This is a genomic window from Lachnospiraceae bacterium oral taxon 096 (assembly GCA_018141845.1).
GTDB lineage: Bacteria > Bacillota > Clostridia > Lachnospirales > Lachnospiraceae > F0428.
The window spans coordinates 1567744-1625414 of the sequence record CP073340.1; the positions used below are offsets into that span (position 1 = coordinate 1567744).

Below are 57671 nucleotides of genomic sequence, written 5' to 3' on the forward strand. Positions count from 1 at the left end.
ACAAAGAGCCTGTGCTTGGAGAATTACAAATTGGGCTTGACCAAGATGGGAATTATTATTTTACCACGCCTTCAGAGCCAGCACGCCTTCGATTTTTGCGAGACTTTTACGGGAAAAAGAGTGTGGATGATTTAAATGATTCTTCGGGAAAGACACCGACAGATGTGACGGCTGCGGACTTAATTGATAAAAAGAGTAAGGAATATAAGCTCGATGAGCTTGGCAATCCTGAGGGAGAAAAGATTGAGTTGACGGCAAAGGAACGGCTTGACATGATCAATATCAAGTATACCATGAACTTTACCTCGTTTAAAAAGTATGAGGCAACGAAGGTGGCTTCTGGGATTTCGGATGAGACAAGGGCCGATATCTTAGAGAATGCCTCTCAGCTTTTGGGTGTAAATATTGAGGAGGAGACGCTGCGTCACTACAATGACGCAAAGTATATTGCCTCTGTGATCGGTTACACAGGAAAGATTCAGCCAGAGCAGTTAGATGAACTAAAGGCAACCATTCCCGACATTGATGAAAATGATATGGTTGGACGAAGTGGCATTGAGGCGTATATGGAATCAAAGCTACATGGAAAGAAGGGAGAAAAGACCATCTATGTCGATAAGGTTGGTCATATTATGAAGGAAACAAATTCCACACCTTCTCAGCCAGGTAATGATGTGTATTTGACTATTGACAGAGATTTACAAGTGGGCATTTATCATCAATTGGAACAGCAACTGGCTGGTATTTTGACGAAAAAGCTTTCCGCCCTTGACAGTCCAAATGGAGAGGGCGTAGATTCTACAGACCGAATGATTCCGATAAAAGATGCCTACTTCCAATTGATTAATAATAATGTCTTGTCTGTGGATAAATTCCATGCACAAGATGCCACCGAAAATGAAAAGGGAATCTATGCAAAGTATGTTGGCTACAAAGACAGTGCCATTGCTCAAATTCGTGCAGAGCTTGAGACCAGTCAGGCCAGACCACTAAAGGAGCTGTCGGAGGATCAAAAGGCCTATATGTACTATTTGTACAATAAGCTTTCCAGTGACCAAAATGGCATTATTAAAAAGAGTCTCATCGACACCAATGCCGACTACTATGTGCGATGGAAAAATGATGACATCAGTATGCGAGAGTTTTTGTATGATGGCATTGCGAGCAGCTGGATTGACACCACAAAATTAAATATTGATAGTAAGTATTCGGATGCCGATGACATCTATACTGCATTGGTCAATTTTGCACTTGATGGTCTTTCAGATGACAATGGATTTGAAAAGACCACCTATAAGTATTTGATTAAGAATAATATTGTCAGCGGAAGGGAGCTCTGTCTGGCCCTCTATGATCAGGGAATTTTAGCCAGAGATGACAATATGATCAATCAGCTCAATGCAGGATATGATCCCTATGCTTTTATGATTGATAAGATTTCGAGATTGGAGATTACACCAGCACAACTGGCACTTGATCCATGTACAGCTGGTGCGGTGGTGACAAATGTCAACACAGGAGAGGTTTTAGCCATTGTCTCTTACCCAGGATATGATAGCAATCGCCTCTCCAATGTGATGGATGTCGACTACTATAATCAACTTTTAAATGACCAATCTCTTCCACTCTATAACAATGCCACTCAGGCAAGAAAGGCACCAGGTTCGACCTTTAAGCCAATTTCTGCTGTGGCCAGTTTGGAAGAAGGGGTGATCAACAGCACCGATATTATTCGCTGTACAGGAATTTATGATGCCATCAAGCCAAGCATCAAGTGTTGGATTTATCCAAGTGCCCATGGTGCAGAAAATATTGAGACAGGAATCCAAAACTCCTGTAACTATTTCTTTGCTGAACTTGGACATCGCCTTTCTACTAATGCCAATGGAGAGTATTCGACATTGACCGGTATGGAAAAGATTCGAAAGTATGCGACTATGTTTGGACTTGACCATAAGTCAGGCGTGGAAATTACAGAGAATGATCCGATGATTTCTGACCAAAGTCCGGAGCAATCGGCAATGGGACAGGGTACCCATTCTTTTGCCAATGTCCAGCTTGCACGCTATGTGACGGCAATGGCAAATCGAGGCACTGTCTTTGAACTGAGTGTCATTGACAAGGTGACAGATAGTCAGGGAAATCTAGTGGAAGATTATACACCAAAGATTAGCTCTCACATCAATATTCAAGAGAGCACATGGAATACGGTGCAAAATGGTATGCGCCGAGTAATTCAATATGGTTCGGCCAATAAGCTATTTAGGGAATTAAAAGTGAATGTCGCAGGAAAGACAGGTACAGCTCAGGAGTCTAAGACGAGAGGTAACCATGCATTCTTTATTTCCTTTGCACCATTTGAGGCACCACAGGTTGCAGTGACGGTCAATATTCCTTTTGGTTATTCATCTTCCAATGCAGCCAGTGTCGCAAAGGAAATCTATAAACTCTACTTTGGACAGGTGACTTTAGATGATGTATTGAAGTCGACTGCACAAAAGTCGACCGATGTTCGCATTGGAGACTAAAGTATTTGACGAAAGTTGTGAGATAATATAGAATTGAGGTAGAGAGATGTTTGACAATTACAAACTAAGGAATTATGATTTTCGCCTATTATTTTATGTCTTGGCACTCAATACCATTGGTATCCTGATTATTTCAAGTGCAACCAATGGAAATATGAGCTATGTGAGCAAACAATTGCTTGGTATGATGCTGGGCATTGGGGCGATGGTGATTTTATCTGTGATTCCCTATCGAAGGGTGATGGAAAAGGCCATCCCCATCTATGGATTTTGTCTGATTTTGTTGGCGGCGGTATTGGTCGTCGGACACAGTGCAAAGGGAGCGTCGAGATGGTTAAAGTTACCGGGGATGAATTTACAGCCATCGGAGCTAGCAAAGATTGGAATGATCATCTTTCTTGCTTGGCTACTCGATAAGTATCAAGATAATATTGATGATTTTCTATTTTTAGTTATGTTTGCTGTATTGGCAGGTTCAGGTCTTTTATTGGTCGTGCTTGAGCCTGACCTTTCCACAACCATTGTGTTTGTGGTGATGGTATTGAGTATGCTCTTTGTGGCGGGCATTAGTTATAAGTGGGTGATTGGAGCTATTGCGGTTGTTGTTCCCCTTGGAGCAGCGTTTATCTTCCTGATCTCTAAAAATGTAGTGCCATTTCTTCGGGGGTATCAGGCCAATCGAATTTTGGCTTGGATTAACCCAGGAAAGTATGCCGATGCGAGTCAACAGCAAAAAAACTCCATTATGGCGATTGGATCGGGGCTACTTGCAGGAAAGGGATTGAATAACAATACATTGACCTCTGTAAAAAATGGAAATTTTATTGCAGAGGATCAAACAGACTTTATCTTTGCCGTCATCGGAGAGGAGCTTGGATTTATTGGCTGCGTCGTGGTGATTGGTCTGTTTGCACTCATTGTATTTGAGTGTTTTCACTTGGCAGGGAAGGCAAGGGATTTACAGGGAAAGTTAGTCTGTGTAGGCTATGGCATGATGTTGGGATTTCAAAGTTTTGCCAATATTTCCGTGGCAACGGGAATTTTTCCAAACACAGGATTGACTTTGCCGTTTATCAGCTATGGTCTGAGTTCTTTGATCTGTATGTATCTGGGGCTTGGCATAGTACTAAATATCGGCTTGAGCCGAAGGCAATAAGCAATAAGAGGAAAGGAGATTCAGATGAATATTGGGCTGGTTGCACATAATGCAAAAAAGAAATTGATGCAAAATTTTTGCATTGCATACAGGGGCACGCTGTCAAAGCACAACCTGTTTGCAACAGGAACGACAGGAAGATTGGTAGAAGAGGTGACAAATTTGACCATACATAAGTACCTCGCTGGTCATTTGGGCGGCCAGCAGCAGTTGGGTGCACAAATTGAAAACAATGATATGGATTTAGTCATTTTTTTGAGAGACCCACTGTCGAGCAATCCGCATGAGCCAGATGTCAATACGGTCATCAGACTTTGTGACAAATGCAATATTCCATTGGCCACCAATTTGGCAACTGCAGAGCTAATGATTAAAGCAATGGACAACGGAGACTTTGAGTTTAGAGAAATCTACAGAAGATAAGGCGATGAAGAAGAAACAGAAAAATAGAAGAGGAATACAAAGACCACTACTGGGCCTTTTTGGTCTAGTAGTGGTCGCTTTACTGATTTTTTTTGGAAGAAATTTTGTACATCAAAATACAGTTTCAGAATACGATTTTGCACAGAAATTTAAGGATTTTTATGTCAACGATTCGGCCTATGTACAGCCATTTGCCAGTGACCTTGCGGTCATTAAGGAGACACAAGAAGATGGGCAATTTGCTCCAAAATCAGCCGTACTTTCCCCACAAGATGGGGGCGATGTCATTTTTGCAAAGGATGCCAGAGCACATATGAATCCTGCGAGCACGACAAAAATTATGACTGCGATTTTGGCATTAAAGTATGGAAACCTATCAGATAGTGTCACGGTGGGCAATGAGGTGGTAATTACAGAGCCTGGGGCGAGTCTAGCAAAGATTAAGCCAGGTGATACATTGACGATGGAGCAATTAGTCTATGGCTTGATGCTCCCTTCGGGAAATGATGCCGCCAATGCCATTGCAATTCATATGGCCGGTAGCATCGATGCCTTTGTGGAGATGATGAATAAGGAAGCAAAAGAAATCGGGGCTGTGGACACGCACTTTGTCAATGCCAATGGACTGACCAATCCTGACCACTACACCAGTGCCTATGATTTGTATTTGATGTTTCACGAGGGACTAAAAATTCCAAAGTTTAAAAAGATTACAGGAACAAAGACCTATGTTGCCAACTACAAACAGGCCAATGGAAGTAGTAAATCGGTGACCTGGGCCAATGGAAATCAATTTATTAGCAACGAATCTCCACAGCCCAATGGCATCACTGTCTTTGCAGGAAAGACAGGCACAACTTTGGCTGCTGGCAACTGCCTTGTAGCGGCAGCAAAGAGTGACAATGGAAAAGAATATGTTGCAGTTGTGCTCAATGCAAAGACAAAACCGATATTGTATGACAATATGGCAAGATTATTTGAAAAAGCTATACAGTAGTGTTGCGATTTTTTTCTCCCTATCGTATAATAGGACTAGGAATTTTAGTAGAAGGGAGATCAAATATGGTTGAGATTATTGCAGGAAAAAGAGGCAAGGGAAAGACCAAGCAGCTCTTAGAAAGAGCCAATCAAGCGATTAAGACAGCGAGAGGAAATGTGGTGTATTTGGATAAATCGTCCAAGCACATGTACGAACTTGGCAACAAGATTCGCTTGATTAATGTTGCAGAGTTTCCAATCGACTCTGCGGACGGATTTGTTGGATTTTTGTCAGGAATTATCTCACAAGATCATGACTTGGAGACCGTATTTCTTGACAGTTTCTTAAAGCTTGCTGGTCTAGAAGGTCAAGATATCACCGCAGTGATTGATCAATTAGAAAAGTTTGGTGAGAAATACAACATTACATTTGTACTCAGTGTTTCTATGGATGTTGAGGATCTTCCAGAGAATGCAAAGAATGATGTCGTCGTTGCATTATAGCCAAGAAATGGTACAATAGATGCCGGGCAGTGGATGAGCTGTCCGGTATTCTTGTTTATTAGGGGAAGAAAATTGAAAAGAAGAAGAAAAAAAAGAAAGCTGACCATTAAAAATTTTGCTCTCGTTGCGATTTTTTTATACTTTTTAGTGACGACCATCATCTATATTCGCAGGGACAAGCCAAAAATTTATGAAGTCAAATCTGGAAATTTAGTGAAGGATCAGAGTTTTTCTGGCATTATCTTGAGGGACGAAAGTGTGGTCAATGCTGAAAATGGGGGTTTTGTCAATTATTATGTGCAGGATGGAAAGCGGGTGCGAGTGGGAACAAAGGTCTGCTCTGTAGATACCAATGGCGAGATGGCAAAGTACATTGCAGACAATAAAAAGCCACAGGAAGGACTGAGCGAAGATGTCTATCGCACAATCAAACGACAATTGGAGTCCTTTACCCTTCGCTATGCCGACAATAACTTTAGTGAAGTCTACAACACCAAGTACCTGTTGAATTTGCGTCTTTCCGAGGCATTGGACTACAATCAGATTCCAGACCTTGAAAATATTATTAAAGTCCACAATATTCAGTACAAGGACATTCCATCCGATACGCCAGGAGTAGTCTCCTTGACCATGGACAGTATGATTGGAAAAAAGGTCGATGATATTGTGGCAGACGACTTTGTCCAGGCAAATAATCGAAGCATACAACGCATCAGTGGCAATGAGGTCAAGAGTGGAGAGCCACTCTATAAATTGGTGAAATCTGACCCATGGAGTATTGTATTTCCGTTGACAGAGGCCCAGACAAAGGCCTATCAAAATGTGCAATCCGTCGATGTCTATATTAAGTCACAGGGAATTGAAGAAGTTGTGCCTCTTCGCTTGATGACGGGAAGCGATGGAAAGTCCTATGGCGTGTTAAGTTTTAGCGACTACATGGTGGAGATGATTGATGAACGCTATGTCGATTTTGAAATTAAAGGAAGTGATCAGGCGGGATTAAAAGTGCCAAAGAGTGCGATTGTTGAACAGGAGTACTATGTGATTGGCAGTGATTATCTGACAAGACCAGAAAATGAAACCAATCGAGGAGTACAAAAACAAATCGCCACACAGGGAGATGCCCAGTGGCAATTTATTCCCCTCGACCGAACAATGTTAGTAAAGGACGAGGAAGGAAATAGCTTTTATTATTTTCATTTGCCAAGTGATGGCAGTCTCTCCGAGGGAGATACCATCAAGCAGGACAATGGGCAGACCATGCAAATTTCAGAGAAAAAGACATTAAAGGGCGTGTACCGAATCAATAAAGGATATGTCGAGTTTATCCGAGTCAACATTCAATCGGAAGATGATGCCTACGAAATTGTGACTCCGAAAGAAGGTGGACTTGAAGAGTATGATCACATCTTGTTGGATGCGTCAAAGTATAAGGAGGGAGAGATTATTCATGATTAAGGAAAACTTAAGAGAAGTGGAAAGAGAAATTGAATTGGCTTGCAAAAAGGCAGGAAGAGACCAAAGCGAGGTGACCTTGGTGGCGGTGAGTAAGACAAAGCCAGTGGAGATGCTAAAAGAGGCCTATGAGGCGGGCATCAGAGACTTTGGAGAAAATCGAGTGCAGGAATTAGTCAGCAAGTACGAGGCTTTGCCAAAGGACATTCGCTGGCATATGATTGGTCATCTTCAAACCAATAAAGTAAAGGCTGTAATTGGAAAGGCGTATCTGATTCACTCGATTGACAGCATAAAGCTTTTAGAGGCCATTGAGCATGAGGCAAAGAAATTAGACATCGTGGTGAGAGGACTGTTGGAGGTCAATGTGGCGAGAGAAGAGTCAAAATTTGGCTTTTTGCCAGAGGAATTACTCTCTGATGCTGAGAACTTTACAAAGTATCCTCATGTCAAGATTTGTGGATTGATGACGGTGGCACCCAATGTCGAAGATGGACAAGAGAATCGAGCAGTTTTTTCAAAGTTAAAAGAATTGTCAGTTGACATAGAAAATAAAACCAACCATAATATAACCATGGAATATCTGTCAATGGGAATGTCAGGAGATTATCCTGTGGCCATCGAAGAGGGGGCAACCTTTGTTCGAGTGGGCACAAAGATTTTTGGAGGAAGATAGAGAAATGGAGGAATTATCGTGAGTTTTTTAAAAGGCGTTACAGATATATTTAGGGGCGATGACGACGACGATGATGTAGATGAGTCTGGGCTTGAGGAGCAAGAAGAGGAAGAGACAAGTAAGCCAAAGCGCTTGGGAGCCAAAGAAAGGTCGACGACGGAAGCGGGAAGGGGAAGTTATTCCATGTCAAAAAAGGATGATAATCTGGAAGTTCAGATGATTGAACCGAGTATATTTGATGATGGTGCCCTGGTGAGCGATGCTCTTGCAGCGGGCAAAGTGGTTGTGCTAAATCTTCAGGGCACACACGCACAGGAGTCTGCAAGAATTGTTGACTATGTTTCAGGTGTGACCTACAGCATGCATGGAAGTATGCAAAAAGTTTCCAATACCATCTATATTATTACACCAGTCAATGTCAAGTTTTCCGGTGGTCTTGATCCGATCAATAGACTATGATGGACAAGGAAGAGTTATTTTTAAAGAAGCGGTTGGCGGAGTTGGCAAGAAATTGTGAGTTTCGCCACAGACCGACGCATAGTGTATTTTTGAATTTATATGAGCAGACAGTCTTTCGCTCGATGACCGATACATTTTCAGGCGTTCAATGGAAACTGGACGGTGGATATGATGAGGCGGAGCGAAGGGTTGTTTGCTTTCTTCCGTTCTCTTGTGAGGAAGAAGATGTCCTTGACTATCTTCGCATTGAGCCGAGCAATGAAAAGTTTGCCCAAAACCTAAGCCACAGGGATTATCTTGGGGCATTGATGAATTTGGGACTTGAGCGACATATGATGGGGGACATTGTTGTAGATGGCTTTGTTGCCCACATCATTGTCTTAGCAAGTGTCAGCGAAGTTATCTTACAAAACCTTGAATTTGTGGCAAAGACCAAGGTCAAAGTCAGCAAAGAGGAAAGAGAAGAGATTGCTCGCTCACAAAAAAGAGAAGTCAAAAGCATCAATGTCGCCTCACAGCGATTAGATGTGTTGATTGCAGGGGCATTTCATCTGTCAAGAAATGCCGTCAGTGAGTATCTGATGGCACAGAAAGTATTTGTCAATGCCAAGATGACCACCAATCATTCCTATATAGTTCAGGAGAAGGATTTGATTTCTGTGCGAGGAATGGGACGGTTTCGCTATCTTGGCGATGCCCATATCACAAGAAAGGGAAGAATAAGTGTACAAATTGAGTGCTTTTAGAGGAAAGAGATGAAATGGAACTTTTAGTAAAAAATCAAGGGACTGCCTATTCCATTGTGATTGAGGGAGACTTCCAAGGATTAGAAGAAAGACTGAGAGACATTCAAGTCGAGGGAAGAAAGATTTGCATTGTGACCGATACCAATGTCTCTCCACTCTACCTTTGTGAAGTGAAACAAAGAGTGGAAAAAGTGGCAAAGCAAGTTATTGCCGTGACCATTCCTGCGGGGGAGGAGCACAAGACTCTGGATACCGTGCGAGAGATCTACAAAGAATTAATAGAGCATAAGTTTGATCGAAAGGATCTTCTCCTTGCCCTTGGCGGCGGCGTGGTGGGAGATATTTGTGGTTTTGCAGCAGCAACCTATCTTCGTGGAGTTCGCTTTATCCAGATGCCAACGACCTTGCTATCACAGGTGGATTCTAGCATTGGCGGAAAGACAGGCGTTGACTTTGACGCCTACAAAAATATGGTGGGGGCCTTTCATATGCCCGCCCTCGTCTACATCAATGTGGCGACACTAAAGAGTTTGCCAAAGAAAGAGCTGGCTTCGGGAATGGGCGAAGTATTAAAACATGGACTCATTCGAAATCGGGAGTATTATGATTGGTTAATTGAAAATGCCAAGGCAATCGAGGATGTTGATGTTGATGTGTGCAGTCAAGTCGTCTTAGAAAGTGATAAGATTAAGCGAGCAGTGGTCGAGGAAGATCCGACGGAGCAAGGCGTGAGGGGACATCTCAATTACGGGCACACCCTAGGTCATGCCATTGAAAAGCAGATGAACTTTTCACTAAGTCACGGAGCATGCGTGGCCCTTGGAATGCTTGCCGCCATGCAAATTCAAGTGGCCAGAGGAACCCTTGATCAACGGGAGTATGACAAATTAAAATCTGCCCTCAAGAAATTTTCTCTTCCAACGCATCTGGGTGAAATTGATATTCAGGCAGTACTTGAAAATACAAAGAATGATAAAAAGATGGAAGCTGGTCAGGTAAAATTTATCCTACTAGAAGAAATCGGAAAGGCTGTAATTGATCGGACAGTGAGCTTAGATGAGATGGAAGCTGCCCTCAAAAAAATTCAATATGAAGAATAAGAAGATAAGAGCAATAATATTTTTGATTTTGGCGGCCGTTGGAATTTTCTTTGACCAGTGGACGAAGAGACTTGCCGTACTTCATCTGATGAATCAGCCATCAAGGAAGATAATTCCTGGCGTATTTGAACTAAGCTACCTAGAAAATCCAGGCGCTGCCTTTGGAATGATGCGGGGAAAGCAGTTTCTCTTTTTTGTCATTATGGCAGTGGTTATTCTCACGATTTTGTGGTTGCTCGTTCGCCTTCCACTGACGAAAAGGTTTTTCCCACTGCTCCTCTGTATGGTGTTGATTTTTTCAGGGGCCATTGGCAATAGCATTGACAGAATGAGTCAAGGATATGTGGTTGACTTTTTGTACTTTTCATTGATTGATTTTCCTGTCTTTAATGTGGCCGACATCTATGTCACCGTGGGAACGATTATCCTTATAATTTTTTCTGTATTTTTCTACAAGGACGACGACTTTCGATTTGACAAGGAATAAGTGATGCAAGTATATGAATTTTTGGCGGGGGAAGAGAGCAAAGATTTGCGACTAGATGTGTTTTTAAAGCAAAATATCGAAGAAATCTCCCGCACCTATATTCAAAAGTTAATTAAAGATGGCTATGCCAATGTCAATGGCACTGTGCCAAAGACAAATTACAAAGTTAATTCTGGTGACAAGGTGTGTCTTAATGTCCCAGAGACGGAGGAGCCCGACATTGTAGCACAAGAGATGCCACTGGATATTGTCTACGAAGATGACGATGTGATTCTTATTAATAAACCAAAGGGAATGGTCGTTCATCCTGCGGCAGGACACTACACAGGAACCTTAGTGAATGGCTTGATGCACCACTGCAAGGACAATCTTTCCGGTATCAACGGTGTTCTTCGCCCAGGCATTGTTCACCGCATTGATATGGATACAACGGGGATTTTAATTGCCTGCAAAAATGATGTCGCCCATCAAAAGATTTCGGAACAATTAAAGGAGCACAGCATTACTCGGCGCTATCGAGCCTTGGTCTATGGTGTCATCAAGGAGGACGAGGGGGTGGTCAATGCTCCCATCGGTCGCCATCCCATCGACAGGAAAAAAATGGCAATCAATCCCAAAAATGGAAAGAATGCCATCACCCACTACCGAGTGCTTGAGCGATTTCGGGAGTACACCTATATTGAGTGTGAGCTAGAGACAGGAAGGACACATCAAATTCGAGTACATATGGCCAGCCTTCACCATCCACTTGTGGGGGATCAAGTCTATGGACCAGAAAAAAATCCTTTTCATCTCCAGGGGCAGTGTTTGCATGCCATGGTGCTTGGTTTTGTCCACCCAAGGACGCACGAATATATGGAGTTTTGTGCAGATTTACCGCAATATTTTTCAGAACTCTTAAAAAAATTGCCAAAATAGGCAGAATGAAGTATAATAAAAGAATAAATTGGCGAGGAGGAAGAAAAGATGGGGAATAATCTAGTCATTACTATTGGCCGCCAATGCGGGAGCGGCGGAAAATTAATTGGAGAAAAACTAGCAAAGGAATTGGGCGTTAAGTGCTATGACAAAGAGCTACTGACCAGAGCAGCCAAAGAAAGCGGAATGAGTGAGGCACTCTTTGAGTCTCATGATGAAAAACCAACCAACAGCTTTTTGTACTCTCTAGTGATGGATAGCTACTCTATGGGCTATGCCACATCATCCTATATGGATATGCCAATCAATCACAAAATTTTCCTTGCACAGTTTGAAACCATCAAAAAGATTGCACAGGAAGAAAGTTGTGTCATTGTCGGTCGCTGTGCCGACTATGCACTGGCGGACAATCCAAATCTAATTTCTGTCTTTATTGTGGCAGAGGATGAGGATAAGATTGCACGCATTATGGAGACGAATGACCTAAAGGCAGATAAGGCAAAGGACATTATGATTAAGACAGACAAGAGAAGGTCAGGATACTATAATTACTATTCAAGTAAGCGTTGGGGCGATGTCCGAAGCTATGACCTTTGCATCAATAGCTCAAGGCTTGGCGGAGTCGATGGATGCGTCGAAGCGATTAAAAGTTATATTGAGGTTCGCAAAAAGTTTCACCAAGCACCAGCGAAACAATAAAGAATTTGGAGAGAAAAGATGACAAGAGAAGAATTGATACAGGCAATCCCAAGCATCGATCAGTTGTATGTTCTCTATTCCGTACATACCAGATCGCCCTATGTGGTCTGTGAGGAAAAGACACAAGACGATGCGGCCGTTGTATATTTGGATGAAGTAGAGGCTGAGCAGGCGGCAAGAGCACTCACAGAGGAGAAAAAGGATGTGAACGCATTGAAGATGGACGATCCATCGAGAATCCTTTCGACATTTACGAGCTTTTTCCTCTTTGGCATCAATGCAGTGGAATTTCACACGGGAGACGGTGTGATTATCCTACAGCTCAATGAATTTATCCGAAGACATGACCTAAGCGACATTCCAGAAGATCGTCGCCCAGTGGAAAATCCAAGCCTTCAACTGACAATGCTTTACTTTATGCAGGAGTTTCGAAGAGGACTTGAAAATCCTGACAATGAAAAACTTCGAGAGATGGAAGAGGAGATGGTCGTCAATGTCCTTCGAGGAAAGTTTTTATTGCCATTTCGCCCAGGGGAGGGAGAGATGAAGGATCAGGTGCAATTATTGATGGTCAAGATGCAGGAGGACAAGTATATGATTCCTGTGTTTACAGACAACTTTGAATTTACAAAGTTTAGAGGACCAGACACCAGCATCAGCATCTCTGTGGCCACAATGGACAATCTTCTCGCACTTCCAATACCAGACAACAGTTTGGGTATTGTTGTGAATCCGGCAGGAGTGTCTCTTGCTCTTACCAAAGACTGGATGCAAAGGGTTCGTGATACCAAGGCCACAGAGAATGTGTAAATCATAGACTTCTTTGGGAAAGGGAAGTGTACTCTTTTTGTGATGTTGTCTCTGTTTGTTTTTTATTTTGACAGAGACAACTCACAAAAGGGGGAAGTTTTTGCAGATAAGCAACAAAACTTACAAAAAGTTTACAAATACAAAAAACTATTTTAAAATTTAAAAATTTATAGTATAATCCAAAAGAGAATAAAGAAGGTCTACTTTGTGTTTGTTAGAGGACAGAAAGGAAGACAAGGAAATGATGTATACCAAAATACAGTTTTGTAAGTGATAGTATACAATAAAATCGACGCCACAATAGGATATACGAAAGCAGGGCGCATTAAAAAATTTGGAAACTCGATAGTCAATCGCAAGACGGGACGGTGGAGGGACCTCGGTTTTTATGCGCCTTTTCCCATCCTTGGCCGCCGTAATATGGGACGGTGCCTGACTACACAGGGAAAAGGTAGTGACGGCAGAGAAAGAACTGCTTAGAGGGAATAAATTTGGTTTGGAAAGTACCAGACGACTGAACTGAGTTTATAAAAAACAAAGAAAGGGAGGTTTTGGAGATCGGGAAAAGCTTTGCGCAATGCGCATCCACCCACTTGGGTGTGCCACTCGATCAAAACAACAATAGATTTCGAGTGAGAAAAGGATGAAAGAGAGGTAAAGGATGAAAAAGAATTTCGTGGGTGTAGCCTTTGCTGCTGCACTTATGGCAGGTGCATTCGCCATGCCAACCCACGCCGCAACTGTTTCTAATGGACAGTGGCAGCAGGTAGATGGTTCTTGGACCTACAAGAATGCAGACGGAAGCCAAGCAACCAATGCTTGGGCCGCATCAAATGGTCAATGGTTTTATCTCGGAGATAATGGTAAGTTGGTTGTCAACACAGTGGTTAGTGATGACAACAACAATAAGTACTATGTTGACTCCGATGGAGCTATGGTGACCAATGGCTGGAGACAGCTCTCTACAGATGATGGAGATGCTGCTTGGTATTATTTCGGTGCAGATGGAAAGGCACTGACAGGAAGAAGCGATCGCCTTTCAAAGAAGGTGATTGACGGAAAGACATACGCATTCGATGAGAATGGTGCGATGCTCACAGGTTTTGTTAAGCAAAACGGCGAGACAGTCAATCCTGATTCAGAGGATACATTTGCCGAGGCAATGTACTACTTTGGTGCAGACGGCGCGATGTATCAAAATCAATGGTTAAGGTATGAGGATGTTGGCCTTAATGCTGGCTACAGCGATCTTGCACAGAGAAATTACTCTGAGTACGATGAGATGTGGTTATACTTTGATCAGAGAGGAAAGAAGGTAGCCGCAAGGGATATTACCGCTTCCAAGGTTCGTGAGATCAATGGCAAAAACTATGCCTTTGATGAGAATGGAATTATGATTCCAAGGCTTGCAAAGATTGATGCAACCTTAGTAGCCACGCGTTCTAATGCAGATATCCGCTATGGATCTGAGGACAAGGACGGAGAGGTAAAGGGCGATCATTGGGCATTTATGGTACCAAATGAGGATATGGATGCCGATGACTACAACTTGCAAGAGTATTCTTGGTTCCGTACAAACAACAAGGGTAAGGTTTACAAGGATCGCATTAAGGAAGTTAATGGCAGAAAGTATGCCTTTGATGAGATCGGAAGAATGCAGACACAGTTTGTTGTAATGTTTAGAAATGGTACATTTGCTAAGCAGTTCGACACCAGCGTGTTTGATTCAGAGGATTTCCTTGTGGACAATGCAGATTCGGATATCCCTGGAATCGACAGAGGTAACTTATATCTCTTCGGTGCAGATGAGTTAAACGACGGATCAATGAAGACAGGAACCGATATTCCTGTAGAGCTTGCAGATAAGTTGGTTTACTTTGGATTTAAGAACAGTGGCGTTGCCATTGGAAATAGAGGACGGTTGGAGAAGTATAAGAGTAAGTACTACTTCAATGGTTTGAGATTGGATGCGAAAGAGGACATTGGTTATGGACTCGTTAAGGATTCAAGATCAGGTGACTATATCGTTGTCGACAGAAACGGTAAGCAAGTCACAGGTGATAAGAGAGTGTTACAGGATGCAGAAGGTTGTTGGATCGTAATTAAGAAGGGCAAATTCTTTGCTAGAGTAGATAGCGGTGACAAGCCAAGATTTAAGAATGGCGTTGCTTACCTCTATGATGGCTCCTTAGATAGTGCTCATCGCTATGTACGCCCACTTGCACAAAACGAGGGCGCAAACGATTCAGGATTCCTCTTGTTCGAATAGGAGGTTTTGAACATTGAAAATTAAAAAGAGAAAACGCGTAAAGCAGGCAACCGCCTTAGCCCTGTCAGCGGTAATGGCGATGAGCGGCCTGCCGTATGTACCGTATTTGGGCGCCAATGTTGCATATGCAGCAACAACATTGGAGAATAACATTGCGAGTAATACTGGGGAAAGTAGTAATACAAAGTATGTATATGGTCATGCAGATGATACCACAAATGGTTCATCTTCATCAGCTGGTGGTGTCCAAGGCCTTTATTCACCAAATCAAAATTCGTTTTACTTGGAACTTAATAGAACACCAGGAACATCAGCAACACCAGGATCAGTAAATGCATATGGCCAGGTACTGTATCAACAGGGGGGGAATACCAATTATTTCCAAACAAGGTATGCCTTTGGAAAGCCAAGTGATGTAGATGGAAATAATCTTATCTCACCTAAGTTGAATTATTCAGGCACTGGTGAGATTACAGGCTTTACGGTAGATAACAGTATTGCTAGTCGTATTCATGAAATTTCAGGAGCACAAAATGGTGTACCATCTATATTGAATATTCCAAATGATCCTAGTGGACATCTTGAAGTTCGGCAGACGGTTTCACCTTCTAAAGATAATGAATATATAATGCTAGAGTATACAGTGTATAATGACAGCAGTCAGGTTACAGATTTTACCATTGGAAATGAAGCTGATACAGCTTTGATTAAACATGATAATAACCCTATTGTTGTCAGTGGAAAACAAAGCTCAGGCTATGAAGGTGTACATTTTCATGCAACGGGTGGAGAACCAGGAGGTACAAATTTAGGCGGTGGCCATGTATTTTCAACTTTAGATGTCTATACAAAGCTTCCAACAGATCCAACAGTTACTATGCAGACGAGGGATAATTCAGATCCTAGCCGTACAGCTGTTTGGGCAGGTCAATGGTCAACAAATGGATATAGTCCTTCAACTGCGATTCAAACCGCACTGTTTATGTTCACAGGAATGGAAAAACCAGTGTTAATGCAAGATGGTGATTCAGCAGTAGCTTTTTCAGCATATTTTAATTTGCTGCCACATGAAACAAAAACGGCAAAATTTGCGATTGCAACTCGCCAACATGTGTATTATGCGGCACCACAGCTCACAGATCAAGGATTGGATACAGGATATATGGCAACACCGGTAACCAGAAAAACTGGTGCTGATGCAGCTAAGTCCACTATAGAAAGAGTTTTAGATAAGACTGCGGCAGATAATGGTGGTCTAAATAAAACTCTCTATATCATGATGCAGGGTGACGAAGAGATTGGGAAGACCATTGACATTCCAAGTGGATATAATGTTGTTATTATGTCGGCAGACTATAATACACCACAAAATTTAGCATCTTCATCGCCATCATATAAACCAGCTGGTGGAGTAGCGATGCAATATTCTTATGGGCCATCTGTTCCAAAGGCTAATTCTACTACCTATACACTGAAACGTAAGGCAGGATTTGATGGGCCATTATTTAGTGTAAAAAATGGTGGTACTGTTAAGTTTATGGATATTAATCTTGATGGTCGGAATGTTCCAGCTACCAAGCCTATGATTGATGTGGAAAGTGGTGGAACTTTAACATTGGCTACAAAGGCTAGCATTACAAATGCAAATACATCAGCTACAGAGGGTATGCCAGCTGCAGTTAATGTGGCAGGCGGAGCCAAGGTGGATATGTATGGATCTAGTATCCAAAATAATATTTCAGGTAAGAAGGCTGGTGCGGTAAAATTAGCAGATAACAGTGCTAATTTTACAGTTAGTGGAACAGTTAATATTACAGGAAGTAAGGATGCTGCTGGATCTAATGCCAATGTTTATCTGGATGGAGCAGCAGCGGCTTCAGGTGCTTTTATTAAAACAAATAGTGATGGATTAAATTCAGATTCATCTATTGGTGTTTCCGTTGCATCTGGTTTGATTCCAACAGAAATTAGTCAAGGATATCCTGTTGTAAGACCAACAGGTGGTTCTTCTTACGCAGTATCTAACTTTATTGGAGATGCAGATACCCTACCAGTAACAGATTATGTTGCAAGCCACACAAGTAGCATGGGTGGTAATGAGGTAGCTAATAATTACTATGTGGAGTCAGAAAAGTATACAATTTCTGTTCAAGTAATTGATGAGACAGGTCTTACGGTTAACCTAGGTGGACCAGCGAATCCATTGATTGCTACAAGTTTTGGATTTACTGCAGGGGCTATTCCAGCAGGTTCAGATATTGATTATACATATCCTACTTCTCTTACAGGTTTGAGGGAATTTGTAGAGTATAAAGAAGGTGTAACCCCAGGTGTAGGAAGTGTAATGAATGAGACCAATGCAGCGGGAGCAGTTGTTTCTAGTATAGATTTCAATAAAGATGTTGCTGGAACAAAGCACATCAAAGGAAAGATGCCTAGAAAGAATGTTATTGTTACTGTAAAATTTGCTCCTCAAATGGCAAATTACTACTTTGATGCACAGGGTGGACTTATACCAGGTGGTGTAACACATAAGAGTGAGCCAGCTAGTGGAACATCTACTACACTTGGTCAGATGCCAACACCGAGCAAGGGAGGAATGACCTTTGCAGGATGGTTTGAATATACAGATTCTGATGGTGATCATGTGTATAATCCAGCACTTCCAGCGGAGGCTGCTTCTGTGTCTACATCAGCTGTAACAGGTTATCCAGCACCTGGAAATCACACAAAGACATATTTTGCAAAGTGGGTTCCAGATACAACACCATATACTATTCAGAAGATTTATGAGAATGTAAATTCTAGCTTGCCATTGCATTTTGGTTCAGAGTTTGATCCAAGTACATTTGTAGTTAATGGTAATATTCAGCCAGCAACTTCACCTGTAATTCCAGGATATACATTCCAATTTGGTGCGGATACACCTTCAGGTGGTACATTCACAGCTACAGGTGCAACTACGGCAAATTATTTAAAGACATCTGCACCGGCAACAAATGCTAGCTTGACCTATCGTCATAGAGTAGATCCAACACAGCCACCATTTACACTAAATGTTGTACATGAGGTGATGGGCTCAGGAATTACTTTGGGAAGTCAAACACTGCAAAAGAGACCAGAGCAACCAATCAATGTAGCAAGTCAGACTTATCCAGGATATACATTTGATCATGCAGCGATTACAGCAGGTGGCTCACAGGTAGGATATCAGCTTGGTTTAGATGCAAGTCAGGGACTGTTGACGAATACAAATTATGTGAATGATGGAAATCTGACAGGATTTATGCCTAACCAAAATGTTACGGTCGTTTACTACTATAGACCAGACAGTGCTTCAGCTGTAACAAGAAGATTTATGGCTGATGGTGTGGCAATCTATGCAGATAGTAATGCATTTGCACCAAACTCAGCAATCACAACACCATTGGCAGTGCCAACAGCTGCAACTACAGCAGCAATGTATGGATATATCTATAATCCAGCACTTCCAAATGCATTGACATTAAACCCATCTGGTGCTTTGACTGCGGATTCAGCAGGTGCTTTGACAGGAACAATGCCAGCCAGTGGTGGAGTTCGTGCAATCTATAATCTCGACAGAGATCCAGCAAAGTGGCAGAACTTAAACTTTGACTTTGTCAACGATGGTTCTTCTAACTTTGCAACATTGAGTTCTCATGGACCAATCAGTGTACTCACAGATGATGGTGTAACAAATGGTCACGAGAACGCAATGCAGTTTAGTGTAATTAAGAATCTCAACGGATTCCCAACAGTAACACCAGACAACTACCATATGGTACAGGGATGGTATTACGATCAGGCAGGTACACAGCCAATTACAGATGCAGATCGTTTGGCAACAGATCCATCTGGATCAAGAACAGTTTATGTAAAGGTTGTCGAAGATCCTAGCAAGTGGGTTGATGTTAACTTTGCTTCATCTGATACTTCAAAGGGTACATTGACATCAGCAGGTACAAATGTTCCAGGTGGTACACCACAGCATCTTCACTACGACTTAGCATGGAGTAGCCTTGTTCTTCCAACAACAAATCCTATTGCTAACTACGAGTTGAAGAATTGGACATCACCAAGTGGACAGGTTGTTCAGCCAAGTGATATCGTTGTTGCAGGTACATATCTTGCAAACTTTGGTAAGGTAGATGCAACATGGGGTCTTAACCCAGGTGCATTTGGTGCAAACGGAAGAATTGGTGACAATGGTCAGGGTACAATTACTGTTACAGGTACAACACCAGGTAACCGCTATGTAATTACAGATCCTGATAACAATATTATTGCCGTTGTTGATGGACCAGCAAATGGAAGCGATATTCAGGTTCCAAATGTAATTCCAGGTAGAACTTATAATGTTGTTGAGGGCGGACCAGATACACAGGCAACTGTAGGTCAGCCAGGAACTTCTGTGACAGGAAGTAACATCTCTAGTCCAAAGCCAGTTATGATTCCAGCAATTGGTGATAACAGAAATGTCGGCGTGGATCCTAATGATACAGATAGAGCACAGATTGTAATTAATCCAGCAGATCCAGATGCAGATTACGCATTGATTGATTCAAATGGAAATGTTGTGCCATATCCAAATTCAGATAATGGTTGGTTGACACCGGTAGGATCTGGACCAGCAACCGTGACATTTAATAACTTAAATCCAGGTGATACATACACCGTTGTTGCTCGTCGCCATGGCAATCCAAGTGAGACACCAACTGGAAATCTTCCAGCAGGTGTACCAGTTGTAGCTAACCCTGGTGATATGGTTGATATTCAGAATTACACCATTAAGACAGTTACAAATGCTGTTGGTGGAAATGTAGGAATTACGAGCGTGGATACAAACTCAGTTAATACTACAGATTTCAACACAGCGAAGGGAACTTCAACCTTTACACTTCATGCAGATCCTACAGATGGTGCAGGTCATGCATTTAAGTATTGGTTAATTGCCAATGGTAGAATTCCAGGCGTAACAGCAAAGATTACAAGCAACGATTACACAGGTACTTTGGATAGAAGCAATGTTATCTTTGAAGCTATCTATGATGTGCCAGCAACAGATGCTTTTGGCAATCCAATTGCACCAGTTTCACAGGAGAATAGAGGCGGAGCAGCAGACGGTGAGTTTGCTATGGACGCAAGTCAAATCTCCGATATTCAGAACAACTTGACCAACCCTACTGACCAGAGCTTGATCAATGTTAACCATGCCGATGTTCGCTACAAAGTTATCTTTGATAAGAGAAATGCAGAGAACAACGAGGTACAGGCTGTAAAGAATGTACCATCTCAGGTATGGGTTGATCACCCAGGTGCATTTACAGCAGGTTGGGCACTTGATGTCAAGGAAGAAAGATATGTCGATGGAAGATTAGTACAGAATGCAACTCCATCTGATGCACAGGTCAATGTCAATGTTCAGTTGGCAAGTCAGGATACAGATATGCTTGACTATGAAGTTTGGGATCTTGGTCCTACAGTAGATTCTACATGGACAAAGATTGCAAATCCTACCTATACATCACAGATGAGCGTTGTTGAGGATGTAGCAAACAACGGTGGACTTCTTTCCTTCGTTGGAAATCTCAACCATACTTATGTCCTTGTTTACTCAAAGACATTTAAGTTGAACTTCATCGATAACAATCCTACAAAGGATCACCTCTATCTCGGTGATACAACCAGAAACTTCTTTAAGAAGATTAAGGTGAGAAAGAAAGACGCAGTTGATGACAGCTGGTACACATCAGACTATGCAGTTGTTACAGGATATGCAGATGGTGCAACAGCCAACACCTTGGTAACTCCATTTGATGATATCTATGGTACAACCCATACTTATGTGAACTGGTCAAAGAAGGATATGCCAAACAATATCTCTATCTTCGATCCATCAGCTGAAGTAACAAGAACAATGAATGTCTATGCTTACTACGATAACAACAGACCTCAGGTACAGCAGGCAAGAAAGGATTTGACAAGCTTAATTGGTCAGGCCAATGACCTTGTTGGCGATCCATTCTTAAAGGCTGGTGAGGCTGAGAGATTGCAGGCAGCCATTGCTGAGGCACAGAATGTTCTTGATCGTATCCGTGGAAGACTAGAGAATGGCACAGATCCTCTTCGTATGGCAAATTATCCAGAGTTGCAGGCAGCAATTGACGCTCTCCGTGCAGTGATGGATGATCTCTATGGACATTCTAACAGAAGAAGCGATCGCTTCAACCAGAGAAATAATGGTGCAGGCGGTGGCTCAGGTTCATCAGGACGTGGTGGCGGAAATGTTTCTGGTACACCACTTCAGGGAACAAGATATGTAAGTATGCCATTGCAGAACACACCACAGATTACATTTACACTTGGTGTAGATGGAGGCTGGAAGATCAATCCAACAACCAATCGTTGGGGATTCTACTTAAATGGTGGACTTCCATTGAACAATAGATGGGGAAGAATTGATTATGTCAATGCAAACGGACAGCCTGTTACCGATTGGTACAGATTTGATGAGCAGTCAAGCCTTGTTACAGGTTGGTACTATGACAAGGATGACAAGCAGTGGTATCTGTTAAATCCTAAGGAAGGTTCCGATCAGGGCAAGATGATCAGAGGATGGTACCTTGATACCACAAAGAATAAGTGGTACTTCTTGAACAGAGACAATGGTACCATGATGACTGGTTGGTATCATGATCCAAGTGATGGCAAGTGGTACTTCTTCGATCCAACAACTGGTGAGATGTACACAGGTTGGGCTAAGATCAACAACAAGTGGTATTTCTTTAATCAGTTTGCAAGCGAACCAACATGGAGATTAGAGAATGATGTTTGGGTATATAACAACAACAATGTTCGCCCATTTGGTTCTTTATATGTGAGTGAGACAACGCCAGATGGTTACACAGTCAATAGCAATGGCGAGTGGATCAACTAGGCATAAGGAGGAAACAATTGAAAAAAGCAAGATTTAAGAAAGGAATTTCCAATTTGCTTGCTGCTACCATGGTTGCGACTATGGTAGCACCGGCTCTGCCGGTTTACGCAGCAGGAGGCATTAATTTGGATATAGAGTCACTATTTCCAGGTGTATTTAATGCTACTGAAAGGGCAACTTTTCAGCTTACAGGAACTCCAGGAGCTTCCACCCCAGTATTACCTGTACAAACAGATGGATCTGGTAGAAAGTTATTGCCATTTCTTCAGGTGAATGGCTCAGGATATAAGCTTCATGATTACAATGGTATGTTGGCAGCTAAGGGTATTAGTTTAAGTGATTATAGTATTGATGGCTGGTATGAGGGTGATCAATCTAGTCTTTCACCTAGGTATTTTTATCCTAGTTATTTCCCAGCTGTAGACACTGTGTATACTGCTAGAGGAACAGGTGCAGGTAATCAGTATATTGTAAAGACGCAGTTGAATTTACCAAGTGGCACTTCTATTTATATGGGAGATTTAAGCCCAGCTTATGCAGATGTGCACTCAGGTTCAGCATTTTCAAAAGCAGCAAGTCGAATTGATGGATTTGAAGCAAGTAGTGGTACTATTAGTATGTATAAGGTTGCAGATGCTGACAAAAGTCCGACAAGAACATCGGTTGTCACTCCACCTGCAACAGTTCCATTTAGTACGACAGCAGATCCTGGTGCTTTTCCAGATGCCTTTGCATGGAATGCAACGGATAAGAAGGTAAGCGGTAGAATGGTACCAAGAGATGTAGCGATTGATTTTACTTATACAGCTGATACAAACAAAAAGCAGCCGATTGTAGTAAAAGATGTTGTAGTAGATGCAGCAGGTCATCAGCTATCTAGTACAATTCGATCAGCGAATTCTTATTATGCTAGCGAGACGATTCCAGCAGGAGCTGTTGTTCCAAATAATGATATGATAACCGCTCCGTCAGGTTCTCCAGCAGGTACAGAGCCAAGATTTATATTAAAGAGACAAGCGCCTGGAACAGTATCAGATCCTATAGAAAAGGCGAAGATAACCAAATCGGGTACAACGAATGAGTTGAAGACATTAGCAGAGTTAACTGCAACACCAGACGTTTCTTGGATTGGATTTATGACAGGTGATAATTTGCATGTAAATGCTACCAGCAATGAGGTCACAGGTAACATGGTTAACTATCCAGTTGATGTTACTTATACCTATATGGTTAATCCAAATTATCAGAAGTCTGTGGACATTGTGTATAAGGATGAACTGGGCAATAATATTACAGATAAGGTTGTTGCTGCATTAACAGCAGCTGGTACAACAGTTGGAACTGTTCATGGAGCGACAACTGCTACAGGTGGTGGACTGTATGAAAGCAATCATCATTTGATGTATGATTTGGATCGTGTTGCTTCAGGAGGAGGAAATGGAAATTATTTGATTCCAGCCCCAGTGCTTAATGGATATTTGAGTACAGGAACAAGAATACCAACGATGACAATTAAAAATGCGAATCCAGCAGGTGATGGTTTCACTAATACATCAGCAGGATGGACAGCATCGACACCTTCATTCCAAGTTACATCATCCGTGGCAGCACCACCTAATAACCTTGAGATTCAGGTTACCTATAATCTTGATCCGGATGCTGTGAAGAAAGTTCGCTTGAGCACAAAGGGTGGTGGTAGCTTAGTAATGGCAAGTGGTAGTCAGTATATTCAGGGTTCTACAGGTCAAATTGAAAGTGTTGCAGAGGACTTTACAGATAACAGTTATAAGATTGACCAACCATTTATTTCTAACTTGGCAACTCCAACACCAGATTTAGGTTATACCGTAGGATCTTGGGAACGCAAAGATGCTAGTGGAAACTGGGTTCCATTTACACCATACGCTGGAACAGGTGCAGGTATTGCCCAGACAGACATTCCTAGTAGCCCTGGAGATACAATCGATTTGAGAGTTTCATTTGATGCAAATCCAGCAATGATGAACACTTATACATTTACATCAAGTGATCCAAACTTAAATTACAGTTTGTTGAACACATCACCAGTGACCAATATTCAGAATCAGACAACAGTTACAATGTCAAGAACCGATGTTGATGCAGCATCCAATGCAAGTACAGTGACAGCAAATGCAGGTTACAGAGTTGGTTGGTTTGATTCTCATGGTCAAGAGATTGACTTTAATACTGGCGATATTACACATATGAGTGGCGAGACATTTACAGCAAGAGCTGTACCAACAACACCTCTCAATGCGTACACACCAACAGGAACTGGACAGTTAGATGACACAACAGGAGCACCAACTATTCAGGTAGATACAGGTACTCAGGCGATTGACCCAAGATTGAACTATGTAGTTACAGATCCAAGTGGAAATGTAGTTACTGTTATTCCTGGTTCAAATCTTGCAGGAGATAATGGTGCAATTACAGGACCATTTACACCAGGTTATCCATATAACATCTATACTTATGATCCAGCAACAGCAGGAACTCCAGTAGTGACGGGATCACCAATTCCAAGTACAGTGACAACTTCAGCTCCAGGACAAGTGGTTATCCCAACAACAAATCCACAGGGATCAACCAGTGGACCAAGACCAATTGTAGCTCCAGATAATTCAAATCCTGGAACAACAAGTATTACAGTTAATCCAACAACACCAAATACAGATTATCAATTGCTTGATCCTTCAGGCAATGTGGTTGCACCTTGGACAACACCAACAACACCTGGTGCACCAGTGACATTTGGTGGATTGGATCCTAATACGACTTATACAATCGTAGCTAGAACAACAGGAACAAACGATCCTGGATATCCAGCTAATGGTACCCCAGTCAATACAGCAGTCTTGACACCAGTACAAAGTGCTCATAAGGTTATGTTCCAAAGTGTAATGCCACCAATGAACATTAAGGTTGGAACACATTCAGGTCTATCACTGAGTGATTTAAATAGTGTTGATCCAGGAACTCGTGTAGAAATTACAGCAAATGGAATTGATAGCACAACAGCACCATTTAATAACTTCTCTAGATTTACATATCCATCATCTATTACAGATGATGCAGCAGCAAATGATGTGATTAGTTTCTTGATGCCAAATGATGATGTAACCATTGTTGCACACTATACTGATCCAGGTGTCATTATTTCTACAGTGGCTACGCCAAGTAGTGCGACAGCAACAGATACAGGAGTTCTCTATGATGGCGATCAGCATACAAGCGGTGATGCAGGTGTATTCCCAAGCATCACAAGCAATGCACCAGCAGGTATCTACAGACTTTATGTAGAGAAGAGAACAGCTACAGCAGCTGAGGAAGCTATTGGAGCAGCAGGAGAGAGAAATATCTATACTCCTTCATTTGTTGTTACTCCAGTTGTTCAGGTATATAATCCAACAACAGGCAACTGGGATCCATACAATGGTACTGTAGGTGATATTACATTGACATTGGATACAGGATCAACGAATACAACTGATGGTTACACATTGAAGGATATGAATGGAAATGTAGTAAGCACAGGTGTTGACTTTAATTCAACAAATAGTGTTTATCCAGGATATTTCACATTGTCAAACTTCGTCAATGGTCAGAGCTATATCTTTGGATCTACTCGCACAAGAAGACATAATGTCATCTTTAAGAGCAACAAGGATTCATCTTACTCAAGATCATTTGTCGTAATGGATGGAGATGTACTGAGTGCAAATTCAGCAAGACAGGCTACATATACAGGCGACATCGCTTCAATCCGTGCAAATGGTGTTGATGCCGGTGGCGTTGATATCAATGGTGTGACATGGACATACAGAGGTCTTTCAACTTCTGCAACATCTTATGTACCATTTAATGACAACGATGCAGTATTATCTGATACAACTGTTTATATCTACTTTGATAGTGATGCTCCATTGAGAGCAAGCACAGCTACAGCTCTTGGCAATGCCATTACAAGAGCACAGGGCATGGTTAATGCGAGAAACTTAACGATTGCAGATGAGGCTAGACTTCAGGATGCCATCAACAGAGCAAATGCAATTCTTGCTCAGACATCACCAAGAAAGGCTTCAACTCCAGAGTTACAGGCAATTCTTGATGAGATCAACCGTTACTTAGGCGTTCGCCCAATCATCAGCGGTGGTGGTGGCGGCTCAAGAGGCAGCTCAGGTGGTTCAGGCGGCGGCTCAGGTAGCAGCAGCGGAGTCATCAACACTCAAGCAAATGTTCAGGCTGCAGGTGCTTACCGTGTAGGCGTAGATGGTGACTGGGAGTTAGTTGACGCAGCAAATCATAAGTGGGTATTCAACTTAAAGAATGGTACTCGTGTAACAGGATGGCAAAAGCTTGCTTATACTTATGGTAATACCACAAGAACAGAGTGGTATCACTTTGCAAGTGACAACATCATGGATCACGGCTGGTTCTTAGATCAGAATACAAACAGATGGTATTACTTATCTGATGTTCATGACGGATTCTTCGGCCATATGGTTGAGGGATGGCATCAGGACGATCAGGATGGAAGATGGTATTATCAGAACCTCAACTCTGGTGAGATGCTCCTTAACTGGCAGCACATCGGAGATGCTTGGTACTACTTAAATCCATACAACAACGGACCAACATGGTTCTACAACAATGCAACTCAGACTTGGGATTACTCAAATAACAGTGACAGACCTTATGGTTCACTCTATGTTAATGAGACAACAAAGGATGGTTACAAGGTAGACGAGAATGGTCGTTGGGTTAAGTAATCCATAGATTTCAGTCTTTGAGAATAACTCGGGCGGGGAGAAATCCCCGTTCGGGTTATTTTTTTGTCTATAATTAGAACTTATGTTCGATTTGCTTGACTTTTCCTTTGTCTACTCGCTATAATTGAACTTGCAAAGAGAGAGGCAAATCGTTTATAATATCCGATACGCTTTTTAAATTGGAGGATAGCATGGGAAAAAATTACGACGCAAGTAGCATTATGATCCTAGAGGGATTAGAGGCTGTGCGAAAGAGACCAGGTATGTATATTGGTGGGGTGGGCACGAAGGGGCTAAACCACTTGATTTATGAAATTGTAGATAATTCTGTCGATGAGCATTTGGCGGGATTTTGCAGTTGTATATGGGTGACTTTGGAGGCCGATGGCTCCTGTACGGTCAAAGACAATGGGCGAGGAATTCCAGTGGAGATGCACAAAAAGGGAGTTTCTGCAGAAAGAATTGTGCTTTCGACCTTGCATGCGGGCGGAAAGTTTGACAATGAAGCTTATAAGACCAGTGGAGGTCTCCATGGTGTGGGTTCTTCGGTGGTCAATGCTCTTTCAGAAAAATTGTATATTGAAATTAGCCGAGGGGGTAAGGTCTATGCCGATAGCTATGAGAGGGGAAAACCAACGACAGAACTGATTGATGGAATGATTCCAGTGATTGGAAAGACCAAGGAGACAGGCACAAAGATTAATTTCTATCCTGATGCAGAGATATTTGAAAAGATTTACTTTAAGGCGGACTGGTTAAAGTCAAGGCTGCACGAGACCACCTATCTCAATCCAAATCTGACCATTTACTACGAGAATAAGAGAGTGGGTGAGGAGGAAAAGATCACCTATCACGAGCCAGAGGGCATTGTTGCCTATGTGCGTGACCTCAATCGCCAAAAGGAAGTGGTGCATGAGCCAATCTATATTCGTGGCAAGGCCGACGGAATGGAAGTTGAGGCGGCGATTCAGTTTGTCGATGCATTTGAGGAAAATATCTTGGGCTTTTGTAATAATATCTTTACTCAGGAGGGCGGAACACATATTGTGGGGTTTAAGACCAAGTTTACACAGATGATCAATGCGTATGCGAGGGAGTTAGGGATACTGAGGGAAAAGGATGCAAACTTTACAGGGGCGGACACAAGAAATGGAATGACGGCAGTGGTGGCCATTAAGCATCCAAATCCCATCTTTGAGGGGCAGACAAAGACAAAGCTGGCCAGTGCCGATGCGAGCAAGGCGACGGCAACCATTATTGGTGATGAGCTCACAAGATTTTTTGATCGCAATGTTGAAATCGTCAAGGCGATCATTGGTTGTGCTGAAAAGTCAGCAAAGATTCGAAAGCAAGAAGAGAAGGCAAAGACCAATATGCTCACCAAATCAAAGTTTTCTTTTGACTCCAATGGAAAACTTGCCAACTGTGAATCAAAGGATCCATCGCAGTGTGAGATCTTTATTGTCGAGGGAGATTCGGCAGGTGGCTCGGCAAAGACCGCAAGAGATCGAAGGTATCAGGCGATATTGCCGATTCGAGGAAAGATATTGAATGTGGAGAAGGCCTCGATGGATAAGGTGCTTGCCAATGCAGAGATTAAGACAATGATTAACACTTTTGGCTGTGGATTTTCAGAGGGCTATGGGAATGACTTTGATATCAGTAAACTTCGCTATGACAAGATTGTCTTAATGACGGATGCGGATGTCGATGGCAGTCATATTGACACGCTATTGCTTACCTTTTTGTACCGCTTTATGCCAGAGCTAATCTATGATGGACATGTGTATATTGCAATGCCACCACTATATAAGGCCATTCCAAAGCGTGGTCAGGAGGAGTATCTCTATGACGAAAAGGCATTGGCCAATTACAGAAAAAAGCATGGCGATAACTTTACCTTACAAAGATATAAGGGACTGGGAGAGATGGATGCCCAGCAACTTTGGGAGACGACACTTGATCCAGAAAGGCGACTACTAAAGCGAGTGGAAATTGAAGATGCGAGACTGGCGAGCGAAGTGACTGAATTATTGATGGGTGGAGATGTCGCACCGAGAAGAGAATTTATCTATCAACACGCCAATGAGGCGAGTATAGATTTATAGGAGAGGCTATGGCAGAGAAAATATTAAGAACGGAATATTCAGAGGAGATGCAAAAGTCCTACTTGGACTATTCAATGAGTGTCATCACCTCCAGAGCGATTCCAGATGCAAGGGATGGCTTAAAACCAGTGCAAAGGCGTGTGCTCTATGATATGAGTGAGTTGCACATCAATGCCGATAAGCCACACAGAAAGTCGGCAAGAATTGTGGGCGATACCATGGGTAAGTATCATCCCCATGGAGATTCTTCCATCTATGAGACATTGGTCGTATTGACGCAGGATTGGAAAAAGGGAATGCCCTTGATTGATGGGCATGGAAACTTTGGCTCAATTGAGGGCGACGGAGCAGCGGCCATGCGCTATACGGAGGCCAAGCTCACAAAGTTTACACAAGAAGTCTTTTTAAAGGATCTGGATAAGACTGTGGACTTTGTTGCCAACTATGATGAGACAGAAAAAGAACCTGCAGTTTTGCCAGTGCGCATTCCTAATCTCTTGTTAAATGGAGCAGAGGGCATTGCCGTAGGTATGTCCACTTCGATGCCACCACATAATTTGGCAGAAATTTGTGATGTCTGCATCGCCTATATCCGAAATCGTCTGATTAGTGTCGAGGAATTGATGCATATTATGCCAGGACCTGATTTTCCGACGGGGGGAATCGTTGCCAATCGCTCGGATTTATTGGATATCTATCGCACGGGAACGGGAAAGATTAAGCTTCGAGGAAAGATTGAGATTGAGCTTGGAAGAAGAAAGAGCGACAAGGACAGGTTAATTGTCACAGAAATTCCCTATACGATGATTGGTGCGGGATTAAATAAGTTTTTACAAGATGTGGCGGATCTTGTGGAGAGCAAAAAACTTCCTGAAGTGGTGGATATTTCCAATCAGTCGGACAAAAATGGTACACGCATTGTCCTTGAGTTGAGGAAGGATGCTGATATTGACCGTGTCAAAAATATGCTCTACAAAAAGACGAAGTTAGAGGATAGCTTTGGGGTAAATATGCTGGCCATTGCACAGGGGCGACCAGAGACATTGAATCTTTTGAGTATTTTGCAAAATTTCCTTGATTTTCAATATGAGAATGCGACAAAAAAGTATAATATTCTTCTGGAAAAGGAGATCGAGAAAAAGGAAATTCAAGAGGGACTGATTCGGGCCTGCGACTGCATCGACCAGATTATTGCCATTCTGAGAAAGTCAAAGAATATCTCACTGGCGAGGGAGAGATTGATGGCAGAACTTGAGTTTACACAGCGTCAGGCACAGGCTATTTTGGAAATGAAGTTATATAAGTTGATTGGTCTTGAGGTGGAAGCCCTGTTAAAGGAGAATCGGCAGACACTAAAGAATATTAAAAATTACACCAAGCTTTTGCAATCACAAAAGAGTATGGACGAGGTTTTGATTGCTGACTTATTAGAGATTAAGGAAAAATTTGGCAGACAAAGAAGAACTAGCCTAGAAGATGCCAAGGAAGCTGTAGTTGTGGAATTGCCAAAGGTGGCACAAAAGATTGTCTTTGTCATGGATCGCTTTGGCTATGCAAAGACGATGGATTTTGGTCTGTTCGAGAAAAACCGTGAGACCGTGGAGAGCGAATATAAGTATGTGGTTCCGATGATGTCAGATGACAAGGTCTGTATATTTACCGATTTGGGGCTTTTGCATCAGGTGAAGGCAGAAAATATTTTATCGGGAAAATTAAGAGATAAGGGGATTCCTCTGGACAATCTTTGCAAGTTGGATACAAGTAAGGAAGAAATTCGCTTGATTGCATCCTTTGCTCAAGTTTCTGATGAGGAAAAGCGATTACTTTTTGTGACCGAATGGGGACTCATTAAGCAAATCGACGGAAAGGAATTGAGCACGAATAATCGCCAGGTAGTGGCCACAAAGCTTGGTGAGGGCGATAAGGTGTTGAGTGTTCGTCTAGTCAGCACAGATAGTGGGTATGAGGAAGTGATTCTTGTCTCCGATGGGGGATATATTGTCAAGTTTCCACTGATTGCCGTCAATCTCTATAAAAAGACCTCTAAGGGAGAAAAAGCAATGCGTCTTTTGGAGGGAGAAAAGTTAGTGGCTATGTATCTACTTTCGGATGGTGATATTGTCAAGATCCATGGAAAGCCAGTCAATCTATTGAAATTAAAGCTGAGTAACCGCAATGATCGTGGGACAAAGCTGAAGGGATAGAAGGAGAACAAGAGAGTAGAAAGACTAACTATTAAAAGTCAAGCCCTAAAATGATATTTTTTAAATAAAGTACAGAAATGTATTTTAGATATATTCGGAATACAGTTAGAGCTCCTTGCACTTTGAAAACTGCATGACAAAAAGAGCATCATGATAGGTGCATGAAAAAGGAGTATTGAATTAGAGTTAATTAAGCTACTTTAATGTATTGCTGATTCGATTTTACAAGATGATAAATAACTCGAACCAGTTTTTTGACGGCATGAGATATTGCAACATTATAATGCTTGCCTTCAGCTCGTTTCTTGGTAAGGTACCTGGCAAATGTCGAATCCCAGTGGCAAACATACTTGGCAGCATTGTACAGAGCATATCGTAAGTATTTGGAACCTCGTTTTTCCATGTGGGAGTATGCTGAGTCAAGCTGCCCTGATTGATATGTTGATGGTGAAAATCCGGAATAAGCCAAGATTTTATCAGGAGAATCAAACCGACTGAAGTCGCCAATCTCGGCAATGATCATAGCGCCCATACGATAGTTGATACCTGGAATACTGAGAATTGGAGAATTAATTTCATCCATGATAATTTTGATTTCATTTTCGATTTCATCAATCTCAGAAGCAAGTTCCAGTATCAACTTGATGGTGTGTTTTAGTTCAAGAGATTTGGCTGGCATATTTGAGCCGATAGAAGCCCTTGCAGCTTCCCTGAAAGTTATGGCGGTATCTTTACCATATCGACCTTTAGATGCATCTGAAAGAAGATTTGTAAGTCTGGTAAGATGTGCACCAGCTACATATTTAGCCCCGGGAAATTCAGAAAGCAATGCATAAATGGATGTCATATGAAGTGTTGGTACAAGTTTTTCTAATTCAGGAAATAAGATACAGACCAGTCTTGAAACGGAAGTTTTTAGTTTGGCACGTTCTTTTACCTTATCAAAACGATAACGAGTTAATGACTTTAATTCTTCGTTGTGGTAAGATGTATCTGAGTAGGACTTCAAGTTCACATCAGACATGAGCATGTAAGCAATCGTGCGGGCATCTACTTTATCCGTTTTCGTGAGTCTAAGGCTTAGACTTTTTCTGTACAGATTTGTATGTAACGGATTGATGACATAGGTGGTCAGACCTTTATCAATGAGATAACCTAAAAGATTGTAATTATAGTGTCCGGTAGCTTCCAGTCCTACTTTTACTTTTGTTATATCTTCCATAACAGATTCTATTCTTTGGTAAAGGTCATTGAAACCATCTTGACTGTTAGAAATGGTAAAAGCTTTAAATAATACTTCTCCATTAGAGTTTGTGATAAAGCAATCATGCTTATCCTTAGCGACATCAATTCCTACATAAATCATAATAATCTCCTTTAAAATGTATTTGATACTGTTTTAGAACCACAGGGACTCCTTGCGATTGTAGCCTCGTTCTAAATAAACCGTCATGCGGTATCTAACTGATTAACAAATGAGCAAAGAGACTGTGGTTGGGGCCTTTCTAAAACCATCAAGTGGTAGGAGTAAATAACCAATCCACAGTATCTTATATATCATAGTCGAACCTACGGAAGAGGTAAAGAAAAGACTATGACTTAATAGTTATAAAGACCTTGGAGAGGGTCTCTAAAAACTACTACTATATAATACGAGGAGAGAAAGATATGGATAAAATTCCGACACCACATATTGAAGCAAGAGAAGGAGAGATTGCAAAGACCATCCTCTTGCCAGGAGATCCTTTGCGTGCAAAGTTTATCGCCGAGCATTTTTTAGAGAATGTCAGGCAATTTAATCAGACCAGGAATATGCTCGGTTTTACAGGAACTTATCAAGGGAGAGAAGTCTCTGTGATGGGTACAGGAATGGGTTGTCCATCGATGGGAATTTATTCCTATGAGTTGATTCATTTTTATGGGGTGAAGAATCTCATTCGCATTGGAACAGCGGGTGCGATGAGTCAAAAGGTAAAAGTGAAGGATATGATTTTTGCTATGGGCACCTGTACAACATCAAATTTCCCATCCTTAATGGGACTTCCAGGTCAATTTTCTCCTCTGTGTTCATTTGAGTTATTACAAAGAGCAGTCACTGTAGCAAAAAGGCTAGGCATTGACTATCATGTGGGCAATATTCTCACTTCGGATATGTTCTATGCACCACAAACAGAAAATAAAGAGGGGATGACATGGGCAGATATGGGGGTGCTGGCGGTGGAGATGGAGGCCGCAGCACTCTATACCAATGCAGCCGCAGGGGGAGCCAATGCCCTTGCGATTCTCACCATTAGTGATGACAAGGAGCGAGGCGAGATGACGAGTGCAAGGGAGAGAGAGACTACCTTTACCAATATGATGAAGGTTGCATTGGAGTTGGCATAATCTTATGGTAGACCATAGAAGAAAGATATAGGAGTGATAGATGCTTGTTATAAGAAAAGACACTTAAACTTTGAGTGTCTTTTCTACAAAAACAACTGTCTTTTCTATGCGAAAAAGTACTTGCATTTTTTTTGAAATTGTACTAAGATAAGCCGTAAATGCAAGAAATTGCAAAAATAATAAAGATAGACAGAAACGAGGACAGGAAAATGGATAAGAAATTACGAGTTGGCGTTCTTGGTGCAACTGGAATGGTTGGACAGCGCTTTTTAAGTTTATTGGAGAATCACCCTTGGTATGAGGTTGTTGTTGTGGCCGCTAGCCCAAACAGTGCAGGAAAAACTTATGAGGAGGCTGTTGGTGGTCGCTGGAAGATGACTACACCGATGCCAGAAAAGTTTAAAAAGCTGGTTGTAATGAATGTCAATGAAGTGGAGAAGGTAGCTGCACAGGTTGACTTTGTATTTTCAGCAGTGGATATGAGTAAAGATGAGATTAAGGCCATTGAGGAAGCCTATGCAAAGACAGAGACTCCAGTTGTCTCAAACAATAGTGCACATCGCTGGACAAAGGATGTTCCAATGGTTATCCCAGAGATTAACCCAGAGCATTTTGCTGTGATTGAGTCACAGAAAAAGCGTCTTGGCACAAAGAGAGGATTTATTGCGGTAAAGCCAAATTGCAGTATTCAAAGTTATGCTCCAGCACTGAGTGCTTGGAAAGAATTTGAGCCATATGAGGTCATTGCTACGACTTATCAGGCAATTTCCGGTGCAGGTAAGACATTTAAGGACTGGCCAGAGATGGTAGAGAATGTCATTCCTTACATTGGTGGTGAGGAAGAAAAGAGCGAGAAAGAGCCACTTAGAATTTGGGGCAAGGTAGAGGGCGATGAGATCGTGCCTGCATCTGAGCCAAAGATTAGTTGCCAGTGCGTTCGTGTGCCAGTACTCAATGGTCACACAGCAGCAGCATTTGTAAAGTTTAGAAAGAAAGTGACTAAGGAGCAATTGATTCAAAAGCTTGTAGAATTTAAGGGACTTCCACAGGAGTTGAATTTGCCAAGTGCACCAAAGCAGTTTATTCAGTACATGGAAGAGGACAATAGACCACAGGTAAAATTGGATGTTGACTTTGAACATGGCATGGGTGTGTCCATTGGTAGAATTCGCGAAGACAGTATTTATGATTGGAAGTTTATTGGTCTTTCACACAATACACTTCGTGGTGCAGCAGGTGGAGCACTTCTTTGTGCAGAGCTTTTGACGGCTCAAAATTACATCACAGCAAAGTAGGATGAAAGAAGAGAATCCCTGGACTGTTTGTGGTCTTGGGATTCTTATTTATGTGGATGGAAAATAAAAAGAAGTGCAAAAAAGCCAAACTGCCTTTTCGCACTTCTTTCCAGCTATGTTCTAAGCATTATATTGTTGATAATTCATTCTAAGCAATATATGTAATTTTAGAACAACGATCAAAAGTAAAGGTAATAATATAACTACACATGTGATAGTTTCAATATAGAGAATTACGATCATGGATGTCTGTATATGCAACGAGACATGAAAACAGACAATGAACGTAATCCTACAATAGCGTTTTCGCGTTGCTTCAATAATATACTCTAACTATATATAATCACGTTCAAAATGAGATAATTCTGTTATAATCAATCAACTACATAACCAATATAACTCTAACTTTGCATTTTTGTCACCCCGATAGAAGTTGATATCACATTCTGTGTATAACACAGAAATAATTTTCTGCTACAATACAGACAAGGATTCCTTGCTGTGGCACTCAGACCTCTATAAAAGGGGGCAAAAATACAGTGTTATTCTCTCTTGGCTTAACAGTCAACTAGGATCTGGAAATTGTTCAAAGAACTTTTAGATCGAACTAACACGATATGGAGTATAGCATTTTTTAATAAAAAAATCAATAATATTTTATTTTTTATTCATTATATAGTCAAGAGTGGAGAAATTTTTAAATGTGGCGAAAGAATCTTTTAAGCTGAATAAAAAAATAGGATTTTTGTCAAAAGTTGTGGTAAAATCTAAGAGTGAAGGGGGCTAACAACTGTTAAGAATAATTTATAAAAAATTATAAATATGTGTTGATTTTTATAAGTTTTAATGATAAAATAAAATATAAATATTGAAAAGGAGGCTTTAAGAACTTTAATTATGAGTAAATACTATTCTATCAGAGAATTTTCAAGAATTTTAGGAGTATCAGCCCAAACACTTAGAAATTGGGATGCAAACGGTAAACTTCATCCACATCATGTGTCTAGTAATGGATACAGATATTATTCTCATGAACAATTAAATCAGGTTATGAATATAAAATCTGATTTGAATAGAATTGTCATTGGATATTGCAGAGTTTCAAGCAATAAACAAAAAGATGATTTAGAAAGACAAATAGAGAATATGAAGCTGTATCTAAATGCTCAAGGGAAACCTTATGAAATAATTTCGGATATAGGTTCTGGAATTAATTATAAGAAAAAGGGTTTAAGAGAATTAATCAAACGTATATCTCAGCATGAAGTGGAAAAAGTTGTAGTTCTTTATAAAGACAGATTATTAAGATTTGGATTTGAATTAGTTGAATATGTTGCAAGTTTATATAATTGTGACATAGAAATAATTGATAATACAGAAAAACCAGAACAGCAAGAGCTTGTAGAAGATTTAGTTCAAATTATCACAGTTTTTAGTTGTAAATTACAAGGCAAACGTGCTAATAAAGCTAGAAAATTAGTAAATGAATTAATGGAGGTTGACAGTGAAAAATGATAAAATCAATAAAAATCAGACTATACCCAAATAATAAACAGATTACTAAACTATTTCAATATGCTGGATGTGCGAGATTTGCTTACAATTGGGCTATTACAAAGGAACAAGAGAACGATAAGCAAAAAAATAAATTCTTATCGGATAATGAATTACGAAAAGAATTTACACAGCTAAAGAAACTGCCAGAGTATAGATGGTTAAATGAAGTAAGTAATAATGTAACAAAGCAAGCAATCAAAGATGCTTGTAATGCCTATAAAAAATTTTTCAAAGGGCAATGCAAATATCCTAAATTTAAAAGTAAAAAGCATTCAACTCCTTCTTTTTATCAAGATACTGGTAAAATTCAGTTTACAGATACTCATGTAAAAGTCGAAGGATTTTCAATGAGTAAAAGACGAAATAAACAAAAATTGAATTGGATTAGACTTTGTGAAAAAGAAAGAATACCAATTAACTGTAAATACTTAAATCCACGCTTTACATATGATGGATTGTATTGGTATGTATCCATTGGAATTGAAGTAGATGACAATAATAATCTTCCATCAAATGATGGTGTCGGAATTGATTTAGGTATTAAAAACTTAGCAGTTTGTTCTGATGGAAATACTTATAAGAACATAAATAAAACACAAAAAGTAAGAAAAATAGAAAAGAAAAAACGCAGGTTACAGCGTTCAATATCAAGAAGATATGAGAAAAATAAGAAAGGAGGCAGTTATTGTAAAACAAGTAACATAATAAAAAGAGAAAAAGAACTTTTAAAAGTAATAAAACGATTAACAAATATTCGTCAAAACTACTTACATCAGACAACATCTGAAATCATAAAGCGAAAACCAAGTTTTATCTGTATGGAAGATTTGAATGTAAGTGGAATGATGAAAAATAAGCATTTATCCAAAGCAGTACAACAACAATGTTTTTATGAATTTAGAAAGCAGATTGAGTATAAGTCTAACTGGAATAATATTTCAGTCATTATAGCAGACAGATTCTTTCCAAGTTCTAAACTATGTAGTTGTTGTGGAAATATTAAAAAAGATTTGAAACTGTCTGACAGAATTTATAAATGTGAATGTGGAAACATCATAGATAGAGATTTTCAAGCAAGTTTGAATCTAAAGCAGTATGGAGAGAATGTTTTAAAACAATCTGTAGTGTAACACTTTAAAGTTATTACAGATATGTACCGAACGTTAATCGGGAATTGACGCCTACGGAGAGTACAAGAACTTGTAATTAGTATTTGAATTTATTCAGTATGAAAGCATACTCGATGAAGTAGGAATGAAACATAAAAGTTTATTAGCTTTTTATAAGTTTTCAGTAACGGAGCAATATGGCAATTTATATAAAAGAATTTGGAAAAACGAGAGAAGGTAGAATCGTAAAAAAGTATGCGATTTCTAATGCGAATGGAGTGAGTGCATCATTTTTAGACTATGGTGCGATCTGGAAAGAAATGCTTTTGCCAGAAAAAGAGGGGTATCACAATGTCGTGCTCGGATACGACAGCATGGAGGAGTACGAAAAGGACAGGGCACAGATGGGAGCGATTGTCGGGCGAAATGCTGGGCGAGTGAGTGATGGAATGTGTATGATTCAGGGAAAATTATATTCCTTGGAAAAGAATGAGGGAAAGAATAATCTTCATTCGGGACCAAAGTATTGGGGAAAGAGAGTATGGGAAGCAAGCGTAGATGAAAAAAATAATACAGTCAAATTTTTCTTAGATAGCCCAGATCTCGATCAAGGATTTCCTGGAAATGCAAAAGTCTGTGTGAGTTACACATTGACAGAGGACAATGGTGTAAAGATCCACTACGATGTAGTAACGGATCAGCCGACCATTTGCAATATGACAAGCCATGTCTATTTTCATCTATCGGCAGATTGCGATGTCTTAAAAGAAAAGGTTTGGATGGATGCAGATTACTTTTTGCCAAATGATTATGATTTGTTGTCGATGGCAAGGCTTTGTTCGGTAAAGGATACCGCAATGGATTTTACCAGGGAAAAGGAAATTGGAAGGGATATCAAGAGTCCATATACGAAAAGAGAAAATGGCTATGACCACGCTTGGATTATCAATGATTGTAATCTCGAAGTAAAGAAAGTGGCGGGGGCAAAAGATCCTGTGAGTGGGCGAAAGCTTACGGTATGGACAGATTTACCAAGTATTCAGTTTTATACAGGAAATGGCTTGAGTGGAAAGTTTAATGCCCATAGTGGGTATTGTTTTGAGACAGAATTTGTTCCAAACTTGTCTCACACAGCACTTTTACTTCCAGGAGAACATTTTGATAAGACGACCATCTTTTACTTTGAGTTTTAAGGAGAATTTATGAGGTTATTTATTGCGGAAAAGCCCAGTGTAGCCAAGGCCTTTGCGAAGGCATTAGGCATTGCGGGAGTAAAGAGTGATGGCTATATTGAGTCAAAAGAAGCGATTGTAACTTGGTGTGTTGGGCATTTGGTGACGATGAGTTATCCAGAAAAGTATGATGAGAAGTACCGACGCTGGTCGTTAGATACCCTGCCTTTTATTCCAGAGACCTTTCGCTATGAGGTAATTGATAGTGTAAAAAAGCAATATGATATCGTCAGTGGTCTTCTCAATCGAGAAGATGTTGACTGTATCTATATTTGCACAGACTCAGGGCGAGAAGGGGAGTATATCTACCGCTTAGTGGATGAGATGGCAAAGGTCGCCTCGACAAAACAAAGGCGGCGCGTCTGGATTGATTCACAGACGGAGGAAGAAATTCTTCGAGGAATTGAAAATGCAAAGGATTGGAAAGAGTACGATCATCTCGCAGCTTCTGCCTATTTAAGGGCCAAAGAAGACTATTTGATGGGGATTAATTTTTCAAGACTGTTGACCTTGCGGTATGGAAATACATTGGCAAGTCTAATGAAAAAGGATCGAATTGTCTTAAGTGTTGGGCGAGTGATGACCTGTGTCGTTGGGATGGTGGTCAAAAGAGAAAGAGAAATTCGAGATTTTGTTAAGACCTCGTTTTATCGAGTGCTAAGCGACTTTTCTAGGGATGGCGTGGTGATTACGGGCGAGTGGAGAGCTGTGGAAGGGTCTAAATATTTTCAATCGCCAAAGCTGTATCGAGAAAATGGCTTTAAAAAAGAAGAGGATGCCAAAGTTTTGATTGATGAGCTCAGAGACTGCAAAGAAGGTGTGGTGTTAAAGACAGAAAAAAAGAAGGAAGTGAAAAATCCACCTCTACTGTATAATCTTGCAGAAATTCAAAATGAATGTTCAAAGCGATTTAAGATTCGTCCAGATGAGACATTGCAGATTATTCAAGAGCTCTATGAGAAGAAATTGGTGACTTATCCAAGAACCGATGCCAGAGTACTTTCGACGGCGGTAGCTAAGGAGATTGGAAAAAATATTTCTGGACTTTGTAAGGTCGAGGCGGTGGCTGACTTTGCCAAAGAGGTGATGGGGAAAAAGACATTTCTTTCTATTGCAAAGTCAAAATATGTCAATGATAAGCAGATTACCGATCACTATGCGATTATTCCAACGGGGCAGGGGCTCTATGCCTTGGAAAAACAAAGTCCGCTAGCTAGGAAAGTCTATGAACTAATTTGCAGGAGATTTTTAAGTATTTTTTATCCGCCAGCCATCTATCAAAAGGATATGATAGAGATTGGCGTTTGGAAGGAACATTTCTTTGTCAACACAAAGGTCTGTGTGCAAAGGGGATATCTTGCAGTCGCAGAGATGTTGCTTGATGAGTCAGAGGAAAAAAAAGGCGAAGAAGAGCGACCAGAATTGATCGCTATGGTGACAAAACTAAAAAAGGGTGATACAATAAATGTCGCTAAACTCTATATCAAAGAGGGAGAGACAACACCGCCAAAGCGGTATTCCTCTGGCTCTATGATCCTTGCGATGGAAAATGCAGGGCAATTGATTGAAGATGAAGAATTGCGAAGTCACATCAAGGGCAGTGGCATTGGCACTTCGGCGACGAGGGCCGATATCCTAAAGAAGCTAGTGAATATTAAGTATCTAGGACTCAACAAAAAGACGCAAGCCATCACGCCGACACAGCTTGGCGAAATGGTCTATGAGGTGGTACTTGCTTCCATTGCCCAACTGCTGAATCCAGAACTGACAGCCAGTTGGGAAAAGGGCTTAAACTATGTGGCACAGGGCAGTATTACGCAGGAGGAGTATATGCAAAAACTGGATACATTTGTGAGAAGGCGAACCTATGGGGTGATGCAAAAGAGCAATCAATACCTCATTCGAGAGGCCTTTGATCGGGTATCAAAATTTTACAAAAAATAGGATAAGGAGTTAGAGTGAGATGAGAAGAGAGGATGCAAAGATTGAGATTTTATTTGATTTAGAAAAGACGATGGCTGGGGAGTACTTAAAGAAGTTTACCTATCCTTGGGAAGCACTAAAGGGGCTTGGAGACTTGATTTTACAGCTTGGGCAGAGCCTGCCACAAGAAGAGTATCAAAGAGTGGGAGAGAATATCTGGATTCACAAGAGTGTGGTCATTCCACCGACGGTTTGTCTGACAGGGCCGATGATTGTTGGCGAGGGAAGTGAATTGAGACATTGTGCCTACTTTAGAGGAAATGTCTTGGTTGGCAAAAATGCCGTAGTTGGCAATTCCTGTGAGGTAAAAAATTCCATCATTTTTGATGGGGCACAGACACCGCACTATAACTATATTGGCGATTCTATTATTGGCTATAAGAGCCATTTGGGGGCGTCTTCTTTGACAAGCAATGTAAAGAGTGACAAGGCATTGGTAAAGATTCACTTTGAAGATGGCGATGTGGAAACAGGAATGAAAAAAGTCGGTGCTATTGTTGGCGATGGCACGGAGGTTGGCTGTGGTTCCATCTTAAATCCAGGAACCATCATTGGAAAGAATGCAAATATCTACCCACTTTCTAGCGTAAGAGGCTGTGTGGATGCAAATTGCATTTATAAATGTCAAGGGGAAATTGTGAATAAGCGATAATTGACTTGATCTCAATCTACAGCTATAATAATAGATAGTTGTGTAAAAAAGTAGAAAAGAGGGTTTTGACATTGATAAAGAGTATGACAGGTTTCGGACGAGCAGAACAACTGACAGATCAATATAAGTTGTCTGTCGAACTCAAGTCAGTAAATCACCGATATTTTGACTTAAGTCTAAAGATGCCAAAAAAATTCAATATTTTTGAAGCTTCCATCCGCAATTTGTTGAAAAAATATATTCAAAGGGGCAAGGTGGATCTCTATATTTCTTATGAAGATTATGAGGGGACACCGGTATTGTTAAAGTATAACGGTCATATTGCCCGGCAATATGTGGAATATTGTAAGCAGATGCAAAAAGATGTCGGCTTTACGGTCAATGATTTGAAGATATCTACTTTGGCGCAGATGCCAGAAGTTTTTACGATGGAAGAAGTGCCAGAGGATGAGGAAAAGATGTGGGAGATTCTCTCGTATGGTCTTGAAAAGGCCTGTGAGGAATTTACCCATTCTAGGGAGTCTGAGGGTCAAAATCTTATCAAAGACCTCGTAGATAAGCTTGATTATATGTCAGAACTTGTCAGTGACATTGAGGGACGGGCACCACAAATTATTGCAAAGTATCGGAAAAATCTGGAGACAAAGGTCAAGGAATTGTTGGAGACAACGGCCATTGATGATAATCGCATTGTACAGGAAGTTACGATATTTGCAGACAAGGTGAGCATTGATGAAGAGGTTGTCCGTCTCAAAAGTCATATCGAGATGACGAAGGCGACCATTCGATCGGAAGGGTCTGTGGGCAGAAAGCTAGACTTTATCGCACAGGAGATGAATCGAGAGGCAAATACGATCTTGTCAAAGTCAACCGATATGGAGGTGGCCGATCAGGCCATTGCACTAAAGACAGAGATTGAAAAGGTCAGAGAGCAAATTCAAAATATAGAATAGTGGTGAAAAAAGATGAGAAAAGGTTTAATCGTTGTTGTTTCTGGCTTTTCGGGCGCAGGTAAAGGAACTTTGATGAAGAGGTTGGTGACTGACTACGATCAATATGAGCTCAATATCTCTGCAACAACAAGAAAGCCCAGAGAGGGTGAAGTCGATGGCAGGGAGTATCATTTTGTGACGAAGGAATGTTTCAAAAAGATGATTGAAAATGACGAACTGATGGAATATGCAGAATATGTTGAGCATAGTTATGGTTCGCCGACGGCCTATGTGATGGAAAAAATCAATGAGGGAAAGGATGTCCTCTTGGAGATTGAACTTCAGGGAGCATTGCAGATTAAGAAAAAATTTCCTGAAGCACTTTTAGTCTTTATTACTCCACCAGATGCAAAGACCTTAAAGGAGCGTCTCATTGGTCGAGGGACCGAAACCATTGAGCAAATTGAAAAGAGACTTCATAGAGCTGTAGAAGAGGCAAGGAGTATAGATGCCTATGATTACATTGTGGTCAATGACGATTTAGATCAGACGGTGAAAAGTTTGCATCAGCTCATTGAAGCACAGCACTTTGATATTCGCTACAATAAAGAGCTGATTAAAAACATACAAAATGACATGGAAAGAGAATATTCTAGGGGGAAAAATTAATGTTACATCCATCATATACCGATTTAATTAATGTCGTAAATAGTGATGTGGAACCAGGCGAACAGCCAGTGGTACAAAGTCGCTATTCCATTGTTCTTGCGACAGCAAAAAGAGCAAGACAATTGATTGCTGGGGAAGAGGCCGAGGTTCCATCTTTTGGGAAAAAGCCACTTTCTATTGCTGTAGAAGAGTTATATAAGCATAAGGTAAGAATTGTCTCTGAAGATGTTGATCAGGACGAAGAATAAAATTAAGCCATCTTATTACCAATGTGTAGTATGATGGCTTTTTATACCGAAAAGATAAGGAAAAGATTGATGAAAATTAGTATGATTTCGCTGGGATGCGACAAAAATTTAGTTGATGCAGAGCATATGCTGGGTACAATGGCACAAAAGGGATATTCCTTTACAGATGATGAGACACAGGCCGATGTGATTGTGGTCAATACCTGTTGTTTTATTGAGGATGCAAAGCAAGAGAGTATCAATACCATTATTGATACAGCGAGATTAAAAGAAGAGGGCAATTTGAAGGTGCTGATTGTGGCAGGTTGTCTGGCCCAAAGATATAAGGATGAGATTCTTGAGGAAATTCCAGAAGTCGATGCATTGATTGGAACGAGTAGCTTCGATAAAATTGAAGAAGCTGTGGAAAATGCACTTCGTGGGGAAAAGGCGATGGAATTTTTAGATTTAGATCGCCTGCCAAAAATCTCAACAAAGCGATTAAATTCCACGGGTGGATGGTATGCTTATTTAAAGATTGCGGAGGGGTGTGATAAAAATTGCACCTATTGTATTATTCCAAGCTTGAGAGGGCATTATCGAAGCTATCCGATGGAGGAGCTTGTGGAGGCAGCAACACAACTGGCGAGTGAAGGCGTAAAGGAATTGATTTTGGTTGCTCAAGAGACGACACTCTATGGCGTGGATCTCTATCAGAAGAAGATGCTTCCTGAATTATTAAAGAGACTCTGTGGCATAGAGGGGATTCGTTGGATTCGCATTTTGTATTGCTATCCGGAGGAGATTACAGATGAATTAATTGATACGATTGCTAGTGAAGAAAAGATTTGCCACTATTTGGACATTCCCATTCAGCATGCCTCTGATCGTATTCTTCGCAGGATGGCAAGGAGAACCAATCAAAATGATTTAAAGGAAATTGTTGAGAAGTTAAGAAAGAAAATTCCAGATATTACCTTGAGAACTACTTTGATTACCGGATTTCCGGGAGAAACCGAGGAAGACTTTGAAATCTTAAAGGACTTTGTCGATGAGATGCAATTTGAGCGATTGGGTGTATTTACCTACAGCGAAGAAGAAGGGACCATTGCAGCAGGATTTGAAAATCAAGTGGACGAAGAGGTGAAGGAGGCACGAAGAGAGGAGATTATGCTCTTACAGCAGGAGATTTCTCTAGCTCACTTGCAATCGCTTATCGGTGAGGAGCTGGATGTGGTGATTGAGGGAAATATCCCTGACGATGGCGTCTATATTGGAAGGACCTATATGGATGTTCCGGGGGTGGACGGCTATGTCTTTGTGGAGAGCGATCGAAATCATATGTCAGGCGATTTTGTTCGAGTAAAGATTACAGGAGCTTCGGAGTATGATTTAATGGGGGAATTAGTATGAATTTACCCAATAAATTAACCCTACTTCGGGTGCTATTGGTTCCCTTTTTTGTGGCCAGTTTGTTGTGGGGGCAAGGACAAAATCAAATGCTTCGAGTGGTGGCGCTGATTATTTTTATTGTGGCCAGTTTGACCGATATGCTGGATGGTCAGATTGCTAGGCGATACCACTTGGTGACAAATTTTGGAAAGTTTATGGATCCTTTGGCAGATAAATTATTGGTCTGTTCGGCACTCATTTGCTTTGTAGAGCTTAGACAAATCAGTGCGGTTGTTGTTATCATTATTATTGCCAGAGAATTTGTGATCAGCGGATTTCGATTGGTTGCCGCAGATGCGGGAGTTGTCATTGCGGCCAGTTGGTGGGGGAAATTAAAGACGGTGTCACAGATGATTGCGGTTATTTTAATGATCATTCATCTTCAACCTCTCATTTTTATTACAAGGGCGATGGTCATTGTAATGACAGCACTGACGGTGATTTCACTCATTGACTATTTGGCAAAAAATCATGGTGTATTGACATCTGAACCAATGTAGGAGATATAGGAAAGGTGGGCTTTAGATATGGAGACAAGTTTAGTAACAAGATATAAGACAATTAAGTTATATGGATTGAGCGAGGAAGAAGTCAGAGAAAGCATTCAAGACCTTGTAGAAAAACATTCAGAGATTGGCTTTTTGGTGGAAACTTATGACGGACGCGTACATATCGTACTTTCTGCTTCTGCAAATATGGAAGAGGAAGCAAAGATGATGATTAAGCCAGTATCTAAGGCCTTAAAAGAGCGGTTTGGTAATCAAATTTATTCGACTAGACTTGAGGATACCTTAGAGGTGATGGTTGTTCGACTGCTTGAAAAATATGAGCTTACAATTGCGACAGCGGAGTCTTGTACAGGTGGACTTTTATCAGCAAAACTAATTAATGTTCCTGGAGTGTCTGAGACATTTCGAGAGGGATTTGTGGTCTACAGCAATAAGGCAAAGCGAAAGACATTGAATGTCAGCAAGAGCACATTAAAAAAATACGGTGCAGTGAGTAAGCAAACCGCTAAGGAAATGGCCATGGGAGCTGTGCTTGAGGTGGGAACAGACACTGGTCTTGCCATTACAGGGATTGCGGGTCCAGATGGTGGAACCCCAACAAAGCCCGTAGGACTTGTCTACATTGCCTGCTGTGTCAATGATAAGATTCAGACAGAGGAGTATCATTTTACAGGAACGAGAAAGCAAGTTCGGGAAGAGGCAGTGTCTGCCGCTTTGAACTTACTTAGAAAATGTATTTTGGAATATTTTGAGTAAATGGGACGAAAGATTGAGTGGAATAAGAATTTATATTTTGGTGAGTATGCAAGGGATCACAAAAGAGCACATATCGCAGCGATTAAAAAGCGAGTGAAAGCTCCACTTTTGTATGTGATTGCGTATTCTTTGGAAGAGGGAAGACGGGCAAGGCTAGAGATTATCCACAATATTGCCTTTTTATTGCCACAATATGACCACTATAAAATTGTTGGACTCGCCGAGGGAAGGCAGGAAGCCTTTTTGTTGGTGAAAAAGATGCTGGAAGATAGCATAGAGAAGATGGGAAATGAGGATATTCTTGCCTATCTTCAGGGCAAAGAATAGGAGGGTAGATGCTGACAATCTTTTTGACAATATTAAAAATTATTGGCATACTCTTGTTGGTGGTGATCGGGTTGCTGATTCTTGGCATCTTGGCCATACTCTTTGTCCCTCTTCGCTATGATGGAAAAATTTCCTACAATGATAAAAATCAATGTGTGGCAACACAGATCACATGGCTGTTTCGACTGATTTGCATAGAAGGCGGTTATCAAGAGAAAGTCTATGCCAGAGCAAGATTACTTTGGTTTACACTGTGGAAGTGGAAGGCAGATGAGAAAGAAAATGACAAGGAAGATCATCTTGAGTCTGCTGATTATTCCGAGGAAGAACTCGATCGACTTCTTGAAGAAAGAAGCCAAAAAGAAGAGAGCAAAGAGGAAACCAAAGAAGCAAAAGTTATAGAGGAAAAGTTGGATGAGCCAGATGCAGAAGAGAATTTAACAGAAGTTCAGCCAACAGAAATTGAGCCAAACGAAGCCGAGTCAACAGAAGTTCAGCCAACGGAAATTGAGCTAACAGAAGCTGAGCCAAAAGAAGTTGAATTAAACGAAGCTAAGTCAAAAGAAGCTGAGTCAACAGAGAAGAAGCCAAAAAAGATTCAATTTCAACAGATTGGCAAGAGGATCAAGGAAATCAAGGAAAAGATAAAGCATATAAAGGAGATGGCCAGTGATCAGAGGATTCATCGGGCGATTTTACTTCTCATTGATGGGGCGTGGAAGATGGTCAGACATAGTTTGCCAAGAAAAATAAAGGGAAGGGCAAAGTTTGGATTTGAAGATCCTTCGACAACAGGGCAGATTTTAACTTATGTGTCACTGCTGTATCCATGTTATGCAAAGAGCGTTGAGTTGGTGCCAATGTTTACAGAAAAGGTCATCGATTTGGATCTCTATTTTCGAGGACGAGTTCGGCTATTTTCTTTGATATGGATTTGTGTGAAAATATGGTTTGATAGGAATTTTAGGTATTTATATAAGAAAGTAAAAAAGAAGTAGATTGGAGAATGTATGGCAGAAAATAAGAGTTTTGTTTCGAATGTAGAGGCATTGTTTAATGGTATGGACAAATTTGTGGACACAAAGACCGTTGTCGGGGAGCCAGTCCACTTAAATGATGCCGTGATTATTCCGCTGGTGGATGTGACTTGTGGAATGGCAGCAGGAAGTTTTGCACAGGCATCAAAGGACAATTCTGGTGGTGGAATGAGTGCAAAGATGACACCAGCGGCCGTCTTGATTATTCAAAATGGGGTGACAAAATTAGTGAATGTCCGAAATCAAGATGCCATTTCAAAGATTCTTGATATGGTTCCTGATTTAATTCATCGCTTTACAGGAAAAGATGAAGTCTCCGTTGAAGCTACACAAAAGGCAGAGGAAATGGCGGAAGAATTAAAGTCCTAATGAAGGGGAAATGCTTTGGTATAGTTAAAAACTATATCAGGGCATTTTTTATTGGGATTACTCAAATCTCTTGCAAAGTGTTACGATACTTTCAAGAAGAGATATGGAGGAACAAAAAATGAGTATTCAAAATTTACATACAACACCTCATCGCTATGATGTGGTGGGAAGCTTTTTACGACCAGAGAGATTAAAAGAGGCAAGAGAAAAGTTTGCCAAGGGAGAAATTGATACAGCTGTCCTAAAAAAGGTGGAGGACGAGGAGATTGTTGAACTTGTCAAAAAGCAAAAGGCAGCAGGACTAAAGGTAATTACTGATGGAGAATTTCGAAGAGCCACTTGGCATCTTGACTTTATGTGGGGATTTGACGGCATTAACCACAAGCCGACAGAAACAGGCATTCCATTTCACGATGAGCAGGCCTTGATTGATGATACTTTTTTGGTAGGAAAATTGGGACTGAAAAAAGAGCATCCATTTGTAGAACATTTTCGCTTTGTCAAGGCACTGGAAGATGAGGAGACAGTGGCGAAGTTGACGATTCCATCGCCAGCACAGTTTTTGGAGCAATTGATTATACCTATTAATGTAGATAGCACAGAAGAAGTTTATTCGACAAGAGAGGAAGTCATTCAGGAGATAGCTAGGATTTATCATGAGTTTTTTGCACAGGTCTATGCAGCAGGTTGTAGAAATATTCAGCTTGATGATTGTTCTTGGGGTGTGGTTGTTGATCCGAGGGCACTTCTTATTTTTGGCACAGATGAGGCTGGACTTGAGCAAATAAAAGAAGATTTGCTCCGTGTCAACAATCTGGCTATTGAGGGAAAGCCAGAGGATTTAGTGGTGAACACCCATATTTGTAGGGGCAACTTCCACTCTACTTGGGCTTGTACGGGAGGATATGATGCTGTGGCAAAGACTTTGTTTGCAAGAGAAAATGTTAATGCCTACTTTCTTGAGTTTGATGATGAGCGAAGTGGTGGATTTGAGCCACTTCAGGCAGTCTCTGGCGAGAAGAAAGTCGTGTTGGGACTGATTACAACCAAGTCACCAAAGTTAGAGGACAAAAAGGCAGTAATTGAGAGAATTTATGAGGCAGCAAAGTATGTGCCACTGGAGAGGCTCTATTTAAGTCCACAATGTGGTTTTGCTTCCTGCGAGATTGGAAATAAGCTCACAGAAAAAGAGCAATGGGCAAAGATTGCACTAGTCAAGGAAATTGCACAGGAGGTATGGGGAATAGAAGAATAGAAGAATAAGGGAGATGTCTAGTTTGATAAAAACTAGGCATTTTTTCTTGCACAAAAAGCAGAATCATCATACAATAAAAATAGTTGGAAATAGGATACAGGGGGTGGCGATGATGAGGAAAAAGGTAAGAACATTGTCAATACTTAGTTTAATCGCAATGGTTAGTTTTTCAATGACAAGCTACGCTGGAACATGGAAACAGGATGCAGGAGGCTGGCATTGGCAACAAAAAAATGGAGGATACGCCAGGGGCTGTTGGAAGAATATCAACAGTAAGTGGTATTACTTCCATTCAAGTAGCTACATGGCCAAGAGTGAATGGATCAATAATTACTATGTTGGTCCAGATGGTGCAATGTATACGCAGAGTTTGACGCCCGACGGCTATATGGTCGATGCACAGGGCAAGTGGATACAGGGCTATTATTGTAAGAACTTGACGGAACGCTATAATCCAAGTATGGCTTGGTGCAATATAAAGGATATAAAAAGTATTTCCGATGGCTATGAGGCAGTGGTGGAGGTTGTTGGTGGAGCTGACAATACCAATACAGCCAATCCCTATAAGACCATTATTCGCATTAGAAAAGATGCGATTGTCCATTGGCAGGGAGAAAAGGAAAAGACAATGTCGATGGAGGGCTATGTCCATCAGCAAAAAAAGACAACGAAAATTCTTCGCTTTGACAATGCAACAATGGATAAAAGAGGATATGTCCATACTTTTTTTGACGGAATGTATGACTAAATTGTAGATGAATGGGGGAAATATGGAAGAAAAGATAAAGTATAGAATTGGATTTTTGGTTCTATGTTTGGCACTTTTATTTTTTATTGCTTTGCAATATCTTGATGTTTTGAGTGGGGCAATGGTCAGCAAAGATTCTTGGCTAAAGAAGAATTATTTATTCCTTGCCGTGGGAGTGATGGTTGTTTTTGGCGGATTTGGTGCATGGTTACTCAAAGAAGGAGAGAAAAGACTTTGGGTAATCTATGCACCACTTGTGTTGATTTTGGGGATCTTTTATCTTTTTGTCTTGCCACCACTTTCTGCACCTGATGAAATTAGTCACTATATTAGTGCTTATCAGTTGTCCAATCGCTTGATGGGAAAGCAGGCGACCTATCAAGATGGTCATGTTTTGATTCGTGCACAGGATTTATTTTTGGAGGATGTGCAGGGCGACTATGAATTTAAGGACAAAATTGGAACATTAGAAAAGCCGCTGGACAAGGAAAATAAAGAAAAGGAATCGGTGGTTTTATCCAGAGTGCTCGATGAGGGGGCGTATCGCTTAATTCATCAAGTTGGTCTTTCGGGGCGTGGCAATGCAGACACCAAGGACTTGCCAGAAGATGCCCTTGCACTCTCTCAATTTCCACCTGTGATCACTACGCCGATTGCCTATTTTCCACAGGCTTTAGGAATTAGTTTGGCAAGAATTGGCAATATGAATAGTCTTGGGCTTGCCTATATGGGAAGGTTTTTTAATTTGCTCTTTTTTGTCTTCATTACAACATTGACTATAAAGATTTTACCTGTATATAAAGAGATCTATTTTGGAGTCAATTTGCTTCCTATGGTGTTGCATTTGGCAGCTTCTTTTTCCTATGATGCTTACATTTTATCGCTCTGGGGGCTGTATATTGCGATCTGTCTTTGGTTGGCCTTAGAAAAAGAGAAAGTCAGTGTAAAAGATGTCGCCCTTTTGGCCATTATTGTGGCTCTTGCAGGTCCATGCAAGATGGTCTATGCTCCACTAATGGGGGTTGCTCTTTTTATTCCTGTAAAAAAATTTGGGGGAATAAAAAAGATGCTACTGGCTGGAGGAGTGGTCTTTTTGTTTTGGGCTGTGGCAATGTATTTGGTCAATCACCAAGTGATTACCAATTATGCAGTGGAAACACAAAGTTATGTCGGTTGGGCAAAGGAAGAGGGGTATTCCTTACAATATTCTTTGCATCATCCATTTCAGACGCTAAAGGTCTTTTACCAAAGCTGGGTGAGTCAGGGCGATTTTTATCACCGCACAATGATTGGTGGCTACCTTGGAAATATGGACCCTATCTTAGACATTCCCTATATTGTTGTTCTTGGATTTAGTGCTTGTCTTTTGGTTCTTGGACTGCGCCAGAGTGAGGAGAAGATGGTCTTTTCAAAGAGGAATCGAATCTGGATATTTTTGATGGTGGGAATGTGCATTTTTTTGGTTCAATTTTCGATGCTGATTGCTTGGACACCGATTAGTTCAAAGTATATTCAGGGGGTTCAGGGAAGATATTTTCTTCCTTGTTTGCCACTGATTTTGATGGCATTAAAAAACAAAAAAGTAATATTACAAAAGTGTTACAAAAATATTGTGTTAGTATTAATGCTATTTGGGAATTGCTACGCATTATGCCGTATTTTCAGTATTGTCTGTTTAAGGATATCGAACTAAAACTGTTTGTAAATTGTCATAGAATTGTAATTGTATATCTGCTACGAATGGAGTATGATACTAAGGAAACTAGTTGGATAAAGGTGGGAGGCAAATCATGAAGAAATTGAATTTAGTAAAAAAAGTCTCTGCTTTTATGTTGTCAGCAGCAATGCTCTTTGGTGTAGGCTATGCCGTCAGTGGATTTTCGTCATTGACAAGTTATGCAGCAGAAATTCAGGCAAAAGCATCCATTCAATCAGCTCTTGTTACAGCAGATAAGCAGAATATCCAGATTAAGGCGACGACATCGGGAGATATGACGGGCACAGATGGGCAGTTTTATCTCTTTGAGACGCAGTCTTATCGTCAGAGCTTAGATGGAAGGTCAGACTACTTGGCAAAGATTTCCACAGGAAGTTCTACAACCAATATTCCTCTCAACAGAGGAAAAGCAGATGATCGCCTCTACAGTAGTTTTGTCGTTGCTGTGTACGATGGTTCAAAGTACATTCCAGTGAGTGAAGTTCACTATGTGACAAACCCTGAAGTGGTTGCACCAAATCAGGTTGCGTTTAATCAGCCATTGACTAAAAAGGGATTAAACATTGAGATCAATATGCTCGGTGATGCATTTGAGCTTGGTGTAAAGCATGTGGCAACCAATATCACATTTGACCAGATTATGGGTCAAGGAATTGACTTTACTTATGATGGAAAGACCTATCACTTTAATAAGTCGGTGATTGAGCAATATGATAAGACCATTTCTGCTCTTTCGGGAAAGGGAATGACCGTTACCGCCATCTTATTAAATGGGTACAATGCCAATGAGCCGGATTTGTTCCAGCCAGGAACACAAAAGACGGACAAGGCAGCCTACTATCTGTTTAATGCAGAGACAGAGGCAGGATTTGAAAAGACGAGAGCCATTGCCGCATTTCTTGCACAGCGCTACAATGGAAGCAATGCCAGCCAAGGCAAGGTTTCCAACTGGATTATTGGAAATGAGATTAATAATCAATATTGGAACTATGTTGGACCAAAGGATCTGACAGCCTATGTGCGCAGCTATGAAAAGGCCTTTCGACTTTTCTACACAGCCATTAAGAGCACAAGTGCCAATGACCGTGTGTACTATTCTCTCGATTACAACTGGAACAATCCAGAGGAGAAGAATGGTCAGACAAAGTATGGCGGCAAGGAGATTGTCGATTCCTTTAATTCTCAGGTAATGGCCAAGGGAGACATTGCGTGGGGATTATCCTATCACCCATATCCATTCCCAATGACTGAGCCGGAATTTTGGGATGATGTAAAGACTGGAAAGTTTAGCAATGATGAGAATTCCCAGGTGATCAACTTTGCAAACTTAGGTACTTTGACTGACTATTTCAAAAAGAGTGCACTTTCAGCACCAGATGGAAAACCAAGACATATTATTCTTACCGAGCAGGGATTTACAGCGACATCGGCAACTAGAGGAGATGTTGAGCAATTGCAGGCAGCAGCTTATGCCTACAGCTATTATCTTGTTGATTCCAATCCGCTAATTGATGCTTATATTTTGAGCCGTCAAGTGGATGCACCTGTGGAAGTAAGAAGTGGACTTTCCTTTGGTCTTTGGAAATGTGATATGAGCAAGGGAGATCAGATTGTAGCCACACAGAGAAGAAAGATTTGGGCCGTATTTAAGAATATTGATAAGAAGTCAGAGACGCTTGAAAATACAGCATTTGCAAAGTCACTGATTGGTATTCAAAAGTGGTCTGATGTCGTTCCAAACTTTAAGTGGAGAGCATTAGAAAAATAAGAAGATGATCAATGAATGGGCGATGGAGTAGACATCGCCCATTCAGTTTATTTATGAGATAAAGCAAAAGGGAGCTTTCAAGTATAAAACTTGAAAACTCCCTCTTTATTTAAGTTCCATCTTTATCTATTAAGCACGCTCAACAAGACCTGAACGTAATGCTGAGGTAGAAACCCAAACTCTCTTGGTATTTCCGCCAGCAGTCTTAATTCTGACCTTCTTAAGGTTTGGCTTCCACATCTTGTTACCACGTCTGTGAGAGTGGCTGACAGTATTACCAAATAGAACAGACTTTCCAGTTACTGAACACTTTGCCATAAACGATTACACCTCCTTAAATGCGCTCGGATTCGGATTCAAAAAATCCATAACAAAGCTATGATAACAGAAAGAGCAAGTTTTTGCAAGCAAAAAATCATTTCCGTAGATAGAAGATGTGTGGCAGAGGATGAGCTATTGCAAAAAGCATAAAATATAGTATAATAGATAGTGCACAATCAATTTTTATCTCTGCACATCTATGGCAGGGAAGGAGCAGATATGGACAATGGAGTATTGAATAACACATTGGGCGATGTGATGATTAGCCCAGATGTGATTGCGTTATACGCTGGATTGCAGGCGGTGGAGTGCTTTGGCATTGTGGGAATGGCTGCAATTAGTGTTCGAGACGGATTGGTGAAATTGTTAAAGAGAGAAAGTCTTACCAAGGGGGTAAAGGTTTCGATCAAAGACAATCAGCTAAGTATTGATTTTCATGTGATTATTGCCTATGGGGTAAATATTCATGCGGTATCCGATAATTTAATTGAAAATGTAAAGTATCGTGTGGAGTTATTTACAGGAATGAAAGTAGAACAGGTCAATATCTTCGTGGAAGGCGTCAGAGTAATCGATTAAGGAGGGAAATCTGTGGAACAGATAGATGTAGTGCTTCTAAAGCGGGCGTTTTTATCGGCAGCCCAAAACTTAGAGGCAAAAAAGGACTGGATCAATGAATTAAATGTATTTCCCGTGCCCGATGGAGATACGGGAACAAATATGACCATGACCATTCTTGAAGCTGCAAAGGCTGTGGCTGCTGCAGATAATGATATGACAGCAGTAGCTAGAGCGATTGCTTCGGGTTCACTGCGAGGAGCAAGGGGAAATTCGGGTGTAATTTTGTCACAGCTTTTGCGTGGCTTTACCAAGGTCATTCAAGATGCAAAGCAAATTGATGTGATGTTATTGGCTGCTGCAATGGAAAGGGCGACGGAGACAGCCTATCATGCTGTGATGAAGCCAAAAGAGGGAACAATTTTGACTGTGGCCAAGGCAATGAGTGAGAGAGCCATTGAGCTTGCACAAGAAAGCGATGACATTGTCGAGTTTTGTGCACAGGTGATGAACCGAGGAGATGAGGTATTGGCTCAGACACCACAGATGCTTCCTGTCCTCAAGCAGGCAGGAGTTGTAGATTCTGGTGGTCAGGGATTGATGGAAGTAGTCAGGGGAGCGTTTTATGCTCTCAGTGGAAAAGAAGTTTCTGCGGACTTTTTAAAGGAAAAGTCAATAGTGGTCAAAGAGAATGCAGAAAATGTGGACACCGCTCATCTTTCCACTTCAGATATTCACTTTGGCTATTGTACAGAATTTATTATTCATCTGAATAAACCAATGCCTTTAGAGGAGGAGGATCAATTGAAGGACTTTTTGTCTTCGATTGGTGATTCTATCGTGTGTGTGGCCGATGAAGATGTGGTCAAAATTCATGTGCACACCAATGATCCAGGGCTTGCCCTTCAAAGGGCATTGACTTATGGTGCACTCTCAAGAATTAAAATTGACAACATGAGACAGGAACATCATGAGCGACTCATTAAGGACGCACAGCGTGTGGCGATGGAGCAAAAAAAGGCGGATGAAGAGAGAAGAAAGCCGAGGAAAAAATATGGCTGTATCAGCGTCTGTGCGGGTTCAGGATTAAGTGAAATTTTTAAGGGAATTGGGGTTGACGAGGTGATTGAAGGCGGTCAGACCATGAACCCAAGCACGGAAGATATCTTGCAGGCCATTGAAAAAGTCAATGCAGATCATATTTTTATTTTTCCAAATAATAAAAATATTATTCTTGCAGCAAAACAGGCAGCAGAGGTTGTTCAGGACAAAAAGGTCTATGTGGTGGAGACAAAGACTATTCCACAGGGAATTACCGCAATGCTTGGATTTATGCCAGAGAGTGAACCGGAAGAAAATCTAGAGGAAATGACTCAGCAGATGAAGACCATTTCTAGCTTGCAAGTGACCTATGCAGTGCGAGATACCAGCATTGACGGAGTTCAAATCCACAAGGGGGATGTGATGGCCCTTGGCGATCAGGGCATACTCAGTGCAGGTGAGGAAATCAATACCGTTATTCTTGAGGCATTAAAGACAGTTGTTACACAAGATAGTGAGCTGTTGAGCATTTACTATGGGGAGGATAGGAAAGAAGATGAGGCAAAAGCTTTATCTAGTGAGATTCAAAAGGCATATCCATCCCTAGAGGTAGAACTTCACCTGGGAAATCAGCCAGTCTATTACTATATTATTTCGGTGGAATAAAATGCTACAAGATAAAGTGACCAGTCTAAGGGGCGTGGGAGAAAAGACGAAAAATCTTCTCAAAAAATTGGATATTGAGACGATAGAAGATCTGCTAAGGCACTATCCGCTGCGATATGAAAAGATGGAAGAACCAGTATTTTTTCATCCGACACAGCCGGGGGAGGAAATTAGTGTCTATGCACAGATTGTCAAACCATTGAACAATCGCATCTTTGGAAAAAAGAAAGTCACAACCGCTGTGCTGGAAGATCAAACGGGGAAAAAAGTCAATGTCATTTGGTACAATGCTGTCTACTTGGCGATGACATTAAAACTATTTACTCGCCATATTTTTGTGGGAAAAGTTATAGAAAAAAATGGGGTGCTAGAGATGGAGCACCCCAACATTTATGAGGTGGATGAATATGAGAAGCTATGTTTACACCTTCAAAGTGTTTATCCATTGACTAAGGGAATAACAAGTGGAGCAATGGCCAAGTTTGTGGCCGCAGCCTTGGGGCAAAGTGAGGATATGAACGAATTTTTGCCCGAAGCAATTCGGCAGAAGTTTTTACTCTGTGGTCTCAAAAAGGCTGTGGAAAAAATCCATTTTCCAAGAGATTTTTCTGAAGTGGTTATGGCGAGGAAGCGGCTTGCCTTTGATGAATTTTTCTTATTTTTATATTTGACAAAATTTGAGGCAAAATCAAGGAAGCATCTCCATTCTCTCTATTGCATAAAAAGATGTTCTATGCAACCATTCTTTGAAGCACTTCCCTTTGCCTTGACTTCTTCACAAAAAGAGGCAATGGAAGCTATTTTAGCTGATATGGCTTCAAATCAGGTGATGAATCGACTTGTGCAGGGCGATGTTGGTTCAGGAAAGACGGTGATTGCCTTTGCTGCCCTCTATGCAGTTATTCAACAGGGTTATCAGGGGGCATTGATGGTTCCGACAGAAGTTTTGGCTAAACAGCATCTATTGGCATTTGAAAAGCTTTTTTCCCATATCGATGGAAATTATCGGGTAGCACTGTTGACGGGCTCAATGACCAAAAAACAGCACGAAGAGGCCTACAAAAAAATAAAAAGTCATGAGATTGATGTTGTGATTGGGACCCATGCACTTTTACAAGATGGGGTAGAATTTGACAAACTTGCTCTTGTGATTGCGGATGAGCAGCATCGATTTGGTGTGATGCAGCGTCAAAATCTTGCACAAAAGGGGGCACAGCCTCATATTCTGGTGATGAGTGCAACACCGATACCAAGGACTCTGGCAGTGATTTTGTATGGGGATTTGGATGTGACGCAGATTTTTGTTAAACCACAGGGGAGATTACCAATTAAAAATGTAGTCATTGAACCAAAGGATCGAAAGAAAGCCTATGCCCATATTGCAAAGGAAGTACAAAAGGGGCATCAGGCCTATGTGATTTGTCCGATGGTCGAGGAAGGGGAGGAAAGTTCCCTTGAAAATGTGATGAATTATGGTGCGAAATTAAAAACATATTTTAATAATCGTTATTTTATAGAAATTTTGCACGGTAAGATGCAACAAAAAGAAAAAGATGATATAATGGAACGGTTCACACATGGAAAAATTGATATTTTGGTGTCGACAACGGTCATTGAAGTTGGCGTGGATGTACCCAAGGCCACGGTGATGATGATTGAAAATGCGGAGCGATTTGGACTTGCTTCCTTGCATCAGCTTCGAGGGCGTGTGGGGAGAAGCGATTTACAGAGCTATTGTATTTTTGTCCGAACATCAGAAAAGGAAAATGCGAAGAAGCGACTAGATGTCGTGGGAAATTCAAATGATGGTTTTTTCATTGCATCAGAGGATCTAA

The 57671-nt window shown here is 41.1% G+C and carries 44 protein-coding genes (2 of these 44 only partly in view); 42 read left to right on the forward strand and 2 right to left on the reverse strand.

The window, feature by feature from the left end; all coding sequences use genetic code 11:
- The 19 genes from J5A74_07780 to J5A74_07870 all read left to right on the forward strand — a co-directional run.
- Positions 1-2528 carry the 3' portion of a penicillin-binding protein gene (locus J5A74_07780; protein ID QUI95279.1) on the forward strand. Its footprint begins 346 nt before the window's first position, so the window shows 2528 of its 2874 coding nt (coding positions 347-2874); its start codon lies beyond the left edge, outside the window; its stop codon occupies positions 2526-2528.
- A 46-nt stretch (positions 2529-2574) separates the two neighbouring features.
- Entirely contained in the window at positions 2575-3684 is a 1110-nt protein-coding gene (locus tag J5A74_07785; protein ID QUI95280.1) for a rod shape-determining protein RodA, read from the forward strand.
- Positions 3685-3708: 24 nt separating this feature from the next.
- A complete protein-coding gene (mgsA, locus tag J5A74_07790; GenBank protein ID QUI95281.1) occupies positions 3709-4107 on the forward strand; it encodes a methylglyoxal synthase in 399 nt (132 codons plus the stop codon).
- 4 nt (positions 4108-4111) lie between these two features.
- Complete coding sequence (locus J5A74_07795; protein QUI95282.1) at positions 4112-5104, forward strand: D-alanyl-D-alanine carboxypeptidase; 993 nt, start codon at positions 4112-4114, stop codon at positions 5102-5104.
- Between the two features lie 65 nt (positions 5105-5169).
- A complete protein-coding gene (locus J5A74_07800) occupies positions 5170-5589 on the forward strand; it encodes a twitching motility protein PilT (GenBank protein ID QUI95283.1) in 420 nt (139 codons plus the stop codon).
- Positions 5590-5661: 72 nt separating this feature from the next.
- Complete coding sequence (locus J5A74_07805) at positions 5662-7047, forward strand: hypothetical protein (GenBank protein QUI95284.1); 1386 nt, start codon at positions 5662-5664, stop codon at positions 7045-7047.
- A complete protein-coding gene (locus tag J5A74_07810) occupies positions 7040-7720 on the forward strand; it encodes a YggS family pyridoxal phosphate-dependent enzyme (GenBank protein ID QUI95285.1) in 681 nt (226 codons plus the stop codon). Before J5A74_07805 ends, J5A74_07810 begins: the two co-directional genes overlap by 8 nt.
- An 18-nt stretch (positions 7721-7738) precedes the next feature.
- Complete coding sequence (locus J5A74_07815) at positions 7739-8179, forward strand: cell division protein SepF (GenBank protein QUI95286.1); 441 nt, start codon at positions 7739-7741, stop codon at positions 8177-8179.
- Positions 8176-8925, forward strand: coding sequence for a YlmH family RNA-binding protein (locus J5A74_07820; protein ID QUI95287.1), 750 nt, complete (start codon positions 8176-8178; stop codon positions 8923-8925). The genes J5A74_07815 and J5A74_07820 overlap by 4 nt, the downstream gene beginning before the upstream one ends.
- A gap of 14 nt (positions 8926-8939) precedes the next feature.
- On the forward strand, positions 8940-10025 hold the full coding sequence (gene aroB / locus J5A74_07825) for a 3-dehydroquinate synthase (GenBank protein QUI95288.1): 1086 nt from the start codon (positions 8940-8942) through the stop codon (positions 10023-10025).
- A complete protein-coding gene (gene lspA, locus J5A74_07830) occupies positions 10015-10512 on the forward strand; it encodes a signal peptidase II (protein ID QUI95289.1) in 498 nt (165 codons plus the stop codon). The genes aroB and lspA overlap by 11 nt, the downstream gene beginning before the upstream one ends.
- Before the next feature lie 3 nt (positions 10513-10515).
- Positions 10516-11430: an RluA family pseudouridine synthase gene (locus J5A74_07835; GenBank protein QUI95290.1), complete on the forward strand. Its 915-nt coding sequence runs from the start codon at positions 10516-10518 to the stop codon at positions 11428-11430.
- A gap of 48 nt (positions 11431-11478) precedes the next feature.
- Positions 11479-12129 (forward strand): cytidylate kinase-like family protein, encoded by a 651-nt coding sequence (locus J5A74_07840; GenBank protein QUI95291.1) that lies wholly within the window; start codon positions 11479-11481, stop codon positions 12127-12129.
- 18 nt (positions 12130-12147) lie between these two features.
- Positions 12148-12939 carry an SseB family protein gene (locus J5A74_07845; protein QUI95292.1) on the forward strand — a complete coding sequence of 264 codons (792 nt, stop codon included), beginning with the start codon at positions 12148-12150 and terminating at the stop codon, positions 12937-12939.
- A gap of 661 nt (positions 12940-13600) precedes the next feature.
- Positions 13601-15208 carry a cell wall-binding protein gene (locus tag J5A74_07850; protein ID QUI95293.1) on the forward strand — a complete coding sequence of 536 codons (1608 nt, stop codon included), beginning with the start codon at positions 13601-13603 and terminating at the stop codon, positions 15206-15208.
- Positions 15209-15221: 13 nt separating this feature from the next.
- A complete protein-coding gene (locus J5A74_07855) occupies positions 15222-22166 on the forward strand; it encodes an N-acetylmuramoyl-L-alanine amidase family protein (GenBank protein QUI95294.1) in 6945 nt (2314 codons plus the stop codon).
- A gap of 17 nt (positions 22167-22183) precedes the next feature.
- Entirely contained in the window at positions 22184-26959 is a 4776-nt protein-coding gene (locus tag J5A74_07860; GenBank protein QUI95295.1) for a hypothetical protein, read from the forward strand.
- Between the two features lie 191 nt (positions 26960-27150).
- A complete protein-coding gene (locus J5A74_07865) occupies positions 27151-29067 on the forward strand; it encodes a DNA gyrase subunit B (GenBank protein QUI95296.1) in 1917 nt (638 codons plus the stop codon).
- A gap of 8 nt (positions 29068-29075) precedes the next feature.
- Positions 29076-31271 (forward strand): DNA topoisomerase 4 subunit A, encoded by a 2196-nt coding sequence (locus J5A74_07870; protein QUI95297.1) that lies wholly within the window; start codon positions 29076-29078, stop codon positions 31269-31271.
- Positions 31272-31461: 190 nt separating this feature from the next.
- On the opposite strand, the gene J5A74_07875 is transcribed toward J5A74_07870, so the two are convergent.
- Positions 31462-32637 (reverse strand): IS110 family transposase, encoded by a 1176-nt coding sequence (locus tag J5A74_07875; GenBank protein QUI95298.1) that lies wholly within the window; start codon positions 32635-32637, stop codon positions 31462-31464.
- Positions 32638-32939: 302 nt separating this feature from the next.
- Between J5A74_07875 and deoD the strand changes: the two genes are divergently transcribed.
- The 20 genes from deoD to J5A74_07975 all read left to right on the forward strand — a co-directional run bounded on the left by deoD (position 32940) and on the right by J5A74_07975 (position 53250).
- Positions 32940-33656 carry a purine-nucleoside phosphorylase gene (gene deoD, locus J5A74_07880; protein ID QUI95299.1) on the forward strand — a complete coding sequence of 239 codons (717 nt, stop codon included), beginning with the start codon at positions 32940-32942 and terminating at the stop codon, positions 33654-33656.
- Between the two features lie 209 nt (positions 33657-33865).
- The gene (gene asd / locus J5A74_07885; protein QUI95300.1) at positions 33866-34951 is read left to right on the forward strand and encodes an aspartate-semialdehyde dehydrogenase; all 1086 of its coding nucleotides are present in this window, start codon (positions 33866-33868) and stop codon (positions 34949-34951) included.
- Positions 34952-35848: 897 nt separating this feature from the next.
- The gene (locus J5A74_07890) at positions 35849-36466 is read left to right on the forward strand and encodes an IS607 family transposase (GenBank protein QUI95301.1); all 618 of its coding nucleotides are present in this window, start codon (positions 35849-35851) and stop codon (positions 36464-36466) included.
- Positions 36463-37638, forward strand: coding sequence for a transposase (locus J5A74_07895; GenBank protein QUI95302.1), 1176 nt, complete (start codon positions 36463-36465; stop codon positions 37636-37638). Before J5A74_07890 ends, J5A74_07895 begins: the two co-directional genes overlap by 4 nt.
- A 176-nt stretch (positions 37639-37814) precedes the next feature.
- The gene (locus tag J5A74_07900) at positions 37815-38810 is read left to right on the forward strand and encodes a galactose mutarotase (protein QUI95303.1); all 996 of its coding nucleotides are present in this window, start codon (positions 37815-37817) and stop codon (positions 38808-38810) included.
- 9 nt (positions 38811-38819) lie between these two features.
- On the forward strand, positions 38820-40793 hold the full coding sequence (locus J5A74_07905; protein ID QUI95304.1) for a type IA DNA topoisomerase: 1974 nt from the start codon (positions 38820-38822) through the stop codon (positions 40791-40793).
- A 19-nt stretch (positions 40794-40812) separates the two neighbouring features.
- Positions 40813-41484: a UDP-N-acetylglucosamine pyrophosphorylase gene (locus J5A74_07910; protein QUI95305.1), complete on the forward strand. Its 672-nt coding sequence runs from the start codon at positions 40813-40815 to the stop codon at positions 41482-41484.
- A gap of 71 nt (positions 41485-41555) precedes the next feature.
- Positions 41556-42437, forward strand: a complete 882-nt coding sequence (locus J5A74_07915; GenBank protein QUI95306.1) for a YicC family protein — start codon at positions 41556-41558, stop codon at positions 42435-42437.
- Between the two features lie 12 nt (positions 42438-42449).
- On the forward strand, positions 42450-43085 hold the full coding sequence (gene gmk, locus J5A74_07920) for a guanylate kinase (protein QUI95307.1): 636 nt from the start codon (positions 42450-42452) through the stop codon (positions 43083-43085).
- Entirely contained in the window at positions 43085-43333 is a 249-nt protein-coding gene (locus tag J5A74_07925; GenBank protein QUI95308.1) for a DNA-directed RNA polymerase subunit omega, read from the forward strand. The genes gmk and J5A74_07925 overlap by 1 nt, the downstream gene beginning before the upstream one ends.
- 69 nt (positions 43334-43402) lie before the next feature.
- On the forward strand, positions 43403-44725 hold the full coding sequence (gene rimO, locus J5A74_07930; GenBank protein ID QUI95309.1) for a 30S ribosomal protein S12 methylthiotransferase RimO: 1323 nt from the start codon (positions 43403-43405) through the stop codon (positions 44723-44725).
- Positions 44722-45264, forward strand: a complete 543-nt coding sequence (gene pgsA / locus J5A74_07935; protein QUI95310.1) for a CDP-diacylglycerol--glycerol-3-phosphate 3-phosphatidyltransferase — start codon at positions 44722-44724, stop codon at positions 45262-45264. The genes rimO and pgsA overlap by 4 nt, the downstream gene beginning before the upstream one ends.
- A gap of 27 nt (positions 45265-45291) precedes the next feature.
- A complete protein-coding gene (locus tag J5A74_07940; GenBank protein ID QUI95311.1) occupies positions 45292-46029 on the forward strand; it encodes a nicotinamide-nucleotide amidohydrolase family protein in 738 nt (245 codons plus the stop codon).
- Entirely contained in the window at positions 46030-46356 is a 327-nt protein-coding gene (locus J5A74_07945) for a hypothetical protein (protein ID QUI95312.1), read from the forward strand. It begins immediately after the preceding gene.
- Between the two features lie 8 nt (positions 46357-46364).
- Positions 46365-47354 carry a hypothetical protein gene (locus tag J5A74_07950; GenBank protein QUI95313.1) on the forward strand — a complete coding sequence of 330 codons (990 nt, stop codon included), beginning with the start codon at positions 46365-46367 and terminating at the stop codon, positions 47352-47354.
- 12 nt (positions 47355-47366) lie between these two features.
- Positions 47367-47762: a GerW family sporulation protein gene (locus J5A74_07955; GenBank protein ID QUI95314.1), complete on the forward strand. Its 396-nt coding sequence runs from the start codon at positions 47367-47369 to the stop codon at positions 47760-47762.
- Positions 47763-47880: 118 nt separating this feature from the next.
- Positions 47881-49017 carry a 5-methyltetrahydropteroyltriglutamate--homocysteine S-methyltransferase gene (locus J5A74_07960; protein ID QUI95315.1) on the forward strand — a complete coding sequence of 379 codons (1137 nt, stop codon included), beginning with the start codon at positions 47881-47883 and terminating at the stop codon, positions 49015-49017.
- A 109-nt stretch (positions 49018-49126) separates the two neighbouring features.
- The gene (locus J5A74_07965; GenBank protein QUI95316.1) at positions 49127-49765 is read left to right on the forward strand and encodes a hypothetical protein; all 639 of its coding nucleotides are present in this window, start codon (positions 49127-49129) and stop codon (positions 49763-49765) included.
- A 22-nt stretch (positions 49766-49787) separates the two neighbouring features.
- Positions 49788-51458, forward strand: coding sequence for a DUF2142 domain-containing protein (locus tag J5A74_07970; GenBank protein ID QUI95317.1), 1671 nt, complete (start codon positions 49788-49790; stop codon positions 51456-51458).
- A gap of 97 nt (positions 51459-51555) precedes the next feature.
- Positions 51556-53250 (forward strand): Tat pathway signal protein, encoded by a 1695-nt coding sequence (locus tag J5A74_07975; protein QUI95318.1) that lies wholly within the window; start codon positions 51556-51558, stop codon positions 53248-53250.
- Positions 53251-53379: 129 nt separating this feature from the next.
- On the opposite strand, the gene rpmB is transcribed toward J5A74_07975, so the two are convergent.
- A complete protein-coding gene (gene rpmB / locus J5A74_07980; protein QUI95319.1) occupies positions 53380-53568 on the reverse strand; it encodes a 50S ribosomal protein L28 in 189 nt (62 codons plus the stop codon).
- 222 nt (positions 53569-53790) lie between these two features.
- Between rpmB and J5A74_07985 the strand changes: the two genes are divergently transcribed.
- The 3 genes in view from J5A74_07985 to recG are tightly spaced (at most 12 nt apart) and all read left to right on the forward strand, a layout consistent with a single transcriptional unit that may run on beyond the window.
- Positions 53791-54150, forward strand: coding sequence for an Asp23/Gls24 family envelope stress response protein (locus tag J5A74_07985; protein QUI96862.1), 360 nt, complete (start codon positions 53791-53793; stop codon positions 54148-54150).
- 12 nt (positions 54151-54162) lie between these two features.
- The gene (locus tag J5A74_07990; GenBank protein QUI95320.1) at positions 54163-55836 is read left to right on the forward strand and encodes a DAK2 domain-containing protein; all 1674 of its coding nucleotides are present in this window, start codon (positions 54163-54165) and stop codon (positions 55834-55836) included.
- Between the two features lies 1 nt (position 55837).
- Positions 55838-57671, forward strand: partial view of an ATP-dependent DNA helicase RecG gene (gene recG / locus J5A74_07995; GenBank protein QUI95321.1) — the 5' portion only. It continues 221 nt past the right edge of the window; only the first 1834 of its 2055 coding nucleotides appear in the window; its start codon is at positions 55838-55840; its stop codon lies off the right edge, out of view.

Coding starts and splice junctions, on each gene's coding strand:
- J5A74_07785 (QUI95280.1), top strand. CDS start 2,575: ATGTTTGACAATTACAAACTAAGGAATTATGATTTTCGCCTATTATTT.
- mgsA (QUI95281.1), top strand. CDS start 3,709: ATGAATATTGGGCTGGTTGCACATAATGCAAAAAAGAAATTGATGCAA.
- J5A74_07795 (QUI95282.1), top strand. CDS start 4,112: ATGAAGAAGAAACAGAAAAATAGAAGAGGAATACAAAGACCACTACTG.
- J5A74_07800 (QUI95283.1), top strand. CDS start 5,170: ATGGTTGAGATTATTGCAGGAAAAAGAGGCAAGGGAAAGACCAAGCAG.
- J5A74_07810 (QUI95285.1), top strand. CDS start 7,040: ATGATTAAGGAAAACTTAAGAGAAGTGGAAAGAGAAATTGAATTGGCT.
- J5A74_07820 (QUI95287.1), top strand. CDS start 8,176: ATGATGGACAAGGAAGAGTTATTTTTAAAGAAGCGGTTGGCGGAGTTG.
- aroB (QUI95288.1), top strand. CDS start 8,940: ATGGAACTTTTAGTAAAAAATCAAGGGACTGCCTATTCCATTGTGATT.
- lspA (QUI95289.1), top strand. CDS start 10,015: ATGAAGAATAAGAAGATAAGAGCAATAATATTTTTGATTTTGGCGGCC.
- J5A74_07835 (QUI95290.1), top strand. CDS start 10,516: ATGCAAGTATATGAATTTTTGGCGGGGGAAGAGAGCAAAGATTTGCGA.
- J5A74_07840 (QUI95291.1), top strand. CDS start 11,479: ATGGGGAATAATCTAGTCATTACTATTGGCCGCCAATGCGGGAGCGGC.
- J5A74_07845 (QUI95292.1), top strand. CDS start 12,148: ATGACAAGAGAAGAATTGATACAGGCAATCCCAAGCATCGATCAGTTG.
- J5A74_07850 (QUI95293.1), top strand. CDS start 13,601: ATGAAAAAGAATTTCGTGGGTGTAGCCTTTGCTGCTGCACTTATGGCA.
- J5A74_07865 (QUI95296.1), top strand. CDS start 27,151: ATGGGAAAAAATTACGACGCAAGTAGCATTATGATCCTAGAGGGATTA.
- J5A74_07870 (QUI95297.1), top strand. CDS start 29,076: ATGGCAGAGAAAATATTAAGAACGGAATATTCAGAGGAGATGCAAAAG.
- J5A74_07875 (QUI95298.1), bottom strand. CDS start 32,637: ATGATTTATGTAGGAATTGATGTCGCTAAGGATAAGCATGATTGCTTT.
- deoD (QUI95299.1), top strand. CDS start 32,940: ATGGATAAAATTCCGACACCACATATTGAAGCAAGAGAAGGAGAGATT.
- asd (QUI95300.1), top strand. CDS start 33,866: ATGGATAAGAAATTACGAGTTGGCGTTCTTGGTGCAACTGGAATGGTT.
- J5A74_07890 (QUI95301.1), top strand. CDS start 35,849: ATGAGTAAATACTATTCTATCAGAGAATTTTCAAGAATTTTAGGAGTA.
- J5A74_07895 (QUI95302.1), top strand. CDS start 36,463: ATGATAAAATCAATAAAAATCAGACTATACCCAAATAATAAACAGATT.
- J5A74_07900 (QUI95303.1), top strand. CDS start 37,815: ATGGCAATTTATATAAAAGAATTTGGAAAAACGAGAGAAGGTAGAATC.
- J5A74_07905 (QUI95304.1), top strand. CDS start 38,820: ATGAGGTTATTTATTGCGGAAAAGCCCAGTGTAGCCAAGGCCTTTGCG.
- J5A74_07910 (QUI95305.1), top strand. CDS start 40,813: ATGAGAAGAGAGGATGCAAAGATTGAGATTTTATTTGATTTAGAAAAG.
- gmk (QUI95307.1), top strand. CDS start 42,450: ATGAGAAAAGGTTTAATCGTTGTTGTTTCTGGCTTTTCGGGCGCAGGT.
- J5A74_07925 (QUI95308.1), top strand. CDS start 43,085: ATGTTACATCCATCATATACCGATTTAATTAATGTCGTAAATAGTGAT.
- rimO (QUI95309.1), top strand. CDS start 43,403: ATGAAAATTAGTATGATTTCGCTGGGATGCGACAAAAATTTAGTTGAT.
- pgsA (QUI95310.1), top strand. CDS start 44,722: ATGAATTTACCCAATAAATTAACCCTACTTCGGGTGCTATTGGTTCCC.
- J5A74_07940 (QUI95311.1), top strand. CDS start 45,292: ATGGAGACAAGTTTAGTAACAAGATATAAGACAATTAAGTTATATGGA.
- J5A74_07945 (QUI95312.1), top strand. CDS start 46,030: ATGGGACGAAAGATTGAGTGGAATAAGAATTTATATTTTGGTGAGTAT.
- J5A74_07950 (QUI95313.1), top strand. CDS start 46,365: ATGCTGACAATCTTTTTGACAATATTAAAAATTATTGGCATACTCTTG.
- J5A74_07955 (QUI95314.1), top strand. CDS start 47,367: ATGGCAGAAAATAAGAGTTTTGTTTCGAATGTAGAGGCATTGTTTAAT.
- J5A74_07960 (QUI95315.1), top strand. CDS start 47,881: ATGAGTATTCAAAATTTACATACAACACCTCATCGCTATGATGTGGTG.
- J5A74_07965 (QUI95316.1), top strand. CDS start 49,127: ATGATGAGGAAAAAGGTAAGAACATTGTCAATACTTAGTTTAATCGCA.
- J5A74_07970 (QUI95317.1), top strand. CDS start 49,788: ATGGAAGAAAAGATAAAGTATAGAATTGGATTTTTGGTTCTATGTTTG.
- J5A74_07975 (QUI95318.1), top strand. CDS start 51,556: ATGAAGAAATTGAATTTAGTAAAAAAAGTCTCTGCTTTTATGTTGTCA.
- rpmB (QUI95319.1), bottom strand. CDS start 53,568: ATGGCAAAGTGTTCAGTAACTGGAAAGTCTGTTCTATTTGGTAATACT.
- J5A74_07985 (QUI96862.1), top strand. CDS start 53,791: ATGGACAATGGAGTATTGAATAACACATTGGGCGATGTGATGATTAGC.